The following is a 43214-nucleotide window of genomic DNA, read 5'->3' on the forward strand; positions in this document are numbered from 1 at the left end:
CGCACCCAAAACCAAAAAGGAAAAATCACCCGCTTGACCCAACCCCCGCATCGCGGGAAACACACATCCACCCGGGTCACTTCTCGATGAAAATCCCGGGTCAACTCTCAGCGGAAATCAACACCGTGCCGTTACACCATCAAGTCTTCCACCTCGCATTCGTAACTTCTGATCAGACTGCGGCCCGCTTCCGGACGGTCAGGCCATTTTGTAGTTTTCGCCGCGTCGCAACATCGCCCAGGCTATGCGAGCAGTCTTGTTCGCCATCGCGACGAGTGTCTTGTTGTGGCCTGCCCTCGATTGCAGTTCCTGCGCCCATTTTGAACGTTGGTCGTCATGCTTGGCGACCCGCAGCAACGCAGATCGCGCACCATGTATCAGCTGGCGCCTCAGGTAATGATTGGCTCTGTTCCCGATACCGCCGAGCCTCGGCTTGCCGCCGGTCGTGTATTGTCGCGGAACCAGTCCAATCCAGGCAGAGAGGGCTCGGCCGGATGCGAAGTGTCGGCCATCATCAATTGCGGCGACTAGAGAGGTTGCGACAATCGGTCCCACTCCGGGTAGCGTAGTCAGGCGTTTGCAACGCTCATCCTTCCTGCAAATCTCAGCCAGCATGTCATCGAGACCTGAGACTCTGGCATCCAGGCCGCGATACTCCTCGGCCAACTTCAGGAACAGGTTCTTCGCCAGGTCCGACAGTTCGGCAGTCTCGACCATCTTGTCGATCTGCAGCCGGAATCGGGATGCACCTACCGGCATGACGACACCATATTCGGCCAAAAGGCCACGAGTGTGATTGATCAGCGCGGTGCGCTGCACGATCAGTCTGTCGCGTGTTCGGTGTAGAGCTTGCAGATCCTGCTGCTCGACACTCTTCAACGGTACGAACCGCATCGTCGGCCTGTTGGCAGCTTCGAAAATGGCTTCGGCATCGACCGCATCATTCTTCGATCCCTTCACGAATGGCTTCACGAAGCGCGGATGGATCAGGTGCACCGTGTATCCCTGCCCCTCGAAGACCCGCCCCCAATGGTGCGAACTGGCGCAAGCCTCCATCGCGACCGATTGCGGTTGCAACTTGGTCACCGCATCGGGCAACTTTGCCCTGCTGACCTTTTGCGAAACCACTTCGCCATCGCCAGTGATCCCATAGATATGAAAGGACTGCTTGCCCAAATCGATCGCCAACATTTGCATGTGATGAACTCCTCGCCTCGGTCGCACTGGCAATATGCTCGGCCCGATTGCGGGAGGCGTCCATCCCATAAGATGAAGCCCAAACCCTCCTTGCGAAAATCGCCAGCAAAGGCCTCTGCCGAAGCCGTGGTGAAAGACATTCGCCGACAGACGCGGCGGCATTTCTCGGCCGAGGACAAGATCCGCATCGTGCTCGACGGATTGCGCGGCGAGGACAGCATCGCCGAGCTGTGTCGGCGTGAAGGCATCGCCCAGAGCCTCTACTACACCTGGTCGAAAGAGTTCATGGAGGCCGGCAAACGCCGGCTCGCGGGCGACACCGCTCGTGCTGCGACCACGGGCGAGGTGCAGGATCTGCGCCGTGAAGCCCGTGCCCTGAAGGAATGCGTTGCCGACCTGACGTTGGAAAACCGCCTGCTCAAAAAAAGCATGATCGCGGATGGGGGCGTCGACGAATGAGGTACCCCGCCGCAGAAAAGCTGGAGATTATCAGGATCGTCGAGCAGTCGCACCTGCCGGCCAAGCACACTCTGGACAAGCTGGGTATTCCTCGCCGGACGTTCTACCGCTGGTATGACCGCTTCCTTGAGGGCGGTCCTGAAGCCCTGGAGGATCGCCCCTCGGCGCCGAGCCGGGTGTGGAACCGCATCACCGAGGATATCCGCGCGCAGATCGTCGAGATGGCGCTCGAGGCGACCGAGCTTTCCCCTCGCGAACTGGCGGTGCGCTTCACCGACGAGAAGCGCTATTTCGTGTCGGAAGCCACGGTTTACCGCCTTCTGAAGGCCCATGACCTGATCACCAGTCCAGCCTATACCGTGATCAAGGCCGCTGACCAGTTCCACACGAAGACCACCCGGCCGAACGAGATGTGGCAAACCGACTTCACCTACTTCAAGATCATCGGGTGGGGCTGGATGTACCTGTCGACCGTGCTCGACGACTACTCGCGCTACATCATTGCCTGGAAACTGTGCACCAACATGCGCGCCGAGGACGTCACTGACACGCTGGACTTGGCCCTCAAGGCATCGGGCTGCGACAGCGCCACGGTCCTGCACAAGCCCCGGCTACTATCCGACAACGGCCCCAGTTACATCGCGGGCGAACTCGCCGAGTACATCGAGGCCCAGCAGATGAGTCACGTCCGTGGCGCCCCGTTGCATCCGCAAACGCAGGGCAAGATCGAGCGCTGGCACCAGACCTTGAAGAATCGCATCCTGTTGGAACATTACTTCCTGCCCGGCGACCTCGAAGCCCAGATCGAGGCGTTCGTGGAGCACTACAATCACCAGCGCTACCACGAGAGCCTGAACAACGTGACGCCCGCTGACGCCTACTTCGGCAGGGCTCCCGCTATCATCAAGCGTCGCGAAACCATCAAGCGAAAAACCATCGAATATCGCCGCTTGCTTCACCGCAAGCTCGCCGCCTAACATCAACCCCCAGGCGAGGCTCGCTCTCCGCTAATCCACGCCCCGATCTGTGCCAAATGTCTCGACGACGGACAGACAGGCACATCGCTCCCCGGCTCGCAACCGGGGAGCACCATGACCACGAGACGTTGAAGCACGCGGGGGAAGGGGGCTGAAACCGCCCCAATAGACAGCGCCCAGCACGAGAGGTTGGAATACTTCTCTCAGAATGCCCATGGTGTCATGCGCCCCGCGTCCACTTCAAGGATGAGCGGTTCCCCCAATTTTGCCGCTGCCTCCACTGCGCTGCGCTACGCTCCGGCCCCGGCAAAATCGGCTCCCCCACTCCCCGCTGCGCGGCGCCCGGGCTGTGCCCGGACGTCCTTGACCCGGCCGCACGCCGCATGAGCCGGCGCCCCTGTCATTCAAGAAGACAGGAGGCTAGCATGCATACGATTTCAAACACCGCACAGGCCGACAACGCCGCCTACTTTGCAGCTTGCACAAGCGCACAGCGCCGCGCACGAAGCAGCTACTTCACGCAGTACGTCATCATTGACCGGGAATTCGGTTACGTCGCGGTGGATGAGGGGGACTACAGCCCCATGCCGATGGAGATGATCGACAGGGTGGTTTACGCCATCACCGGTAAACTCGACGACGAGTTTTGAACGGATCGGGGAGAGGGCCGGACAGGCTCTCTCCCGCGCATCCGTGTGATCGCCCCGGCTCGCTTGATCACCTTTCACACGCCGCGTTCGAATTCCACAGCCTTTTCCAAAGCGGCAAGTCGTTCTGCGCACACGGCGCTTGCGACCTGTCCCAGCGCCTCGATCCTTTCACTGAGCCACTCGATCTCTTCGATCGAAATACGGTAGTGCTTGCTGTAGCGCGCCTTGACGTAGGCCTCCCGGAGCTTGCTGAACATCGCCCGATCCTTGCGGCTCTCTCTCGGCCATACGTCAACAAGCCGGAGATCCAGCGTTTCTGCACGCGTTCTGAGAAATGCAAGGTTGTGATTGTGGGGTGTGTAGAAAGTGCAGACGAGCAGCGTGCCATGATAGAGGAACTCTGCGGCCTGATGCAGGTTGAACACCGCTTCCTTTAACCGCCCCTGTTTTGTGACGTACAAGGCGGTGTCACGCCGACCGGCCGCCGCCGGAAACCACTCGTCATAGTATTCTCGCGCCATCTTGAGCGCGGCTTGTGGCGCCTTCGGCTTTGGCTGATGGAATTCGACATCGTCAGATTCATACAGGGCGATGCCGTCGCGCGCGATGTCCATGAAAAAGTATCGGCCATGGGCGAGGCCGTCATTCACCTGCTGCAGCGAATGGACGATGAAGTTGACCGGGGTACGAAGGCTCCCGGTAATGCTGAATTCGCGTAGGAGCCGGTCATCTAGCTTTGCCCAGTGCTCAGCGCGATCGGTCAACTTGCTGTCGTTGACAACGATGAGGATGTCGAAATCAGACTGGTAGCCCTTTGCCGTGTGCGGCTCATCAACCCAGCCGCCGCGCGCATAGCTACCGTAGAGCACGATCTTCTTGATGCGGCTGCGCTTCTTTCGGTCGCTGGTGACCAGCGAATGGGCATCCTCGAATTCCTCGAAGATGAGCTGGACAACACGTTCGAGTTCGCGTTGTTTTGCCGGAGGAAGATGATCGATATTGGTTCTCACGGGCGTTTCCTTAGCAAGCCCTTCCGAACGATGCACGCCCATGGCGCAGTGCCACGTCCGGAAGGACGTTGTTAGTTTCTATCTGTCGATGTCGGATGCAGCGCGAGAGATTTCCCGGACCGCTATGAGCAGGTGCCGACGGAACTTGCGCCGCGAAATACGCAGCCTTCGACAGATCCTTTCCGGGCTCCAGCCACGGTAGAGCCTGAGCCGGATGACGATGGTCGCAAGCCGGGTCATGCGCGGCGCGGCCCGAAGCCAGATCTTTTGGCCCACCTCCCGCTCGGTCTGGCTCAGTTCGGCATGGTCATGATCGCCATCGGTCATGGCGCGCCTCCACCGGTTCTGGTTTGCGTGGCTGGCTCTTTGCGCCGACGCGCTGGTGGCTCCACCTGATCGAGGATCAACATTCCGATCCGTTCGGCGCTGGCCCTAAGCGTATCGTCTGCCAGGTGGGCATAGCGTGCCGTCGTCTGGATACGTTTATGTCCCAGCAATCGGGAGACGGTGAACAGGCTTTCGCCCGCCATGATGGCATGGCTGACGAAACTGTGCCGGAGGTCGTGGATACGCAGAGTCCCCGGAAGCTGGGCTTCCTTCCTTACCGAGAGCCACACGGTTCTCACCCGTTCGTAGGGCACTGCCTCTCCGAACTGGAACACCTTATGGCGACCGCGCGCGGACGCGCGGCGGCGCCTGTACGAGGTGAAGAACCGGCAGGCTGAGGTTCCAAGCGGAACATCGCGGGCGCCGGTCTTGCTGTCTTGAAGCCGTAGCCGGTCGGGCCGGACATCCTCCCAGCGCAGGGACAGGATCTCACCCACCCGGCATCCGGTGAGGAGCAGGGCTTCGAGAACTCCAGCCGCAGGACAACCGATGTGCGACCTGCGCGCCAGGACGCCGCCGAGACGGGCCATCTGCGGCTTGGAGAGAAACGTGCCGATAGCGCGCCGCCGGTTCAGCCGAATTCCGACCGCCGGGTTCGACCAGTCTGGTGGCAGCATGTCCCACCGCTGAGCCGAGGTGAGCATCTGGCTCAGAATGCCGAGTGCCCGGTTCGCACCGCCCGGGCTGGTCATCCCATAGCGCTCGAACCAGCACACAACATCGCGGCGGGTAATGGTATCGATGGGGGATGATCCGAATGCCGGGAGCAGTTGCAGCCGGACGTAGGTTCGATATGTGCGAAGGCCGGATGGCTTCAGGTTTGCCGCATGACGCAGTTCATGCTGGGCGCACAGTTCCCGGAAAGGCACAGATCGCCTGACGGGTTTTCTGTCTCCGGCCATGAATGCGACCGCCGCCATTCGGGCGGCTTTCACCCCCATGGCCGGGAAGGTCCCAAGGGTCGATCTTACAGGAAGGCCATTGGATCGTTCCCGCACTTCCCATGTCTTGGCGCCGGATGGACGCACGCGCAGACTGAGGCATGCCTGACGTTCGTCGCGCAGTGCATATTCGCGTGCTCCTGGTCGAGCTCTGCTGCAGATGGCGTCGGTCAGGCGCGTCTTGAGGTTAGCCATTTCCCACCTCCGTGATGCTGACCCCAAGCGACCGAACGCACTGCTGCGAACGTGCGCGGGAGGGACGGTGTCGAGTGGGTGAGCGGGCGCCCGGATCGGAGAGGGCGTCATCGATCAGCCCGGAGACGCGGTTCGCCGACCGCTTGATCGCGGAGGTCTGCATGTGCGCATAGACGAGTGTGCTGTCGATGTCGTGGTGTCCGAGCAGGGCGCCAACCACCTTGAGGTCGAGGCCGTTCGATACCCCGACCGCGGCGAAGTGGTGGCGCAGGTCATGGAGTCGAAGGGTGGCAACCCCGGCTGCCTTCCTGATCTTCTTCCATGCGAAGTCCACCGACGATCTTGGGGCATCATCGTTCATACCGGGGAACACGAAGCGGCCGCCGCACAGGGAACGCCGCCGATCGAGAATGGCCACGGCGGGGGCACAAAGCCACACCGTCCTCGGCCCCGATTTCGAGTCTTCCAGAACCGCACGGCCATCTTCTACACGATCCCATTCGAGGGTAAGGATCTCGCTCTTGCGGGCTCCTGTGAGAAGGAGCAGTCGGATTACGTCGCACGGATCAGGGTAGAGCTCGGCGTGCCCTTCGATCGCCTTCCACAGGCGGCGCATGGTGGCAGGCGTGAGGTGACCGCCTCGCTCGCCCCGGGTCTTCTTGCGCAGACCCCGGCAGGGGTTCGAGCCGCCTTTGCGCAGCCCATGATCCTCAGCGTAGAGCATCATCCCGGACAGCGTCGAGAGCGCCATCCGCGCCGCGCTCGTCGTCCGGGTGAGCTCCTGATGCCATTTCATGACCTCGCTTCGGGTGATCGCCCGGACCTGACGAGCACCCAGCGAGGGAAGAATATGGAGGCGTGCCGCCCCCTCCATGACCCGTCCCGTGGACGGTTTCCATCTTCGGTTTTCCCCGAATGCGAGATAGCCCGCCATCACTTCAGCGACGCTTGCCGTCTCGAAATAGAGGTCGGGGTTGTCCTTTTGCGGGGTGGAGAGGGGCACCGTGCAGAACACCCTCGCGGACTGAACGGGAAGAGAGAAGACATCCCCGAGGGTCCTGCGGCGGGTCTTACCTTTGCCGCTTTCAAACACGATCCAGGTTCTCGAACCGGAGGCGCGAAGCCGAAGAGCAAGGCCCAGGGCTTCGCTGTCGTAAATCAGTTTCTCGCCCGTTGAGGGCAGGGGCAGTGAGGCAATGTCTACCCCGACGAGGTCGATCTTTTTGGTGCGGCGCATTGAAGCACTCCATGTCTCCGGCGCCTGCGCGCCGGGGAAGAAGCGCGTCACCGGGACAAGTTCCCGGGGACACGCGGGGAACTTCATGGACAGCCACCCTGCGCACGATTTTGCCGACACCGGGTCCCGCGATCCGGCCGGAAGAAGGACAAGAAAAAGTCCATGACCTTCAGCCTTTTGACCCTCCCGGGCCAGGACTTGCGGGCGCAAGAGCAAGCTCTTGCGTGTTGTCGTCACTCATGCCCCGAGGGGCAATTTTGTAATGCACCGTACGCACCAGTGCTGCGCGAGTTTTCTTTGCTTGTTCAGTGGGTTGGGAAGGGTGCCGTGTCATCCGCCGGCTTGCGTTGGCGTCATACTGGTAGTTTCGCGATGGTGCCTCTCCTTGCCAAGCCTTTGGACTTCTTAGATATTCCTGCGTGTGCCGTGGCGGACAGCGGCATTTCTTGAGTTTTCTGCCGATTTGCGGTAGAGAACTCTCGCTTCATGACATTCTGACGCCGGGCTCCGCACAGCGGAGCAGTGTTATGCAAAGAATAAGCGTGCGCGTGGATGACGCCCTTTACCGGCGACTTCAGCGCCGGGCCTACGGCGCAAACCTCACCTTGTCCGAGTTTGTTCGCCAGGTTCTGGGCGAAGCGGCCGATCCCAACGGGCGCTACATCTATTCCTCGCAGGACGAGGTTCTGGCGACCTCGATCCAGATACTGACCTTGCTTGCCACCTCGATCGGCGCGCGATCGCCCGAACTTCTCGAGCGGGGGATGCTCGATGCCCGTGCGATCCTCGGCGAACGGGGCCTCCTCGATCCGGAGCAGGACCGATGAAGGGGGGCATGTCCGGAGGCCGGCGGCCCCTAAAGGGTGCGGTTTGTTCGTCGCCTGCTGTTCCCCGGTGCGGGCACGGCGCTTTCCCCGATCGGGTCCAACCCGGCCTGTGTTTCGGCGCTGGGGCATTCCCTTTTGCGCAGGAGGGAAGGCGCTCATGAGCATCTTTCGCAACGATACCCTGGGGAGCTGGACGCGCGGCGGGCAGTCGATCGTCCATAACGTTCGCATGACCACGCAGGTCTTTTTCCAGACCGTAATGGCCGGACTGGGATTATGGGTGATCCTGACGGTCTGGTGGGTCCTGGAACATATCAGCGACTATCAGCGCTTCGTGCTCATCAAGCTTCTTGAAGCAAGTATGAAGGTTCAGGCGGCACCTGGAACGAACGATCCCGTCCTCTTCAAGACGCCCGCTGGCTACCAGTACTGGACCTCGGCCGACTGGCTCCTGGCGTCGCCGATCGCGGCGAAGACACTCTATGCCTTTGAAGCCGAATGCATCCGGGGGGCCATATTGTCGGGAGCAGGTTCGCTCGTCGTGCTCGCCTGCGCCTGGTATGCCTTTACCCGCACGGGGAGGGGGCTTGGCTCGAACGAATACTTGCGCGGGGCGCGTTTCGGGACCCTCAGGCAGGTCCGGCGGGTGCTCTCCAAATTCGAGCGAGGCAGCTTCCGGATCGGCGGTGTTCCGGTGCCCGATGCCTTCGAACCGGAACATATCCTCCTGTGCGGCGCCCCCGGCACGGGCAAGACGAACATCATCGTCAAGATGCTCGAGGGCATTCGCAAGGAGGGCAAGCGCGCGATCGTTTACGATACGGCAGGAACCTTCGTCGAGAAGTTCTACCGCCCGGGAAAGGACATCATTCTCAATCCGCTCGATGCCCGAACGGCCCACTGGTCGCCCTGGGGGGACGTTCCGCGTGAATATCACTATGACCAGATGGCGGAATCGACGATCCCCGACAAGGCGGGCGATCCGTTCTGGGCAAGGTCCGCGCGCGGGACCCTTGTCGCGGTCCTGAGGAAGCTTGCGCGCGAAGGCGAGATGCTGGTTTCGGTTCTTCTCGACCGCTTGCTGCGTTCCCGGCTCAAGGACCTGGCCGCCTTCGCAAAGGATACCGAAGCGGCGGCATTCATCAGCATGGAAGGGGACCGGACATCAGCCGGTATCCAGGCCGAGCTTGCATCGGTGATGCGCAGCTTCTCCTACCTCGACGATACCCGCACCGGGCTCTCCATCAGAGACTGGGTGAGCAACGAGGAAGGGGACAACTGGCTCTTCATCACGGTGAAGGCCGACCAGCTTCCCTCCTTGCGCCCGCTCATCACCGTCTGGCTCGATATAGCCATCTCGGCGATCATGAGCATGGCGCCGGATCACCGGCGTCGCCTCTATTGCGTCGTTGACGAGCTACCCACCCTGCAGAAGCTGCCGTCCCTGTCGGACTTCCTGGCCCGCGCGCGCAAGTACGGCGGCTGCGGTGTCCTCGGCTTCCAGTCCTACCCGCAACTGGAAGCGACTTACGGCATCCAGGATGCCGCGGCGATCACGGGCTATTGCTCGACCTGGGTCGCGCTTCGGGCGAACGATACGCCCACAGCCAAGCACGTTTCGGAAAACCTGGGGCAGGTCGAACAGATCGAGGCGAACGAAGGCATGTCCTACGGCGTCAACGACATGCGCGACGGGGTGAACCTCTCGCGCATGCAGGTGACGCGCCCGCTCGTCATGCACACCGAGGTCACCAATCTGCCCAATCTTTCGGGCTACCTGCGCTTCGGCCGGGACCTGCCGGTGGTGCGGTTCAAGGACAAGTTCAATTCCTTGCCGACGATTGCCGAAGGCTTTGCGGAACGTGTCGATCCTCCGCTGCGTGACGGAGACGGCGCTGCGATCATTGCTGCCCTACGGGCGCAAGAGGGACCGTATGTGTGCTCCGAACCCGGTGAAGCGGGCACTGCGAATGGAAATCCAGGCCGGCGCGAGCCGCGACGCAATCCAGGTAGAAAGTCCGGCGATGCAGATGGGCAGCCTGATCTATTCGAGAATGCCCCTCCGACGGATGGTCAGCCTCCCCGCGAACCTGTTCCCCCCGTATCGCCGGATACGGGCGAGGCCATCCCGGACGACAGTCCAGGCCAACCACGCGAAGTGCAGGACTTCACCCTCGGCGCGAAGCGCGGCCGCCCGCGTATCGAAATCGATGTCTATGACCGGGCTGGCGGGCCGCAGCGCAAGGCCCGGCCGGCATGATCCATCCCCGCCGTCTCAAGGGCACTTCGGGCAATATCGCGCGTTACTATACGATAGGCGATTATTACACCAAGGGCGGCGACGAACCCAGCCAATGGGGAGGAAAGCTCGCGCCTGAGCTTGGCCTTGAGGGCAAGGTCGATCCCCATGTCTTTGCCGAACTGCTTGCCGGCCGCGTAGCGGGCCAGCAGCTTGGGCGGCATCGTGGAGACGGGGAGATCCAGCACCATCCCGGATGGGATTTTGCCGTCAATGCGCCCAAATCGATTTCGATCATGGCGCTGGTTGCGGGCGATAGCCGGATCATCGAGGCGCACGAGCGCGCGGTGACCACGGCGCTCCTCTATCTGGAAGAACATGCCTCGCTCCGCCGGCGCAAGGACGGCGAGATCATACACGAAACTACCGGGCGATTGCTTTTCGCGCGCTTCACCGAGCATGCAAGCCGGGACCTGGATCCGCATCTTCATACGCACGTCGTGGTTCTCAACATGACCAATCGTGAAGGAGGCGGGCCGATGGCCAGCCTTGAGACCCGGGCCATGTTCGCCGAGCAGATGGTGGCAGGCCAAGTCTATCGCAACGAGCTTGCACGGGACCTGCGCGAACAGGGCTTCGAGATCGAATTCGACCCGCGCAGGGGGCTCTTCGAAATCGCCGGGGTGCCGAAGGACTTTATCCGCGATACGTCGCAGCGTTCCCGAAAGATCGATGCTCATGCGCAGGAGCATGGCCTGGCCGGGCAGGCCGCACGGCGTGCCTCCTTCTACGAAACGCGCGGTGCCAAAGTGAAGGTGGGGCTCGACGATCTGAAAGCGCAATGGGCCGAGCGCGCGAAACCTTATGTGAAGGAGCTGGCTGACCTTGGTTCCCAAGCGGCGGACCGCGAGGGGCAGGGGCTCGAGTTTGATCCCATGGCGAGCAGGCGCGCAGCCCTGTTCGGAATCCGTCAGGCGGAAACCCGCGAGGCCGTCTCCAACCTAGGCTCACTCTACCGTCATGCGCTGGCAAGCCATGTCGGGGAGGTCGGCCTCACCGATGTGCGCCCGCTCATCACCGAGCATGAAGCACGGCGCAAGCTGCTCGCGGCGCGCGAGCCGACCGGCGATCGCCCCCTGACCCGGGGGCGCACAACGCGGCGCAGTGCCCGCCTCGAGCAGGCATTGTCGCGCGAACTGGCCCTTGCGATGGACGATGCCCGGCCCATCGCTTCGTCCGATCGCTTGCTGGTCCGGCTCGAGCGGGCCGGACTCAACCCGGCGCAGGAACAAGCGCTGGTCATGCTCGCATCGTCGCGCGACCGTGTCACGGGACTCCACGGCGTCGCCGGTGCAGGCAAGTCGACCTTGATGCGAACGCTTGCCGAGGCGGCCGAACCTGGAACGCGCTTTCTTGCTCTGGCGCCGACGTCCTCGGCCGCCGCCAATCTAGGCGACGGGGCACGCGTTGATGCCAGAACCGTGGCCAGCCTGTTGGCAGGCGGCGGGCACGGGATCACCGATACCCACGTCCTGCTGGTCGACGAGGCGGGGCAACTGGGGAACCGGCAGGCTCAACGCCTGCTCCAGATAAGCCGGGAGACAGGCGCGAGGCTCATCCTGCTGGGGGACAACCGGCAGACTGGAGCGATCGAGCAGGGCAAGCCGTTCTGGCTCCTTCAGCGCCTGGGACTCCCGACCGCCGAGCTGACGGAATCGATGCGGCAGGAAACGCGGATGATGAAGGCCGCGGTGACCGAAGCCCGCGCCGGTAACTATGCCTCCTCTATGGAAAAGCTCGACAAGGTGGTCAGCGGGGTAAGCGCGGAGCGCCTGGCGCGAGGGCTCGTCGAGGAATGGACCCGGCTCGGGTCCGAGACTCGCCAGACGACCAATATCCTCGTGCTCGAGAACAAGACCCGGATTCTCGTTAACGCGAAAATCCGCGGGACTTTGAAGTCCGAGGGCGCGATCGCGGCGGAAGATGTTCGCCTCTCGGTACTCACTCCAGCGGGGATGACCGCCCAGGAAAAGCACTTGGCGCGCTTCTATTCTGGCGGGCAGGTCGTGATGTTCGCGCGCGACCTTGCGGCTCCCGGTATCGCCCGCGACACCGAATACCGCGTCGTCGGTCTCGCCCAGGATGCCAATGGCCGCCAACTCGTTCGGCTTGTCGATGAGAACGGGCGCATGATCCGGTGGGACCCGCGCCTCGGGCAGGCGCGTCACGTCAACGTGTTCGACCGCAAAGAGCGTGAGTTGGCTGAGGGGGATCGTATTCAATGGCGACTGGTCAATCGCGAACTGGACCTCAAGAACGCCGAGCGCGGGACGGTAGAGAAGCTGGAAGGGGGGCTTGCCACTATCCGCTGGGACCGCGGGGAGCGCGTCCAGACCATCGATCTTTCGCGGCACAAGACCTGGGACCACGGCTATGCCGAGACGGTCTATTCCGCGCAGTCGAAGACCTATGCCCGGATCTACGTGCTGGCGCCGGTCAATTCCGCCCTGGTCAATGGGCAGAACTACTATACCGCGATTACCCGCGCACGCCTGGGCGTCAAGCTATGGACCGAAAGCGAGAAGAAGCTGGTCGAGAAGCTGGAGGCCCGGTCCGGTGAGAAGACCTCGGCGCTGGAAGGGCTTGGCCGGCTCGATCGCGATACCGTCCGGGCCTACGCCGATCGTCATGCAGGCCGTCTGGCGCAGGCGCTCGAGGACCAGCAACATCGTCGCCAGGACCGGCGCGACCAGCTGCTGGAACGTCAGCTTGATCAACGCCGCTCACCGCAGGGCCTGGGTGAGCATCTCGCAGAAGGCGCGCGCGGCATTGCGGAAATCATGGATCGTATCCTGAAGTCGGCACTTGACCGCCGAGCCAGCACCGGCCGCAGTCATGCGCACGCAGGCAGGGGACATGCTTCGCCAGCCGCAGATCAAGATCACCAGAAATCCAACGATCGGTCCGGTTTTGACCGCTGATGCCATTGCCTGACTGTGAAGGAGTTCGTCCATGATCGCCAATGTCCTTCGACCAACGCTATTCGGGCAGGTGTCTCGTCTTTGGTTGCCAGCGTCGGCGTTCATGTTTTTGGCAACACCGGTCCATGCCGCGGTACGCAAGTCTGATGAGGCCCGTATTGCCAGTTGCATTCACGGCGCCGCAGCGGGCCGTCCCTGGCTTGAAAAGACCCTTTGGGGCCTGCGCGACCAGGAGGCGGGCTGGATCGGTGCCGAGGTCGGAAACACCAACGGCACGCACGATCTGGGCCCCTTGCAGATCAACACCAGGTGGGTATCAAGGATCGCCGCGCTCGTGGGTCGGCCTGCGCCCGAGGTTCGCCATTGGCTGCGCTTCGATCCCTGTTTCAACGTGGAGGCGGCCCGCTGGATATTTCTGGCCGCACTCAAGGATACCGGGGATTTCTGGAAAGCTGTAGGCATCTATCACAGCCCGACGGCCTGGCGCCAGCGTCGATATTCGCTGAGCGTGGCGAAGCGCATGCATCAGAGATTTGGGAAAGATGTCTACAGCGATCCGTAATTTCTGACCGCACACGGCTTGAAGTGTTATGCTTGTCTGCAATAGAAAGTACTCGGCCTTTCTGGAAGGTGCGTGATTTTGGACTGCTCTGCCACCTGAAAACTGGGCCATTTGCGGGTACAGCTTTCCGCCGTAGATTTCCTTGGCTGGGCGAGGAGGTTTGGCGTGAAGGCATCGAAGTTTACGGACGCGCAGAAGGCGTTCGTCATCAAGCAGGGCGAGGAGGGAGCGCCGGTTGCTGAGATCTGCCGCAAGGCGGGGATCAGCCAGGCGACCTACTTCAACTGGAAGAAGAAGTATGCGGGGCTGATGCCATCGGAGATGCGGCGGCTGCGCGAGCTGGAGGATGAGAACAGCCGGCTCAAGAAGATCGTCGCCGATCTGACGCTCGATCGCGAGATGTTGCAGGATGTCATCAAACGAAAGCTCTAAGGCCGGATCGGAAGCGCGAGCTGGTCGACGGGATGCTGGCGGACTGGAGTGTGTCGATCCGGAGGGCCTGCCGGGTTCTGCCGTTCGATACTTCCAGTTATCACTACCAATCCCGCCGCACCGATCCGGCCTTTCTGAAGAAGCGCATCAAGGAGATCTGCGAGACGCATGTCCGCTACGGCTATCGTCGGGTGTATTACATCCTGCGTCGCGATGGTTGGGCCGTGAACTTGAAGAAGGTTTATCGGCTTTATAGGGAGTTAGGCTTGCAGCTGCGCAACAAGACACCCAAGCGGCGCGTACCTGACTGTGCCTGCGGCGTCGGTTCCGAACTGGAAGGGGAATCTTGTTGAGGAGACACCGCACTATAGGCATTGATCTGGCGATCCGCGGCGATCACGTGGCTCAGATCTTCGATGACGGCCGTCCTGCCGGACGGCCAATACGCTTCCGGCATGATCCTGCATCACTGGATAGCCTTGTCGCTCGCCTCCGCGACGGCCTCGTCGAGGGCGACCGCATGCAGGCTGTGATGGAGCCCACCGGCATGAGCTGGTTCCCGGTCGCGCTGCCGCGCGACAAACAGGATGAGAATGCAGCGTCAATCAAGATGGGAATCGGTGTTTGCCGTGTCGGTGGAGGGCGGAGGGCGTAGCCCGCAGCCCGGAGACGACACGGCAAACACCGATCGCCCTTTTCCAAAGGGGGCGCTGATGGTCGGGGTTGACCCGATATTCACGAGCATTTCCAAGGTTGAGGGAGATGCCGTGGGTGCCGGGTTGCCACGTCAACGATCATCAGATGAGGTTCTTCATGAAGCTTCGACAGACCAACGGCATCGCGGCGGCATCCGCGAAGGCGGGGTTCAGCACGGCAACGGGTTATCGGATTGCCCAGACGCCGGTGCTTCCCTCGCAGCGCGCCAAGACGCGCGAGCGGCGCCGGCCCGATCCACTGGCCGAGATTTTCGAGCACGAGATCGTGCCCCTCCTGAAGGCAGCGCCGGGGCTGCGGGCGGTGGCGGTCTTCGAAGAGATGCGCCGGCGTCATCCCGATCTCGATCCCGGGGTCAGGCGCACCATGGAACGGCGCATCCGCTCCTGGCGGGCGCTTCACGGACCCGAACAGGAGGTGATCTTCCGTCAGATCCATGAGCCGGGCCGGCTCGGCCTGTCCGACTTCACCGACATGGGCGATCTTGGCGTCCTGGTTGCCGGGCAGCCGCTCGATCATCGCCTCTATCACTTCCGGCTGATGTGGTCGGGCTTCGAACATGCCCATGTGATCCTGGGCGGCGAGAGTTACGTCGCGCTTGCCGAAGGGCTGCAGAACGCGCTGTGGGCGCTGGGCGGTGCGCCGACGGAGCACCGCAGCGACAGCCTGTCGGCGGCCTTCCGCAATCTTGATGCCGAAGCCCGGGCGGATCTCACCACCCGCTACGACGCGCTGTGCGGGCATTACGGCATGACGCCGACCCGCAACAACCGCGGCATCGCGCATGAGAATGGCGGGATCGAGAGCGCGCACGGCCATCTCAAGGCGGCGGTTCGCGACGCGCTCTTGCTGCGCGCCTCGCGCGACTTCGATGATCTGGCCGCCTATCGCCGCTTCATCGACGAGATCGTGGCGGCCAAGAACCGACGCAGCGGTGCCCGCATCGATGCCGAGCGCGCCGCGCTGCAACCGCTGCCCGACCGGCGCACCAGCGATTATGAGGAAGTCATCGTCACCGTCACGTCGACCAGCAGCTTCACGCTGAGGAAAGTGTTCTACACCGTGCCTTCGCGGCTGATCGGACACCGGCTGCGGGTCCGGCTCTACGATGACCGGCTCGACCTGTTCATCGGCGGCACCCATCTCATGACGCTGGCGCGCGGACGCTCGAAGAGCAATGGCGCGCACGGTCATGTCGTCGATTACCGGCATGTGATCCACAGCCTGCGCCGCAAGCCGATGGCGCTGATGAAGCTGGTCTATCGCGATCAGCTCTTCCCCCGCGAGGCCTACGCCCGGACCTTCGAGAGGCTGGTCGAGGCCTTGTCCGAACGCGTCGCCTGCCGGATGATGGTCGAACTGCTGGCCATGGCGCATGAACGCGCCTGCGAGGCCGAGCTCGCCGATCTGCTGGGCACCGATCTTGCCGCCGGCCGCCTGCCCGACATCGCTGCGCTCAGGGAGCGCTTCGCTCCCAATCCGGCAGCGCTGCCCGAGGTGGTCATCCAACTCGCGCCCCTCAGCACTTATGATGTCCTGCTGACGGGAGAAGCGGCATGACCAAGGCAACCCAGGCAATCGACGCCCAGCGCCTCACCCTCATCCTCAACGACCTGCGCCTGCCGGCCATCAAGCTGGTATGGCCGGACTTCGCCGAGCGCGCCGACAAGGAAGGCTGGCCCGCCGCCAGGCTACTCGCGGCCCTTGCCGAGCATGAGATCGCCGAACGCGATCGGCGCCGCATCGAACGGCACCTGGGCGAAGCGCGGCTGCCTCCGGGCAAGACGCTCGAAAGCTTCGCCTTCGATGCCGTGCCGATGATCTCGCGCGCGCAGGTGACCGCTATGTGCTCGGGCGACGGATGGCTGGAAAAAGGCGCCAATCTCATCCTGTTCGGCCCGCCCGGCTGCGGCAAGTCGAATCTCGCCGCAGCCATCGGCCTGGCGCTGATCGAAAATGGCTGGCGCGTGCTGTTCGCGCGTACTTCCGACCTCGTACAGAAACTCCAGGTCGCGCGCCGCGAACTCGCGCTCGAAGCCGCCATCGCCAAGCTCGACAAATATCACCTGCTGGTCCTCGACGATCTCGCCTATGTCACCAAGGACCAGGCCGAGACCTCGGTCCTGTTCGAGCTGATCAGCGCCCGATACGAGCGTCGCTCCATGCTCATCACCGCCAACCAGCCCTTCGGTGAATGGAACCGTGTCTTCCCCGATCCCGCCATGACGCTCGCCGCCGTTGACCGTCTGGTCCACCACGCCACCATCTTCGAGATGAATGTCGAGAGCTACCGCCGGCGCTCCGCCCTCCAGCGTCAATCACGCGCCGGACGGCCCCCGACCTACGCGACAATCAAAACCGCCGACGAATTGTCGCCGCGCGACAATCAAGCCGGCGAATAGAGCTTGCCAGCGTCAATCTGAACCGGCACAAACAAACCGCCGCGACAATCTGTTCTCATCCTGATTGACGCCCGCCTCTCATCCAGATCGCCGCGCTATAGGCGAGTAGCGCCTGATCGATGCCGGCGTCGAAGTCGCCAGGGTTAAGGGCAAACGGGTCAAGGCGCTGCGGCGGTACCTCTCAGAACATGCCAAGACCGATCTTGCCGATGCGCAGGTGCTGGCTTCCATTCCGGCCTTCGGAGGACCACGTCTCGATCCAGTCCACATCCCTGCCGCCCGGAGCCATGCCCTGCAACGGCTGACCAAGCAGCGCGAACGCTTCAAGGACAATATCTCGGCGGCCAAGCGCCGGTTGCTCGATCTGGTACGATGGGCATTACCTGAACTTGAGCGAGTGCTGCCGGACTTGAGCACCTGCCTCTCGCTGTCGCTGTTCCGCCGCTGGCTCGACCCCGAAGTTGTGCTGGCAGCACGCCGGCCAACCCTGCGCAGGTACATCGCCGAACACGCCAGCGGCAATCATCCGCACAGCGGACCCTTCGTCGAGGGGCTGATCGAAGGCCTGCGTCTAGCGGCCCGACAGGCCCAGTCCCTCCATGGCAGCCATGTCGACTTTGCCGAGCTGCAGCTCGAAGTGGCAACGGAAATTGAAATCGTGCTGAGCAAGATGGCTGCCGTTGCCTCGCTCGAACGTCGCATCGCTGAACTCTACCAGGAGCTTGAGCGGCCAGCCCTGCAGCCGATGCTGGCGCCGTTCGATGGCTTCCACGAGACGGCCCATGCCGTGACCGGCACCTGCCTGATCAGCTTCGACCGCAACCGCTATTCCGTCATGGCCAAGGCCGCGCGGCGGGCGGTCCAGGTCCGCGCCTATGCCGACCGGATCGTCGTCCGCCTCGGCAACGAGGTCGTTGCCGAACATGCCCGGCACTTCGGCCGTGACCGGACGATCTATAATCCCTGGCACTATCTGCCGGTCCTGGCCAACAAGCCCGGCGCCTTGCGCAACGGGGCGCCGTTCCAGGGCTGGGACCTGCCGCCGGCAATGGCGCGGCTGCGCCGCAAGCTGGGGAGCGGCGATGAGGCCGATCGGCGCTTCGTCCGGGTGCTGGCGGCCGTTCTGACCGATGGCCTGGACGCGGTCGAGACGGCAATCCGCGAGGCGCTCGATGCCGGCGCTGCCAGCGACGAGGTGATCCTCAACATCCTAGCCCGATACCGCGAGCCGGCAACCGACCGGCCTCTCGACGTGGTCGTCGATCTGAAGCTCAGCCATCCGCCGATCGCTGACTGCGCCCGCTACGATACCGTGCGAGGCCTTGATGCAGCGGCATGAGATGATCGAGGCGATGCGCGGGCTCGGCCTCAGGGGCATGGCCGGCGCGTTCGACGAGGCCGTCACCACGGGTCTGCAGCGCAAGCGCACGACTCACGAGATCCTGACCGACCTGCTGCGGGCAGAAGCGGCGCATCGCCATGCCGCCTCGATCCGCTACCGCATGACCGCAGCCAAGTTGCCCGTGGTCAAAGACCTCGATGCCTTCGTGTTCGAGGGCACGCCGATCAACGAGGGCCTGGTGCGCTCTCTGCATGCAGGTTCATTCCTGCCCGGTCGCCGCAACATCGTGCTCATCGGCGGTACGGGCACTGGCAAAACCCACCTGGCCACCGCGATCACCGCCAGCGTCGTCTGCGCCGGCGCCCGCGGCCGCTACTTCAACACGGTCGACCTGGTCACCCGGCTCGAGGAGGAGGTCCGGATCGGCAAGGCCGGAGCCATGGCCGCCCAGCTCAGCCGGCTCGACGTCGTGGTCCTCGACGAACTGGGCTACCTGCCGTTCGCCCGCTCAGGCGGGCAGCTGCTGTTCCACCTGATCAGCAAGCTCTACGAGAAGACCTCGGTCATTATCACCACCAACCTGGCCTTCGGCGAGTGGCCCACTGTCTTCGGCGATCCCAAGATGACCACCGCGCTGCTCGACCGCATCACCCACCATTGCGACATCGTCGAGACCGGCAACGACAGCTTCCGGTTCAGGGCCAGCTCGGCAGCACCCAAAACCAGAAAGGAAAAATCACCCGCTTGACCTCAACCCCGCACCGCGGGACATAACTTCCACCCGGGTCACTTCTCAGCGGCAATCTACATTGAGGCAACAGGGGGGGGCAAATCCTCGGTTCGGTTGACAATCGATGGCTGATCACTGTCTCGCGAGTTGTGATAGACGCGTTCGGTGCCAATACTACAGATTGGCGGCCATACTGGCCAGGAGTTGCTTGAAGGTGGCAATGTCATTAGCCGATATGCCAGCGAGCAACCGTTCGTAGACCACATCGGCTTCCGCCCTAAGCGCGGGCAGGATGCCGATGGCTTTTGGGCGCAGATGCAAGGTCCACACCCGGCGATTGCCTTCGACAGCGCGGCGCTCGACATAGTCCGCCTTTTCGAGCTGGTCTATGACATGGCCAACGCTTGCACGCTCCAGCTCCAGGCATTTGGCGAGTTCAGTCTGGGTCAGGCCGGGTGTCCTGAAGATGTAGGCGAGAGCGCGCCATTGGGTGCGGGTTAGCCCGAACTTCGCGGTGGATGCATCGAACACGCGGCGAAGCTTGCGCGGCACCTCCTCGATCAGGAACACGAGCCCATCGGCTTCGGTAAGGTAGCTTTGCTCGTCGGACGTCTTCGCCATGGTCGTCGCTCATAGCCTTCGATTGCTCAAGAGGACAGTCTTTACTGTAAAATATTTTATAGTAAGATATGATCATGCCGAATCCGCACTTTACACTCTCCGGCCATTCCGGTCATGCCATCGCCGCACTTACCGAAGGACCTGAGCAAGGATTTCCGGTACTTCTCGCCCACGGTGGAGGGCAGACCAAGCGGGCGTGGAAGCAGGTGACGGCGATGCTGGCCAGACATGGGTTCCGCGCCATCGCGCTGGACCTGCGTGGTCATGGCGAAAGCGCCTGGGCCGATGACGGTGCCTATGACATCGTCGATTTCGCTGGCGATCTGGTCGCCATCGCCGGGTCGCTCGACCGCAAGCCCGCGCTGATCGGGGCATCGCTTGGCGGGCTGGCCGGGATCATGGCCGAAGGTGAGGTCGCCCCCGGCAGCTTCGCCTCGCTGACCCTTGTGGACATCACCCCGCAAATGGAGGCGGGCGGAGTAACGCGCGTGGTTGGTTTCATGGCGGCGCACGCGCGCGAAGGCTTTGCCTCGCCCGACGAGGCAGCGCGGGTGATTTCCGAATATCTCCCCCACCGTCCAAGCCGCAAGGCCTCGTCGGGCCTCGCCCATTATCTGCGACAGAAGGAAGACGGACGCTATTACTGGCATTGGGACCCGGCGTTCATCGACGGCATCATGCGTCGCCATGCCGAGCGCGGCGATGGCAGCGACTATGGACTGGGTGAGCTGGGCGAAGCCGCTGCGCGGCTTGCGTTGCCGGTCCACCTGATCCGGGGCGGATCGAGCGATCTGGTCTCGCCCGAAGCCGTCGCGCATTTCCGCGCGCTGGTTCCCCACGCCGCTTACAGCGACATCGCGGATGCGACGCATATGGTGTCGGCGACCAGAACGACGCCTTTGGCGACGCGATCCTCGATTTCCTGATGCGGACACACGGCACGGAGATCGCGGCATGAGCGAACCTGCAGCGAAGGTCGACCTCGAACAGCTCCGTGCGATGCTGCTCATCGCGCCGTTCCACCAATGGCTTGGGCTGGATATCGCCGAACTTACCGGCGAGGCGCTGGTCCTCGAGATGCCGTGGCGCGAGGAAATCGTCTCCAACCCGATGATCGGATCGGCCCATGGCGGTGTCCTCTCGGCGCTGATCGACCTGACCGGGCTTTACACCATCAACGCGCTCGGCGGATCGGCGCACGCGACGGCTGACATGCGGGTCGATTTCCACCGACCCGCCACTTCGGGGCCGCTGCGCGCGATCGGGCGGGTGGTCAAGCTGGGCAAGCAATTGAGCGTTGCCGAGACCCGGATCGAAGATGCCGAGGGCAGGCTGCTGGCCAGCGGACGGGGTGCCTATGTCGGCTAAGCCCTTAGCTGCTCCGGGAGCCTTGGCAGTACTTGCGCTGGCGGGTTGCGTTGCGGTCCCCGACGCCGGAGTTCGTCCGGTCATGGAAACCGCCGACACAATCGAGGCTGCGCAGACGTTGGCCGTGCGCGGCAATACGGCCTGGCCGCCAGACCAATGGTGGCGCCTTGCGGGCGATCCGCAACTGACCGCGCTGATCGAGGAGGGCCTTTCCAATTCGCCGCAGGTTGCGGTGGCGGTGGCGCGGGTCAGGCGCGCGGAAGCCGAGGCGCAGCGCGTCGGGGCCGCGCGGCTTCCCGCGATCGGTGCCGAGGCCGAAGGCGGCCTGCGCCGTCAGAGCGGCAACAACGGCATCCCCGCGCAGTTCCTCCCCGATGGCTGGAAAGACTACGGGCAGACCTCGCTGAGTTTCGGCTTCGACCTCGACCTGTGGGGTCGCAACCGCGCTGCCTATGCTGCCGCGACATCGGAGGCCCGCGCGGCGATGGTCGATGCGGCGCAGGCTCGCCTCGTGCTCTCGGTCGCGATAGCCGCCGCCTACGCAGAGCTCGGGCGCCATTACCGCGAGCGCGACAACGCAGCGGCCACGCTCGCCAACCGCCGCTCGATGCGCGAGCTTGTCGCCCAGCGCCAACGCAACGGGCTCGACAACCTCGCCAGCCTGCGCCGCGCCGATGCCGAAGTTGCCTTGGCGGAGCAGGATCTGGCAGCCGTCGATGAGAACATCGGCATCCGCCGCAACCAGCTTGCCGCGCTCCTGGGTGCTGGCCCGGATCGGGGAACGTCGATTACCCGTCCGCCGCTTGCACCCTCGACACCCGGCGGGGTTCCCGCCGGTGTCACCACCGATCTGCTTGGTCGGCGGCCCGATATCGTCGCGGCGCGCGAACGGGTCGAGGCCGCAGCCAGCCGCGTCAAGGTGGCGCGGGCCGGCTTCTTTCCGTCCGTGAACGTGAGGGCATTGGTAGGGCTTCAGGCGCTGGGACTTGGCAATCTGGTCGATTCGGGCTCGCTATTCGGAGCCGTCGGTCCGGCAATCAGCCTGCCGATCTTCCAGGGCGGCGCGCTCAAGGCGCAATATGGCAGCGCTGAGGCGGCCTATGACGAGGCCGTTGCGAACTACAACCAGACCGTTGTCACCGCGTACCAGCAGGCTGCCGACGCGGTGACCCAGCGCGACGCAGCGGACAAGCGGCTTGGCGCAACCCGCACGGCGCTGGCCGCAAGCGAGGAAGCGCTAGGTCTGGTGCGCACACGCTACGAGGCCGGGCTTGCCAGTTACCTCGATGTCCTCGCCAGTGAACGCAGCGCGCAAGACCTTCGCGTCGCAGTCATCGGCCTTGAGACATACGAACGCGGGGCGACGCTGGCGATGATCCGTGCACTGGGCGGCGGGTTCGACGCGGCCACTACCCAACCATCAGGACAGACCGAGCAATGAGCGATACTGCGACACAAGCTGCCGAAGTCGATCCGGAACTGTCCGCCTTTCGCAAGGCACGCCGGACGATGTGGCTCAAGCGCCTGGCCATTGTGCTCGCAGTGGCGGCTCTCGCATGGGGTGCCTGGTATGTGCTGGTCGCCCGCAACTATGTCAGCACCGACAACGCCTACGTGAATGCGCGAATGGCGCAGGTCACGCCGCTGGTTGTCGGATCGGCCATCGAGGTGCTGGTCGAAGACACGCAGCAGGTGAAGGCGGGTGATGTCCTCGTCCGGCTCGATCAGGCCAATGCCAAAATCGCCGTCGCGCAGGCTGAAGCCGATCTTGCCGCCGCCCGCCGCAAATTCGGGCAGGCGGTTGCGACCAACAGCGCGCTGTCGGCGCAGATCGACACATCAAGCGCCGGTCTTGTCCAGGCGCAGGCAAGGCTCCGCTCCGCGCAGGCCGAGTTCGACAAGGCGCGGATCGACTTGCGGCGCCGTGAGGCCGTCATTGCCAGCGGCGCGATCTCGGGTGAGGAACTGACCCAGGCGCGCAAGGCCTACGCCTCCGCCAACGCGGCGCTCGAGGCGGCCCGCGGGGGCATCTCCGAAGTCACTTCGGCCCGACGGGTCGCGCAAGGGCAACTTGCCGCCAACGACGCCCTGGTGCGCGGCTCCAGCGTAGATACCGACCCAGCGGTTCAGGCGGCCAAGGCCCGGCTCGATGCCGCCTTGCTCGACCTCCAGCGTACCGAAATTCGCGCGCCGGTTTCCGGGGTGGTGAGCCGCCTGCAGATTCAGGTGGGACAGCGCCTGAGCCCCGGTCAGACTATCATGACCATCGTCCCGATCGACAAGCTCTACGTCGATGCCAACTTCAAGGAAGGCCAACTCGGCCGTGTCCGTCCTGGCATGGCTGTAACCCTCAAGTCGGATCTTTATGGCGGCGATGTCGTCTACCAAGGCAAGGTCACCGGGCTGGCCGGCGGTACGGGATCGTCGATGGCAATCATCCCCGCCCAGAACGCCACCGGCAACTGGATCAAGACTGTCCAGCGCCTGCCGGTGCGGATCGAGCTTGATCCTGCCGAACTGCGCAAGCACCCGTTGCGCGTCGGGCTGTCGATGGAAGTCGAGATCGATGTTTCCGGTGAGTGAAACCAGATGAGCGAGACCGCTTCATCAGGCGCAGGAATAGCCCCGTCCCGGCAGCTTGTTGCCGGGCTCGTGCTTGCCCTTGCCAATTTCATGGTCATTCTCGACCTGAGCATCGCCAATGTCTCGATCCCGCATATCGCGGGCAATCTGGGCATCACGCTTGAACAAGGCGCATGGGTCATCACCTCCTACGCGGTCGCCGAGGCGATCTGCGTTCCCTTGACCGGATGGGTCGCCGGACGCTTCGGATCGGTACGCACCTTCCTGTTCAGCATGGTCGGGTTCGGGATCTGCTCATTCCTGTGCGGGATCTCAGTCACGATGGGCATGCTGGTCGCCAGTCGTATCGGACAGGGAATTTTCGGCGCCTTCCTGATGCCCATGTCGCAAACCTTGCTGCTCAGCGTGTTCCCGCCCGAGAAGCGCAATATGGCGATGGGACTATGGGCTGTTACACTGCTGATGGGACCTGCTCTTGGTCCAATGATCGGTGGCTATCTCACAGAAAATTATTCCTGGCATTGGATATTCCTGATCAACTTGCCCGTCGCCATCCTGTGCATCGTGGTGGGTTTCGCGCTGCTCAGGCCGATCGAGACCGAGCGGCAGATCCTGCCGATCGACTATGTCGGCCTTGCCTTGCTGGTGCTCTGGGTCGGCTGCCTCCAGATCGTGCTCGACCTTGGCCGTAACCACGACTGGTTCGCCGACCCGATGATCGTGGCGCTGGCGATCACCTCTGCCGTGGGTTTTATCGTTTTCATTATCTGGGAGTTGGGCGAGGATCACCCGATCGTCGATTTGCGAGTCCTGCGGCACCGTGGCTTCAGCGTCAGCCTGACTGTTCTGTCGCTCGCATTTGCCGGATACTTCGCGGGGTTTGTCGTTGTCCCCCAGTGGCAGCAAGCCTGGCTCGGATTTCCTGCGACAGCAGCCGGCTTGTCCTCTTCGTTTTCGGCTATGGGCGGACTGATTACCGCGCCGGTGGTGGCTTTTCTGATGAGCCGCCTCGACCTGCGTGTCCTTGTTTCGTGCGGCGTCACCTGGATTGCGGCGATGACGCTCGTGCGCACAACCTGGACAACAGACTCCGATTTCTGGACCCTCAGCATTCCGCAGTTCGTTCAGGGGCTGGGCACTCCCTTCATGATGCTTCCTCTCATGACCCTGACGCTCAATACGGTTGAGGAAAACGAGGTGGCATCGGCCGCCGGCCTGCAAAGCTTCATGCGAACCATCGCCACCGCCGTAGCGACTTCCATCACTCTGTCTTATTGGGGTGATACCCAGCGCATCGCGCGCAGCGATGCGGTGGCGGTCCTGCAGCCGGAAGCGGCGCAGGCAAGCCTTTCCAGCCTCGGCTTCCCTTCTGAACAGATAAGGCAAGTGCTCAGCAACATGGTTGAGCTGGAGGCGACAACGCTGGCGCTTATTCATACCTTCTGGGCGACCACAGCCGTTTTGCTTTTTGCCGCCGCCCTGATCTGGCTTGCCCCACGACCGTCGAAATCAGGCGGCATTACGATGGGCCACTAAAGAAGACTGACCGGCAACCAGGAGGCAGATCTGGCTCTGTCGGCTCCAGAACTTCATTGGCCTTATGTCTTGACCCGACGCGACAGCAGGATTGATGCAACCACCAACAGCGAACCGATCAGGTGGTATTTTGCGAACCGTTCTCCAAGCAGTGGTACGGCCATCAGAACCCCGAACACTGATGGCAGGTTCATGTAGACCCCCGCGCGGCCCGAGCCGACCAAGGCGACCGCGCGATTGAACAGCGCGTAGGACAGCAGCGAAGGAAATATCCCGACATAGAGCAGGGATGCGAGCGCTGCGGGTGAAGCCACGGTCAGGCCAGCCCACCAGAGGTGCCAGGCATAGGGCACACTCAAAGCCGCGATCCCGACCCCGAACAGGACAACCAGCAAACTGAGGTGGTGCATCGCCGGTGCGCGGCGCAGGAAGGTAGCATAGGCGGAATAGAGAAAAACCGCAATGATGGCGAGCAGATCGCCTCGGTTCAGCGCATCCCAGCGCAGATAGTCGGGATGCCCCTTGGTCATGATCCACGCGATTCCGGTGATCGAAAGGAGTGCGCAAACGAGAAGGATCGGGTGCACCCTCTCCCGAAACAGCACAACTGGCATGAGCAGGGTCATCACCGGCATGGTCGATTGCAACAGAAGATTGTTGGTCGCGGTGGTGAACTGCAAGCTTTGATAGACGAGAAAGGAAAACAGCCCCACTCCTAAGGCCCCGAGGAGCCCAAGGAACCGCCAGCCGCCGACAATGGCGGACAGGTCGTCGCGGAGGTGTCGCCAAGCGAACGGGAGCACGAAGACCAGCGCCACCACCCACCGCCAGAACGCCAGCGTCACGGGTGAGAGCAAGTCCTTGGCCGCCCGCCCGACGATCGGATTCAGGGCCCAAAAGAACGAGGCCAGACACAGCAACAGGGCTGGTGATTGCCAGAGCCTGGACACAAGACCCAGGATGCTGGACGTGTTGCGGTCGGCATCTTGCAACCTAAAATTCTCCCCAGAAACGCGGCTTGAGAATCGTCCTTGCGCCAACGGTAGGTTTTGCATATGGTGCATCGCGTTGCATGTATAGCGCGAATCGACTATGCAGCACTCGGAACAAAAAGCATGGGAGCGATGCGATGAATGGATCGTCGGCACTCGTCGACAACGCCGGTGCGAGCCAGTCTCGCCGGGTGTTCTGGGATCAAGATGTCTATCAGCTGGAGCTGGAGCGGATATTCTCGCGATGCTGGCTCATGCTCGGACATGATTCGCTAGTTCCCAAACCGGGCGACTTCATTACGACGTACATGGCAGAAGACCGTGTCATCTTGTCGCGGCAGCCGGACGGTTCGCTGAAGGCGTTCATCAATTCCTGCACTCACCGCGGCAACCAGATCTGTCATGCCGACAGCGGCAGCGCCAAGGCGTTCGTGTGCAATTATCATGGTTGGGTTTTCGGTCAGGATGGTTCGCTCGTCGATGTTCCGATGGAAGAGCGGTGCTATCACAGCGATCTCGACAAATCCAAGCTGGGGCTCGCGCCGATCCGGGTCGAAACTTACAAGGGCTTCATCTTCGGCTGCCATGATCCCGAAGCGCCATCGCTTGAGGACTATCTGGGGGACTTCTGCTGGTACCTCGATACGATCTGGGACGGTCCGGACGGTGGTCTGGAACTGCTCGGGCCGCCGTTGAAGAGCACCCTCGCCTGCAATTGGAAAGTCCCGACCGAGAACTTCGTCGGCGATGGGTATCACGTGGGCTGGACGCATGCCGCCGCTCTCCAGATGATCGGGGGCGAGCTGGCTGGCCTGTCGGGCAATCGCGCCGACATGCCGTTTGACGACCTTGGTCTGCAATTCACCATGCGGCATGGCCACGGGTTTGGCCTGATCGATAACGCGGCGACTGCGATCCACGTCAAGCGCGACGGGTACGTCAAATATCTCGAGGAGACGCGGGGCGGAATTCGCGAAAAATTCGGGCCGGAGCGCGAACGGCTCTATGTCGGTCACTGGAATACGTCGATCTTCCCAAACTGTTCGTTCCTCTACGGAACCAACACCTTCAAGATCTGGCATCCGCGCGGGCCGCATGAAATCGAGGTCTGGACCTATACCATGGTGCCGAAGAATGCCGACACCGAAACAAAGCGGTCGATCCAGCGCGAAGCGATCCGTTCATTCGGAACGGCGGGAACGCTCGAAAGCGACGATGGCGAAAATATGTCGTCGGCTACCTACATCAACAACGGTATCATCACCCGCAAGGGGCGGATGAATTCGAGCATGGGCAAGGACCGCGAAGGGCCGCACCCCGTCTATCCAGGAATTGTCGGGGTCAGCTTCATCGGCGAAACCTCGTATCGGGGCTTTTATCGTTTCTGGCAAGAAATGCTCGATGCGCCGGATTGGGCAGCTATCCGGGCCAATGACGATACCTGGGATGTAATGTGGACCAACCGTAATTTTTGGCCTGATCGTCTGTCGGCGAAGCAAGCCGAGCCGCAAGACTGATCCCGACAGCAATCTGGACCGCAAGATGACCGAAACACGCAAGCCCGTAGGCATGGAACTGCATCATGCCATCGTCAGTCACTATTCCGCCGAGGTGCGGATGTTGCAAAACCAGCAATATCGCGAATGGTTCGATACTGTAATCGCCGAAGATATCCATTACTGGATGCCAGTTTACGAACAGCGGTTCGCACGTGACCGCCGCCCGGATCCAACCCCGGGGGATGCCGCAATCTACAACGATGACTATTCCGAGCTGCAGCAGCGGGTCGACCGGTTGCTGACGGGTCAGGTATGGATGGAAGATCCGCCATCACGAATCCGCTATTTCGTCACCAATGTCGAAGCATTCGAAATTGCACCGTTTGAATTCGAGGTCTTCTCTAACGTTCTGGTGCACCGCAATCGCCGACAGAGCGAAGTTTACGTGCACACGCTGGGACGCGAAGACAAGCTGCGGAAAACAGACAGCGGCTTCAAGGTATTCAGCAGAAAGCTGAATATCGACGCGCGCGTCGTGCAGGACAAGAATCTCTATTTCTTTGTATAAGCAAATTCAATCAAATAGAAATCAGGAAACGGGAGAGCAAAAATGGACGCATACGCGGCAATTATCGAGCGTCAGGGTGGCGAATTCGTTCTGGATAACGTCTCCATCGAGGATCCGCGCGACGGCGAAGTGCTGGTCAAGGTTGCCGCAGCTGGCATATGCCACACCGACCTGACGGTTCGCGATCAATATTATCCGACGCCGCTGCCGGCGGTGCTGGGCCATGAAGGTTCGGGTGTTGTCGAAAAGGTCGGCCGCGGCGTGACCACTGTCAAGCCAGGCGACAAGGTCGTGCTCTCCTTCAGCTATTGCGGCACCTGTCCATCGTGCCTCAAGGGCCATCAGGCCTATTGTCCGAGCCTGTTCCCGCTCAATTTCATGGGCCGCCGCCTGGATGGTTCGACGCCGATCACCCGCAACGGCCAAGAAGTCAACGCCTGCTTCTTCGGTCAATCCTCGTTCGCGACCTATTCGATCGCGTCGGAAAACAACTGCGTCAAGGTTGCCGACGACGCACAGATCGAACTTTTGGGCCCACTGGGCTGCGGCATCCAGACCGGGGCGGGCAGCATCCTCAATGCGCTTTGTCCCGAACCTGGCTCCTCGATCGCGATCTTCGGGGTCGGGTCGGTCGGCCTCAGCGCAGTGATGGCCGCCAAGGCCTCGGGCTGCCTCAAGATCATCGCGGTTGACCGCAACGCAGGCCGCTTGGAACTGGCGCGTGAACTGGGCGCCACCGATGTGATCGACGCCAACACGGTCAACGCTCAGGAAGCGATCGTCGCGATGACCGGTGGCGGCGCCGACTATGCCATGGATACCACCGCCATTCCAGCGGTGCTGCGCTCGGCGGTGGACAGCACGCACAACATGGGTGAAACCGCAGTGGTCGGCGGGGCGAAGCTGGGCACCGAATTTTCGCTAGACATGAACAACATGCTGTTTGGCCGCAAGTTGCGCGGCGTAGTCGAAGGATCGAGCACCCCGCAGGTCTTCATCCCGCAACTGATTGCGATGCAGAAGGCCGGGCTGTTCCCGTTCGAGAAGCTCTGCACCTTCTATGATCTCGACCAGATCAACCAGGCCGTCGAGGATACCGAAAAGACCGGCAAGGCGATCAAGGCCATTCTCAAAATGTAGATCGCTTTTGGGGCGGCGCACCAATCGAATTGCGCCGCCTTGGACCTGCACTTGGACCTCAGGAATTTAACAATGTCGAGTGTGTTTTCCTTCGGTTCCGGCGTTCTGGTCGCAGGTCAGATTGGCCTCGACAAGCGCGTCTTGGGCGGGAAAGGGGCCAACCTCGCCGAGATGGCGCGGATCGGGCTGCCCGTCCCGCCTGGATTCACGATCTCCGCCGGCGAATGCCTCGCTTATCTTGACCACGGCAGAGCTTCACTTGATCGCATCCGCGATGAGGTTTCGGCTGCTTTGGGGCTGGTCGAACGGGCGACGGGCAAGACGTTCGGCAATCCTCGCGATCCCCTGCTGGTCTCGGTGCGTTCGGGCGCGCGGGTATCCATGCCGGGGATGATGGACACGATCCTCAACCTTGGCATTAATGATGCGACCGTCACCGGCCTGGGCCAGTCCTCCGGGGATGAGCGGTTCGCGCTCGACAGTTATCGCCGCTTCATCCAGATGTATTCCAGTGTCGTGCTCGAAATCGAGCATGGCGTATTCGAGGCAGCCCTTGACCGCATCAAGGAAGATCGCGGCGTCGATGAGGATATCGATCTTCGAGTGGAGGATCTGCGCGGCCTGATCGCGACCTTCAAGGATCTCGTGCTTGCCCATCACGGCGCGGCCTTTCCTCAGGATGTACAGGAACAACTCTGGACGGCAATCGAGGCGGTGTTCCGCTCATGGGACTCACCGCGAGCCAAGGTCTACCGGCGCCTGAACGATATCCCCGGAGATTGGGGCACGGCGGTTAACGTCCAGGCCATGGTGTTCGGAAATCTTGGCGAGACCAGCGCTACCGGCGTCGCCTTTACCCGCAACCCTGCAACCGGCGAGAAGGCCTACTACGGCGAATGGCTGGCCAACGCCCAGGGTGAGGATGTTGTCGCCGGCATCCGCACGCCCCAGTATCTGACCAGGGCTGCCCGCGAAGCCGCAGGTGCGCGGCTTCCCTCAATGCAGGAAGCGATGCCGAAGGCCTATGCCCAACTTGCTGAGGTGTTCGAACTGCTGGAGCGCCACTATCGCGACATGCAGGACATCGAATTCACAGTCGAACGCGGCAGGCTCTACCTCCTTCAGACCCGTTCGGGCAAGCGCACCGCCAAGGCCGCGCTCAAGATTGCCGTCGACATGGTCGAAGAGAGCCTGGTCGACGAAGTGACCGCGCTGCTCCGCCTCGACCCGGCCTCGCTCGACCAGTTGCTTCACCCCTCGCTCGATCCGAATGCCCCGCGGGTGCTGCTCGGAAAGGGTTTGCCTGCCTCGCCCGGGGCAGCCTCGGGAGGTGTGGTATTCGATGCGGAAACAGCGGCACGGTGGGCCGAATTGGGAGAGAAGGTCATCCTCGTCAGGCATGAGACGTCGCCTGACGACATCCATGGCATGCACGTCGCAACCGGCATCCTGACGGCGCGCGGCGGCATGACCAGCCACGCGGCCGTGGTCGCGCGGGGTATGGGCCGGCCATGCGTGGCGGGCACCGCCAGTCTCAAGATCGACCCGGTCGCGCGGGTCGCCGAGATCGGCGGCCAGCGGCTCGAAGAGGGCGCATTCATCACGATCGACGGTTCGACCGGCGAAGTGTTCCTGGGCGAACTGCCGACGATCCTGCCCAAACTTTCGGGCGATTTCGCAACGGTGATGGCATGGGCTGACAAGCATCGCCGCCTGAAGATTCGGACCAACGCGGAAACCCCGCTCGATTGCGAAATGGCCCGCCGGTTCGGGGCCGAAGGGGTCGGGCTTTGCCGAACCGAGCACATGTTCTTCGATGAAAGCCGGATCCTCGCCATGCGGCAGATGATCCTGGCCGACAGCGAAAAGGAACGACGCTCCGCGCTCGACCAGCTATTGCCCGAACAGCGCGCCGACTTCCGCCGGATCTTTGAGATCATGGAAGGCTTGCCAGTCACCATCCGCCTCCTCGATCCGCCGCTGCACGAGTTTCTGCCGCATACGGATAGCGAATTCACCGAGCTTTCGCGGGCGATGGGTATTGACGTGGAGCAGGTTCGGCATCGCGCAATCGAATTGGCGGAAACCAACCCCATGCTGGGGCATCGAGGCTGCCGACTGGGCGTGGTCTATCCCGAAATATACGAAATGCAGGCTCGCGCGATTTTCGAGGCTGCGCTCGAAGTCGCGGGCGAGGCGGGCATGGCGGTCTGTCCCGAAATCATGATCCCGCTGGTCGGATTGCCGCGTGAACTGGAATCACTGAAGGATACCCTGTACAGGGTCGCTGAAGTCGTGTTCGCCGAAAAAGGCGAGCGGATCGCCTTTAGCGTTGGCACCATGATCGAGCTGCCGCGGGCAGCCCTGGTTGCCGACGAAATCGCTGCAAGCGGGGAATTCTTCTCGTTCGGAACCAATGATCTGACCCAGACTACGCTGGGGATCAGCCGCGACGATGCGGCGCGTTTCCTGGGTGCTTATGTGGAAAAAGGCATTATCGCCAAGGACCCGTTCGTCACCCTCGATATCGAAGGGGTCGGCAAGCTGATCGAAATGGCATCGCGCAAAGGGCGCGAAACCCGGCCCGACCTAAAACTGGGGATCTGCGGCGAGCACGGCGGCGATCCGGCCACGATCGCTTTCTGTGAGGAGATCGGGTTGGACTATGTCAGCGCATCGCCTTTCCGGGTGCCGATTGCCCGACTGGCTGCGGCCCAGGCGGCGCTGGCGCCTTCATGAACGGCCGATGCAAGCTGAAATTCTGAACCAAATCGAGATGAGGTGCACCTCAAATGGAATATGATCGTAAGGACGCCAAGGCCTGGGCAACGAAGACCGTCAGGGGCTTCTATCAGTGTCCGATCACCCCGATGACCGCCGATTACAAGTTCGATGTGGACGGTATCCGCTACAACATCGATAAATATGTCGAAATGGGCGTAGATGGCTTGGCCGTCGGCGGGTTCATCGCCGAATGCTGGAACGTCTCAGCGTCAGACTGGTTTCGCTATCACGAGATCGTCGCCGAGGCGAATGCCGGGCGGCTCGATCTGTGGACCATCGTGCTCGATCCCAGCGTCTATACCGCGATCGAGAAGATGCAGTTCGTCGAGAAGCTCGGGTATAACGGGGCTGAGGTGATCAACCCGGTTGTGCAGCTCAAGCGCGACGACGAAATCTATTCCTGGTTCAAGTTCCTGACCGACCACACCGATCTGGCCGTCTGCCTCTACCGGACCCCGGTTTCGGGCACCGTGCTGAGCTGGGACCTGATGCGCCGCCTGGCCGATATCGATACCGTGATCGGCGTCAAACAAGGTGCCATGAGCCGTGCCGAGACAATCAAGATCCGCCAGCTAATGCCCGAAGGCTTCAACACGATGGAGCCATTCGAATACTTCTTCCTCGACGATCTGCGTCTTGGCGGCACCGTTTGCTGGGGTGAATTGTCCTACATGCTGTACGGCAAGAAGCGCCATTTCGCCAAGGAATACATCCGCCTGGCGCATGAAGGAAAATGGGAGGAAGCGCGGGCCGCTTCCGATCAGCTCAGCGAAGTCCGCGAATTCTATCACGACAACTTCCTGTGGGATATCGCCCGCACCGCGACCTATGCCAGCGCACTTGCCAATGTGAAGGCCTGGTACGAAGCGATTGGCCTCAAGGCTGGCCCGATCCTGCCGCCGGTGGCTGATGTGACGCCGGAAAAGAAAGAGCAGATCAGGGCCAAGCTGGTCGAACTGGGCATTGCCTGAACCGAACCAACGGGAATCCCAAAGCATGTCCAAGCAATTGCATTTCTGTTTCCACGGCGCCGGCGGGCTAGGCTCGGTCATCGGCGGATTCCTGGCGCGCGGCGGCCACAAGGTCACGCTGATTGCGCGCAAGCCCCATGTCGAGGCGATCCGCCGGGATGGCCTGAGTATTTCGGGTGTGCGGGCGCAATTCGTCCAGCGCGAAAACCTCTTCGCGGTCGAAACGCCCGAGGAGGTTGAAGGCGACATCGACTATTACATCCTGCTGACCAAGGCCAAGGGTACCGATCAGGCGCTGGCCGATGCGCAGGTGTTGGTCGATCGCACCGCTTGCGCGCTGACTTTGCAGAACGGCGTGGGCAAGGAAGGCAAACTCCAGGCCGCGTTTGGCAAGGACAAGGTGATCGGCGGCTCGATCATGGACGGGGCGACCCTGCTCGAACCGGGCAAGGCGCTCAATCACATGGCGGTTCCCGTCACCGCCTATTTCGGCGAGCTGGAAGGCGGGGAGAGCGAGCGCACGCGGATCATGGCCGAAGCGCTCGACGCTGCGGGCATGGGTTCGCGCTCAACTCCCGATATCGTCCATGTCCATTGGGAAAAAGTGGTTCAGGTCGGTGGAGCATCGTCGTGGAGCGCCAGTACGCTGGGCGCGCTTCCAAAGCTCGATTTTGTGGATGGTGTGGCGGTTCGCGAAGGCGCCGAACACTATGTCCACGTCGTCAAGGATCTGCTGGCGATCTACAAGGCACTTGGCTACGAACCGCAGAACTATTTCGCGCCTGTATCCAGATTGGTCGAGATTGACCGTGAAGGCTTTGAAGAGGCAGTGTACGGTGTCATGGCGATGGGCACCAGATTCAAGCCGGAAAACCGTCCCGTCCGCACCTCGATGCATGACGATCTCGTGGCGGGCCGGCGGATGGAAGTTGACGAGGTCCTGGGGCCGCTCGCGGCGGCAGCGGAGCAACTGCAGGTTCCTGCGCCAGCCTTTCTCAGCGCCTATCGGGTGCTCAAGACTTTGAACAGCTATCTGTAGGGAAAGATTGACCATGAGGCGTTATTCCATCGCCAGCATTCCGGGAGATGGAATTGGCCGCGAGGTGGTGCCTGCCGCAATCGAGGTGCTGACGGCGGCAGCGGCCAAGTGCGGTTTCGTGCTCGAATTCCGGCACTTCGACTGGAGCTGCCAGACCTACCTCAAAACCGGCAAGATGATGCCCGATGATGGGCTAGACCGGTTGCGCGATCATGATGCGGTGTTCCTCGGCGCGGTCGGCTTTCCCGGGGTACCCGATCATATCTCGCTGTGGGGGCTGCTGCTGCCGATCCGGCGCGAGTTCGAGCAGTACGTCAATCTGCGTCCGGTGCGGCTGCTGCCGGGCATCGCTTCGCCCCTGCGCGACAAGGCTCCCGGCGACATCGATTTCTGGGTGGTGCGCGAAAACTCGGAAGGCGAATATTCCCAGATCGGCGGTCGGACCGGGACCGGCGAGAACGAAATCGTCGTCCAGCAGGCGATCTTCACCCGCCGGGGCACCGACCGCATCTTGCGCTATGCCTTCGACTTCGCTCGGCGGAGCGGGCGCAGGCATGTGACCAGCGCGACGAAGTCCAATGGACTCTATCATTCGATGCCGTTCTGGGACGAGCGCTTTGCCGCGATCGGCGCCGAATACCCCGATGTTGCCGCCGATCAGTATCATGTCGATATTCTCGCCGCACGCTTTGTGATGTCGCCCGAACGGTTCAATGTGGTGGTTGGGTCGAACCTTTTTGGTGATATCCTTTCCGATCTGGGGCCGGGAATCACTGGCACCATCGCTGTGGCTCCTTCTGCTAACCTCAACCCCGAACGGCGGTTCCCTTCGATGTTCGAGCCGGTCCACGGGTCTGCCCCGGACATCGCCGGGCAGGGCATCGCCAATCCGATCGGCCAGATTTGGTCGGGTGCAATGATGCTGGAACATCTCGGCGAAACCGAGCCCGCCGCGCTGGTGATGCGCGCACTCGAAACGGCGCTCATTGCGCCCGATATTGCGAGGACCCCCGATCTTGGCGGAAACGGGACAACCGCGGGATTTGCGCAAGCTGTTCGCAACACCTTGCTGGGGCTCTAGCGGGAAAGCTAGCGGTCCCGGCGCTGACCAAAGGAAACGGAGTGATGGCTGCCTATTTCATCGGATCGATCAAATCGCACGACGAAACCTGGGTGGCAGGCTATATGGCCGCAGTTCCGGCGCTGGTCGGACGCCACGGCGGGGAAATGGTCTGCCGTTCGCACGAGTTCGTCCGTTATGAGGGCGAGGGAGCCGCACCTGACTATGTCGTGGTGATCCGGTTTCCTTCGATGGAGGCGATCGACGCCTTCATGAACGATCCAGACTATGCGCCGCACAAGGATGCGCGCATCGCCTGCGCCACATCGGATATCTTCGCGATCGCCTGAGGAGGCCGCCATGAAGGTTCTGCGCACTTACCTGATTGCCGTGGGGATCTGGTATCTCTGCAATCTCGTGCTGCTCTGGCCGCCGGTCTATGCGGGGGCCCTGCGGCTGATCTACCCCGGTATTGCGCTGGGGCAGGGGACGCCGTCTTTCGGCCTGCTGCTTGATGCCTGGTTGATCGTTGGCATCCAACTGGCGGCAATCGGCCTTGTGGCGTTGTGGGGCGCGCGCGATCCGTTGCGCTACTGGGCGCTGGTTCCGGTGATCGTGCTGACCGAACTCGTCGGCTCCGCCTGGGACATCTATAGCGTCGTTTGGAGCGGAGAAGCCTTGTGGGTCGGCTTGACGACCTTGGCCGCGCATGCTGTGATCATGGCGGGTGCATGGTTTGCCAGGCGCGCGATGGAGCGGGATATCGTCTGATCAATCAGGTTGAAGCCCGCGGGCGCGCAGCCGCGCGAGGATTTCGTCTGTGGCCGGGCAGGGCAGGTCGGCCTGTCGCGCGAAGCGGGGTATGGCCCCACTGAGGTGGACGAATTCCGACGGTCTGCCCGCTTCGAGATCGCGCTGCAGCGAACTGGTGACGTCGGGTGGAAAGCGGCCGATGAAGTCCAGCTTCTCGTATATGCAATCGGGCGGCAATTCGATGCCCAACGCCGCTGCGATCCGTTCGACCTCGGCCATGGCCTCGCGCAAAAGCGAGCTGGCCTGGGGATGGCCTAGCACCTGACCGACCTTCAGGCCGAACGCCGGGGCCACCGCGCCGATCGTCGCGGCCATCAGGAACTTGTCCCACAACGCTGGGCGCATGTCGCCTGTCAGAGTGGTGGGGACCCCAGCGGCAATAAGGTCGCCCGCAAGGATTGCCGAGGCCTGTCCGGGAGCCGGGTCGGTTGCGCGATCGGCGACCGGGCCGGCCAGCAGCGTGGCGGGGACGCCGGTGTGGCGCACGATCCCGTCTTCCAGCTCGAAGAAGCCGTGCATGCGTGCGCCAAGCACGACAGCGCGGGGCAGGGCGGCCTGGGCGATGCCGGGTGCTTCGACCCCATTCTGCACCGTCAGCAGCGTGAAGCGGCTTCCGCGCAGTGGTTCGAGCAGGGCAAGCGCGGATTCGATCTGAAACGTTTTGGTTGCCAGGATGGCATGATCCGGCGGCGTTGCGGGATCGCATGCTGCGGACACCGGCACACGCACTTGCCGCTCGGCCCCGCCTTCGGACAGCAGCACGCCCGTGTTTCGCAAGGCCTCGAGCCGCGCTCCTCGGGCGATCAGCAGAACTTCATGCCCGGCGTTGTGCAACCGCGTGCTCAGGAAACTGCCGATTGCCCCGGCGCCGATGATGACAAACCGGCTCACCGCATCAGGCGAAGAAGCGGTTGTCCGGGCGCGGCAGGCCAAGATGGTCGCGCAGCGTTTCGCCTTCGTATTCGGTGCGGAACAGGCCGCGTGCCTGCAGTTCGGGTACAACCTTGCCGGTAAAGTCTTCCAGGCCTTCGGGCAGGTAAGGGAACATGGTGGTAAAACCGTCGCAAGCGGCTTGCTCAAGCCAATGCTGCATCTCGTCGGCGATGGTCTTGGCGGTGCCGACAAAGGCCAAACCGCCATAGCTGCCGGCCTTCGCAGCGAGCTGGCGGATCGTCAGGTTCTCAGCTCTGGCCAATTCGATCATGAACCGCCGCGAACTTTTACTGGCGTTGGATTCGGGGATGTCGGGCAGGGGGCCGTCGGGATCGAAGCCCGATACGTCGTGACCCAGCATGCCGGACAGTGAATGGATGCCGCTGTCGTAGTGGACCAGGCTGTCCAGTTTCGCGCGCTTTGCGCGGGCTTCCTCGACGGTGTCTCCAACAACCAGGAATACGGCCGGCATGATCTTGATGTGATCGGGATTGCGTCCTACCGTCGCCGCCCGCCCTTTGACGTCGTCGTAATAGGCTTTGCTGCCTTCCAGCGTCGATTCCGCAGCAAATACGGCTTCGGCGGTTTCGGCAGCCAGCTGGCGGCCCGGGTCCGAGGCACCGGCCTGGAAGATGACCGGCCAGCCCTGAACCGGACGGGCGATGTTAAGCGGCCCGCTGACCGAGAAATGCTCGCCCTTGTGGTTCAGCGCATGCATCCGGGCGGGGTCGAAATAGATGCCCTTTGCTGCGTCCATAACGAAGGCATCGTCGGCGAAACTGTCCCACAGCCCGGTCACAACGTCATGAAACTCGCGGGCGCGGTGATAGCGCGCGGCGTGATCTGGCTGGGTCTCCAGGCCGAAGTTGCGGCTGCTGTCCGGATTCGAAGTGGTCACCACGTTCCAGCCGGTCCGCCCGCCGCTGATGTGATCGAGAGAGGCAAAGCGGCGCGCGACATGGAACGGCTCGTCGTAAGTGGTCGAGGCCGTTGCGACGAGGCCGATTCGCTCAGTCACCCCGGCCAGTGCGGAAAGCAACGTGAATGGCTCGAACGAGGTCACAGTGTGGCTGCGCATCAGCGCCTGGCGTGGCAGGTTGAGCACGCCGAGGTGATCAGCCATGAAGAAATAATCGAACTTGGCAGCTTCAAGGCTGCGGATGAAGCGCTGGATCGCTGCCAGGCTGAAGTTCGCGTCGGGTAAGGCACCTGGATACCGCCAGGCTCCGGTGTGGATGCTGACCGGGCGCATGAACGCGCCAAGGTGAAGTTGCTTGGCCATCAGTGCGTTCCCCGATCTGGAGGTACGGCCGGACCATACCGAACGGTCCGGCCGTTATTTCGTTAGGCATGCATGGCCTTGCCTTGCGCCTGGTCGAGTTCCCGGCGAACCGCAAAGTGGTCGTCATAGTTCTCGGGCTTCAGGGCGAAGGCTTTCTGGCGCGGGATGCGGTTGGCGTTGATTTCATCGTACTTGAGGTAATAGGCCTTGTGCATCCGGTAGAACGGGATTTCCGGCCAGAGGTGGTGGATCAGGTGGTAGTTCTGATAAACCAGTAGCGGGTTGAGCAACCATTCCCAGCCGAACCGCATGGTTGTCGCCATGTAAGGGTCTTCGTCTTGCGCGATGATCGCGGGATGATGTGGCAGGATGACGAAGACGATGGCGATGATGAACAGCGTGATCCGCGACGGCACGAACCACAGCATGAACAGTTCCCAGCCGAAGCCGAAGTAAATTGCCGCAACGAACAGCAGCGCGAGGAGCGAATAGAAGACAAGCAGTTCGGTGCCATGTTTCTTGCGCACGTTCTGACCATATTTGACGAAATACCAGATGTAGGCACCATCGAAGAAGGTCCAGCGGAATGGAACCTGCCACCAGGGCGATTCATGCTCGAACCGGTCGGGGTCTTTGGGTCCATTGGTATGCGTGTGGTGCTTGTTGTGGACCCAGCGGAGCAGGACCATCGGGGCATAGGGAAAGAGGAAGAACAAGCCGATCGCGCCGATCGAATCGTTGATCCAGCCAACGCTAGACAACGACTTGTGCGAGGCGTCGTGGATCACGCTGAAGAGCAGATATGTCACGAGGCCGTTTGAGATCGCACCGACCCAAAGCGGAAGCATCGAGTTCAGCGCCAGGTACCAGGTCGTTGCGATCCCTGCCATGGAAATGACAAACAGGAGAGCCGTCGGCAGGGCGAGAACGGGCGCCTTTCGCAGCTGTTCGAAATGCTCTTCGGACGATCTGGGAAACGCGATTGCAGCCATTACCCGGGTTCCTTTCCTCTCACTGGTTTAGAAGCGCCTAGTTGGGTTGACGCTTGGCCTCTTTGTCGTAATTGACTCAGGTCATGCTCTTGCACAATTTTGCCGCCTACACTATTCGTTGGACAATATGCAACTCTTTTCCCGTCATGCAAGGGGACTTCGGGCCGGGGAATGCTGGTAATGGGAATACCGATGAATGCACGCAAGGCTAACCAGCTTGCAGGTAAAGGTGATGAAATCGAACATCAGGCTACCGAGCGCTTGCCCGCCGAAGATTGGAGCGCGACTGATTCGCCACGCAAGGCTATCCAGTCCGTGGAAATTGGTGTTCGCGTCCTCAGGGCCTTGATGGATTGCCCAAGGGATGGCGCACATCTGCGTGAAGTTGCCGAGAAATCGGGTCTGTCACGCAGCCAGGCACACCGTTACCTGCTGGCTTTTGTCAACACAGGCGTTGTCGAGCAGAATGTCCAGAATGGCCGCTATGCACTAGGTGCATTTTCAGTTCGTATTGGCATGGCCGCCCTGGCGCGGGTGGAGCCGGTACGGATAGCGGGCGATAATCTGGCGAGTGTGCTGGAAGACCTGCAAACAACAGGGTTGCTGGCGGTCTGGGGTAATTACGGGCCATCGGTGATTCGCTGGATCGATGGCGGTCTGCCCCTGTTTACCAGTTTGCACGTCGGCTCTGTTTTGCCATTGCAGGCTTCGTCCACTGGCATCCTGTATTTGACCCATTGTTCACGAACTTTGACCCAGCCCGTCATCGAGCAAGAGCGCGCCAGCGGGCTGGTGGTTTCCGACGACGAACTGGAAAGGCAGATAGTCCAAGCGCGCGAGCTGGGATACGCGACCACACAGGGTACCGTTGTGCCTGGTCTCTCTGCCTTGAGTGTACCTGTGCTTGATTCCGGGAACAGGCTTGTTGCAACGATGAGCGTCCTCTCGCGAGTTCAGGACAAGCATTTTTATTCGAAGCCGAAGATCGAAAAAATCCGTTCAGCGGCCCTTGCAGCGAGCCGTGCGATTGGCTGGCAAGGGTAGCTTCTGGGTTTCCCAACAGAAATGGACTCGCGTCCATATTGGTAGACCGGCTTCATGGCGGGTGCGATGCCAGGCTTGACCATCCGCAAGGTATAAACGTTGTCGCTGAACGATAAAGAACCAATTGGCAAACGGGAGTTCATCGGCATGATGGCGATGATCCAGGCATTGCAGTCACTTGGGTTTACAACGTTGCTTCCGGCTTTGGGTGCCATGGCAACCGATCTGGGAGCAAGCGGTTCAAACCAGCGGCAATGGGTCATCGGCACCTTCCTGATCTGCTCCGGCCTGTTTTCGCTCGTCCCGGGGACGATCTCCGACCGGCTTGGGAGGAGGCCGGTCCTGCTGGTTTGCATGGGTCTGTTCGCCCTGATCAATCTGCTTTGTGCTTTCGTGGCTGACTTTTCGGTCCTGCTGGCGGCCCGCGCGCTGCTTGGCTGTGCCTCTTCCGCCCTGACCGTCCTTCCTCTGGCGATCATTCGCGACCGCTATCAGGGCGAAGACATGGCCAAGCTGCAGGCCTTTGTCGCGATGCTGTTTATGGCAGTCCCGACCCTCGCCCCAAGTTTGGGTTATGTGATCTTTACAGCGCTCGGCTGGCGTGCCGTCTTCATCGTCATCGGGGTGCTGTCGATGGGAGTGTCAGCTTGGTATTTCTTCCGCATGGAAGAAACGCTGCCGCTTTCCCGGCGGCAGTCCCATGGTGCCAGTGAATTGTTCGGCAACATCCGCCTCGTTCTGACAAACCGCCGGTCGATCGGTTACGTCATTGGCATGGCCCTGATTTTCGGCGCTCACTTCGGCTTCATCAACAGCTCGCAGCAATTGATCGGCGAACATTTCGGGGCCGGCGGGGCCTATTCGGTAATCTTTGGCTTGATGGCGGGCTCGATGATGCTGGCCAGCATTGCCAATTCTGCGATCGTACACCGTTTCGGCATCCGGGGGATCGGCCATGCCGCCATCCTGTGCCATTTCCTTGTGTCGATCGGCCAGATCTATGTGGCATCCCGACCGGGCGAAACCCTGCTTCAGTTCGTGCTTCTGACATCCGCGAACATGTGCTTGCTGATCACGGTCTTCATCAATTTCACCGCGATTTCCCTGCAGCCATTCGGCAAGGTGGCCGGGGCCGCGGCCTCTGTTCAGACGTTCTTCCGTTTGGTGCTTGGCGCGGGGCTGGGCGCACTAATCGGGCAGGCCTACAATGGTTCCCCGCTGCCTCTGGCCTATTCGTTCTTCGGGGTGGCGAGCGTGACCATCGTGCTTGTACTGTTCAGCGAAGGCTGGCGATTGTTCGGGGGACCTATACCGGTTCAGGCTGCGAACTGACTGCGCCGCCTATTCGTCTCCGACCGGCTCGGGACTTCCCGGCGCGGCCAGATTCGAAACCATTCGCACCCCGTCGATCACGATCGGGCTGGCGACGCCTTTGCGCCCTCCGGCCATTGCGGCGAGGCCCCTGGCGACGACCTGCGGATCGGCGAACACTTCGTCGAGTTCGTTGATCGGTCCGGCTGGCACGCCAACCTCTTCAAGCGCGTCGAACAGCGCTTGTCGGTTCCACTGGGCCGTGCGCCCCTCGACCGTTGTGACCAGTTCCGCCCGGTTCGAGAGACGGGCAGGATTTGTGGCGAAGCGTGGGTCTTCATGCAGTGAACACCGCAAAACGCGGCACAAGCTGGCGAACTGGCCGTCGTTGCCGGCCGCAATCACCAAGGGCCCGTCAAGCGTGGGGAAGGCTTGATAGGGTGCCAGATTGGCGTGACCGTTGCCGAACCGGCGCGGCACATTACCCGATGTCATCCAGTTCATCGCCTGATTGGCCATGACAGTCACCTGGGTGTCGAGCAGTGCCATGTCGATGTGGGCGCCGCTGCCGGTGCGGTCCCGGCGGTTGAGCGAAGCGAGGATCGCCACCGTGCTGTACATGCCCGTGAACAGATCGGCCACGGCGATGCCCGCCTTCTGCGGTTCGCGATCGGGTTCGCCGGTCATCGACATCATGCCGCCCATGGCCTGGGCGATGAAATCGTAGCCTGCGCGGTGGGCGTAAGGCCCGGTTTGTCCGAACCCTGTGATCGAGCAGGTGATCAGGCGCGGGTTCAGTGCGGAAAGCGCGGCATGGTCAAGCCCGTACTTCGACAGCCCGCCGACCTTGTAGTTCTCGATCACGATGTCTGCGCCGCTTGCCAGTTCGCGAATGATGGCCTGGCCCTCCGCGCTGGCGATGTCGATTGCGAAAGACCGCTTGCCGCGATTGGTCGAATGGAAATAGGCCGCTCCCAAATTGGTGCCATCTTCCGCTGTCACGAACGGCGGCCCCCAATGCCGCGTATCGTCTCCTACACGGGGCCGTTCGATCTTGATCACTTCGGCGCCAAGGTCCGCCAGCAGCTGTCCGCACCATGGGCCAGCCAGGATGCGGGCTAATTCAAGCACCCGGACGCCATCAAGCGGTTTGACCGGGTCACTGGAACGAGGCGTCTGCCAAGCCGGTTTTGCCATAGCCTCAGTTGCCGCCCTGTGCCGCGATACGCTCACGCCAGACCCGGAGTCCGTCGCCCGCGCCCTTGGCCAAGGTGAAGCTGTCGATCCCGTTGGCGATGAAGCGGGCACCGCCATCGAGGAACTGCTGGACGAGGCGTTCGTCGCGCGAAAGGATCCCGGCCGGTTTGCCGGTTGAGACGATCCGCGCCAGTGCTTC

At 62.1% G+C, this 43214-nt stretch carries 37 protein-coding genes and 4 pseudogenes; 29 read left to right on the plus strand and 12 right to left on the minus strand.

The window, feature by feature from the left end:
• Positions 1 to 198: 198 nt before the first annotated feature.
• On the minus strand, positions 199 to 1197 hold the full coding sequence (locus NZK81_RS19435; RefSeq protein WP_260047756.1) for an IS110 family RNA-guided transposase: 999 nt from the start codon (positions 1195 to 1197) through the stop codon (positions 199 to 201).
• 72 nt (positions 1198 to 1269) lie between these two features.
• Between NZK81_RS19435 and NZK81_RS19440 the strand changes: the two genes are divergently transcribed.
• Both NZK81_RS19440 and NZK81_RS19445 read left to right on the plus strand, forming a co-directional pair.
• Positions 1270 to 2633 (plus strand): IS3 family transposase gene (locus tag NZK81_RS19440; RefSeq protein ID WP_260047757.1). Its coding sequence is split into 2 segments (ribosomal slippage): positions 1270 to 1617 and positions 1620 to 2633, totalling 1362 coding nucleotides; the frame shifts between segments, so codons are not numbered across the junction.
• Positions 2634 to 3058: 425 nt separating this feature from the next.
• The gene (locus NZK81_RS19445; protein WP_260047758.1) at positions 3059 to 3283 is read left to right on the plus strand and encodes a hypothetical protein; all 225 of its coding nucleotides are present in this window, start codon (positions 3059 to 3061) and stop codon (positions 3281 to 3283) included.
• A gap of 74 nt (positions 3284 to 3357) precedes the next feature.
• Here NZK81_RS19445 and NZK81_RS19450 read toward each other — a convergent pair whose 3' ends face one another.
• The 4 genes from NZK81_RS19450 to NZK81_RS19465 all read right to left on the minus strand — a co-directional run bounded on the left by NZK81_RS19450 (position 3358) and on the right by NZK81_RS19465 (position 7104).
• A complete protein-coding gene (locus NZK81_RS19450) occupies positions 3358 to 4293 on the minus strand; it encodes a nucleotidyltransferase and HEPN domain-containing protein (RefSeq protein ID WP_260047759.1) in 936 nt (311 codons plus the stop codon).
• Between the two features lie 78 nt (positions 4294 to 4371).
• Positions 4372 to 4620 carry a hypothetical protein gene (locus NZK81_RS19455; protein WP_260047760.1) on the minus strand — a complete coding sequence of 83 codons (249 nt, stop codon included), beginning with the start codon at positions 4618 to 4620 and terminating at the stop codon, positions 4372 to 4374.
• Positions 4617 to 5816, minus strand: coding sequence for a site-specific integrase (locus tag NZK81_RS19460; protein WP_260047761.1), 1200 nt, complete (start codon positions 5814 to 5816; stop codon positions 4617 to 4619). Before NZK81_RS19460 ends, NZK81_RS19455 begins: the two co-directional genes overlap by 4 nt.
• A complete protein-coding gene (locus NZK81_RS19465) occupies positions 5809 to 7104 on the minus strand; it encodes a tyrosine-type recombinase/integrase (protein ID WP_260047762.1) in 1296 nt (431 codons plus the stop codon). Before NZK81_RS19465 ends, NZK81_RS19460 begins: the two co-directional genes overlap by 8 nt.
• 476 nt (positions 7105 to 7580) lie before the next feature.
• On the opposite strand from NZK81_RS19465, the gene NZK81_RS19470 reads away from it, so the two are divergent.
• The 11 genes and pseudogenes from NZK81_RS19470 to istB (NZK81_RS19520) all read left to right on the plus strand — a co-directional run bounded on the left by NZK81_RS19470 (position 7581) and on the right by istB (NZK81_RS19520) (position 19300).
• The gene (locus NZK81_RS19470; protein WP_419181722.1) at positions 7581 to 7880 is read left to right on the plus strand and encodes a ribbon-helix-helix protein, CopG family; all 300 of its coding nucleotides are present in this window, start codon (positions 7581 to 7583) and stop codon (positions 7878 to 7880) included.
• A 157-nt stretch (positions 7881 to 8037) separates the two neighbouring features.
• Positions 8038 to 10140: a type IV secretion system DNA-binding domain-containing protein gene (locus NZK81_RS19475; RefSeq protein ID WP_260047764.1), complete on the plus strand. Its 2103-nt coding sequence runs from the start codon at positions 8038 to 8040 to the stop codon at positions 10138 to 10140.
• On the plus strand, positions 10137 to 13100 hold the full coding sequence (mobF, locus tag NZK81_RS19480; protein WP_260047765.1) for a MobF family relaxase: 2964 nt from the start codon (positions 10137 to 10139) through the stop codon (positions 13098 to 13100). Before NZK81_RS19475 ends, mobF begins: the two co-directional genes overlap by 4 nt.
• A 31-nt stretch (positions 13101 to 13131) precedes the next feature.
• Positions 13132 to 13662 carry a lytic transglycosylase domain-containing protein gene (locus NZK81_RS19485; RefSeq protein ID WP_308422620.1) on the plus strand — a complete coding sequence of 177 codons (531 nt, stop codon included), beginning with the start codon at positions 13132 to 13134 and terminating at the stop codon, positions 13660 to 13662.
• Between the two features lie 165 nt (positions 13663 to 13827).
• Positions 13828 to 14396, plus strand: a pseudogene (locus NZK81_RS19490) (transposase); the annotation flags it as partial.
• A gap of 98 nt (positions 14397 to 14494) precedes the next feature.
• Entirely contained in the window at positions 14495 to 14749 is a 255-nt protein-coding gene (locus NZK81_RS19495) for a hypothetical protein (protein ID WP_260047767.1), read from the plus strand.
• A 116-nt stretch (positions 14750 to 14865) separates the two neighbouring features.
• Positions 14866 to 16368 carry an IS21 family transposase gene (istA, locus tag NZK81_RS19500; RefSeq protein WP_419181723.1) on the plus strand — a complete coding sequence of 501 codons (1503 nt, stop codon included), beginning with the start codon at positions 14866 to 14868 and terminating at the stop codon, positions 16366 to 16368.
• The gene (gene istB / locus NZK81_RS19505) at positions 16365 to 17210 is read left to right on the plus strand and encodes an IS21-like element helper ATPase IstB (protein ID WP_188822627.1); all 846 of its coding nucleotides are present in this window, start codon (positions 16365 to 16367) and stop codon (positions 17208 to 17210) included. The genes istA and istB (NZK81_RS19505) overlap by 4 nt, the downstream gene beginning before the upstream one ends.
• Positions 17211 to 17325: 115 nt before the next feature.
• Positions 17326 to 17568: pseudogene (locus NZK81_RS19510) on the plus strand (IS110 family transposase); the annotation flags it as partial.
• A 360-nt stretch (positions 17569 to 17928) separates the two neighbouring features.
• A pseudogene (locus NZK81_RS19515) lies at positions 17929 to 18549 on the plus strand (Mu transposase domain-containing protein); the annotation flags it as partial.
• Positions 18536 to 19300 carry an IS21-like element helper ATPase IstB gene (istB, locus tag NZK81_RS19520; protein ID WP_188822624.1) on the plus strand — a complete coding sequence of 255 codons (765 nt, stop codon included), beginning with the start codon at positions 18536 to 18538 and terminating at the stop codon, positions 19298 to 19300. The pseudogene NZK81_RS19515 and the gene istB (NZK81_RS19520), both read left to right, overlap by 14 nt.
• Before the next feature lie 156 nt (positions 19301 to 19456).
• Here istB (NZK81_RS19520) and NZK81_RS19525 read toward each other — a convergent pair whose 3' ends face one another.
• Positions 19457 to 19903: a MarR family winged helix-turn-helix transcriptional regulator gene (locus NZK81_RS19525; protein WP_188822622.1), complete on the minus strand. Its 447-nt coding sequence runs from the start codon at positions 19901 to 19903 to the stop codon at positions 19457 to 19459.
• A gap of 74 nt (positions 19904 to 19977) precedes the next feature.
• Here NZK81_RS19525 and NZK81_RS19530 point away from each other — a divergent pair, with 74 nt between their 5' ends.
• Genes NZK81_RS19530 through NZK81_RS19550 form a run of 5 tightly spaced genes read left to right on the plus strand, consistent with a single transcriptional unit; the run spans position 19978 to position 25390 of the window.
• On the plus strand, positions 19978 to 20829 hold the full coding sequence (locus NZK81_RS19530) for an alpha/beta fold hydrolase (protein WP_229710600.1): 852 nt from the start codon (positions 19978 to 19980) through the stop codon (positions 20827 to 20829).
• A 28-nt stretch (positions 20830 to 20857) separates the two neighbouring features.
• Positions 20858 to 21271, plus strand: coding sequence for a hotdog fold thioesterase (locus NZK81_RS19535; RefSeq protein WP_188822620.1), 414 nt, complete (start codon positions 20858 to 20860; stop codon positions 21269 to 21271).
• Positions 21261 to 22712: an efflux transporter outer membrane subunit gene (locus NZK81_RS19540; RefSeq protein WP_039336907.1), complete on the plus strand. Its 1452-nt coding sequence runs from the start codon at positions 21261 to 21263 to the stop codon at positions 22710 to 22712. The genes NZK81_RS19535 and NZK81_RS19540 overlap by 11 nt, the downstream gene beginning before the upstream one ends.
• Positions 22709 to 23854 carry an EmrA/EmrK family multidrug efflux transporter periplasmic adaptor subunit gene (locus NZK81_RS19545; protein WP_039336910.1) on the plus strand — a complete coding sequence of 382 codons (1146 nt, stop codon included), beginning with the start codon at positions 22709 to 22711 and terminating at the stop codon, positions 23852 to 23854. The genes NZK81_RS19540 and NZK81_RS19545 overlap by 4 nt, the downstream gene beginning before the upstream one ends.
• A gap of 6 nt (positions 23855 to 23860) precedes the next feature.
• On the plus strand, positions 23861 to 25390 hold the full coding sequence (locus tag NZK81_RS19550; RefSeq protein ID WP_039336911.1) for a DHA2 family efflux MFS transporter permease subunit: 1530 nt from the start codon (positions 23861 to 23863) through the stop codon (positions 25388 to 25390).
• Between the two features lie 62 nt (positions 25391 to 25452).
• Here NZK81_RS19550 and NZK81_RS19555 read toward each other — a convergent pair whose 3' ends face one another.
• Positions 25453 to 26382 (minus strand): DMT family transporter, encoded by a 930-nt coding sequence (locus NZK81_RS19555; RefSeq protein ID WP_010890881.1) that lies wholly within the window; start codon positions 26380 to 26382, stop codon positions 25453 to 25455.
• Positions 26383 to 26462: 80 nt separating this feature from the next.
• Here NZK81_RS19555 and NZK81_RS19560 point away from each other — a divergent pair, with 80 nt between their 5' ends.
• The 9 genes from NZK81_RS19560 to NZK81_RS19600 all read left to right on the plus strand — a co-directional run bounded on the left by NZK81_RS19560 (position 26463) and on the right by NZK81_RS19600 (position 36214).
• Positions 26463 to 27899 carry an aromatic ring-hydroxylating oxygenase subunit alpha gene (locus NZK81_RS19560; protein ID WP_260047768.1) on the plus strand — a complete coding sequence of 479 codons (1437 nt, stop codon included), beginning with the start codon at positions 26463 to 26465 and terminating at the stop codon, positions 27897 to 27899.
• A gap of 25 nt (positions 27900 to 27924) precedes the next feature.
• The gene (locus NZK81_RS19565; protein ID WP_039336915.1) at positions 27925 to 28449 is read left to right on the plus strand and encodes an aromatic-ring-hydroxylating dioxygenase subunit beta; all 525 of its coding nucleotides are present in this window, start codon (positions 27925 to 27927) and stop codon (positions 28447 to 28449) included.
• A 42-nt stretch (positions 28450 to 28491) separates the two neighbouring features.
• Positions 28492 to 29589 carry an NAD(P)-dependent alcohol dehydrogenase gene (locus NZK81_RS19570; protein ID WP_039336917.1) on the plus strand — a complete coding sequence of 366 codons (1098 nt, stop codon included), beginning with the start codon at positions 28492 to 28494 and terminating at the stop codon, positions 29587 to 29589.
• A gap of 72 nt (positions 29590 to 29661) precedes the next feature.
• A complete protein-coding gene (ppdK, locus tag NZK81_RS19575; protein ID WP_188822618.1) occupies positions 29662 to 32328 on the plus strand; it encodes a pyruvate, phosphate dikinase in 2667 nt (888 codons plus the stop codon).
• 53 nt (positions 32329 to 32381) lie between these two features.
• A complete protein-coding gene (locus tag NZK81_RS19580) occupies positions 32382 to 33344 on the plus strand; it encodes a dihydrodipicolinate synthase family protein (protein WP_010890876.1) in 963 nt (320 codons plus the stop codon).
• A gap of 25 nt (positions 33345 to 33369) precedes the next feature.
• Complete coding sequence (locus NZK81_RS19585; RefSeq protein ID WP_188822615.1) at positions 33370 to 34383, plus strand: ketopantoate reductase family protein; 1014 nt, start codon at positions 33370 to 33372, stop codon at positions 34381 to 34383.
• Positions 34384 to 34396: 13 nt separating this feature from the next.
• Positions 34397 to 35464 carry a tartrate dehydrogenase gene (locus NZK81_RS19590; RefSeq protein ID WP_188822613.1) on the plus strand — a complete coding sequence of 356 codons (1068 nt, stop codon included), beginning with the start codon at positions 34397 to 34399 and terminating at the stop codon, positions 35462 to 35464.
• A gap of 44 nt (positions 35465 to 35508) precedes the next feature.
• Positions 35509 to 35793, plus strand: a complete 285-nt coding sequence (locus NZK81_RS19595) for a DUF1330 domain-containing protein (protein ID WP_008828092.1) — start codon at positions 35509 to 35511, stop codon at positions 35791 to 35793.
• 10 nt (positions 35794 to 35803) lie between these two features.
• Positions 35804 to 36214: a BphX family protein gene (locus tag NZK81_RS19600; RefSeq protein ID WP_008828093.1), complete on the plus strand. Its 411-nt coding sequence runs from the start codon at positions 35804 to 35806 to the stop codon at positions 36212 to 36214.
• Here the strand turns inward: NZK81_RS19600 and NZK81_RS19605 are convergent, their stop codons facing one another.
• The 3 genes from NZK81_RS19605 to NZK81_RS19615 form a co-directional block, all read right to left on the minus strand.
• The gene (locus NZK81_RS19605) at positions 36215 to 37147 is read right to left on the minus strand and encodes a 2-dehydropantoate 2-reductase (RefSeq protein ID WP_188822611.1); all 933 of its coding nucleotides are present in this window, start codon (positions 37145 to 37147) and stop codon (positions 36215 to 36217) included.
• Positions 37148 to 37151: 4 nt separating this feature from the next.
• A complete protein-coding gene (locus tag NZK81_RS19610; RefSeq protein WP_061939696.1) occupies positions 37152 to 38471 on the minus strand; it encodes an LLM class flavin-dependent oxidoreductase in 1320 nt (439 codons plus the stop codon).
• Between the two features lie 62 nt (positions 38472 to 38533).
• Positions 38534 to 39463, minus strand: a complete 930-nt coding sequence (locus NZK81_RS19615) for a fatty acid desaturase (protein ID WP_260047769.1) — start codon at positions 39461 to 39463, stop codon at positions 38534 to 38536.
• 192 nt (positions 39464 to 39655) lie between these two features.
• Here NZK81_RS19615 and NZK81_RS19620 point away from each other — a divergent pair, with 192 nt between their 5' ends.
• Both NZK81_RS19620 and NZK81_RS19625 read left to right on the plus strand, forming a co-directional pair.
• The gene (locus NZK81_RS19620; protein ID WP_260047770.1) at positions 39656 to 40507 is read left to right on the plus strand and encodes an IclR family transcriptional regulator; all 852 of its coding nucleotides are present in this window, start codon (positions 39656 to 39658) and stop codon (positions 40505 to 40507) included.
• Positions 40508 to 40606: 99 nt separating this feature from the next.
• Positions 40607 to 41839 carry a multidrug effflux MFS transporter gene (locus tag NZK81_RS19625; RefSeq protein WP_260047771.1) on the plus strand — a complete coding sequence of 411 codons (1233 nt, stop codon included), beginning with the start codon at positions 40607 to 40609 and terminating at the stop codon, positions 41837 to 41839.
• 9 nt (positions 41840 to 41848) lie between these two features.
• On the opposite strand, the gene NZK81_RS19630 is transcribed toward NZK81_RS19625, so the two are convergent.
• Both NZK81_RS19630 and NZK81_RS19635 read right to left on the minus strand, forming a co-directional pair.
• The gene (locus tag NZK81_RS19630; RefSeq protein WP_260047772.1) at positions 41849 to 43015 is read right to left on the minus strand and encodes a CaiB/BaiF CoA transferase family protein; all 1167 of its coding nucleotides are present in this window, start codon (positions 43013 to 43015) and stop codon (positions 41849 to 41851) included.
• Between the two features lie 4 nt (positions 43016 to 43019).
• Positions 43020 to 43214: pseudogene (locus NZK81_RS19635) on the minus strand (2-dehydro-3-deoxyglucarate aldolase); the annotation flags it as partial.

Source organism: Novosphingobium mangrovisedimenti (genome assembly GCF_025153475.1).
GTDB classification, from domain to species: Bacteria; Pseudomonadota; Alphaproteobacteria; order Sphingomonadales; family Sphingomonadaceae; genus Novosphingobium; species Novosphingobium mangrovi_A.

Bases quoted from the DNA above. Each gene is read 5' to 3' on its own strand.
- NZK81_RS19435 (WP_260047756.1), bottom strand. From the start codon at position 1,197: ATGCAAATGTTGGCGATCGATTTGGGCAAGCAGTCCTTTCATATCTAT.
- NZK81_RS19445 (WP_260047758.1), top strand. From the start codon at position 3,059: ATGCATACGATTTCAAACACCGCACAGGCCGACAACGCCGCCTACTTT.
- NZK81_RS19455 (WP_260047760.1), bottom strand. From the start codon at position 4,620: ATGACCGATGGCGATCATGACCATGCCGAACTGAGCCAGACCGAGCGG.
- NZK81_RS19460 (WP_260047761.1), bottom strand. From the start codon at position 5,816: ATGGCTAACCTCAAGACGCGCCTGACCGACGCCATCTGCAGCAGAGCT.
- NZK81_RS19470 (WP_419181722.1), top strand. From the start codon at position 7,581: ATGCAAAGAATAAGCGTGCGCGTGGATGACGCCCTTTACCGGCGACTT.
- NZK81_RS19475 (WP_260047764.1), top strand. From the start codon at position 8,038: ATGAGCATCTTTCGCAACGATACCCTGGGGAGCTGGACGCGCGGCGGG.
- mobF (WP_260047765.1), top strand. From the start codon at position 10,137: ATGATCCATCCCCGCCGTCTCAAGGGCACTTCGGGCAATATCGCGCGT.
- NZK81_RS19485 (WP_308422620.1), top strand. From the start codon at position 13,132: ATGATCGCCAATGTCCTTCGACCAACGCTATTCGGGCAGGTGTCTCGT.
- istB (WP_188822627.1), top strand. From the start codon at position 16,365: ATGACCAAGGCAACCCAGGCAATCGACGCCCAGCGCCTCACCCTCATC.
- istB (WP_188822624.1), top strand. From the start codon at position 18,536: ATGCAGCGGCATGAGATGATCGAGGCGATGCGCGGGCTCGGCCTCAGG.
- NZK81_RS19525 (WP_188822622.1), bottom strand. From the start codon at position 19,903: ATGGCGAAGACGTCCGACGAGCAAAGCTACCTTACCGAAGCCGATGGG.
- NZK81_RS19530 (WP_229710600.1), top strand. From the start codon at position 19,978: ATGCCGAATCCGCACTTTACACTCTCCGGCCATTCCGGTCATGCCATC.
- NZK81_RS19535 (WP_188822620.1), top strand. From the start codon at position 20,858: ATGAGCGAACCTGCAGCGAAGGTCGACCTCGAACAGCTCCGTGCGATG.
- NZK81_RS19540 (WP_039336907.1), top strand. From the start codon at position 21,261: ATGTCGGCTAAGCCCTTAGCTGCTCCGGGAGCCTTGGCAGTACTTGCG.
- NZK81_RS19545 (WP_039336910.1), top strand. From the start codon at position 22,709: ATGAGCGATACTGCGACACAAGCTGCCGAAGTCGATCCGGAACTGTCC.
- NZK81_RS19550 (WP_039336911.1), top strand. From the start codon at position 23,861: ATGAGCGAGACCGCTTCATCAGGCGCAGGAATAGCCCCGTCCCGGCAG.
- NZK81_RS19560 (WP_260047768.1), top strand. From the start codon at position 26,463: ATGTATAGCGCGAATCGACTATGCAGCACTCGGAACAAAAAGCATGGG.
- NZK81_RS19565 (WP_039336915.1), top strand. From the start codon at position 27,925: ATGACCGAAACACGCAAGCCCGTAGGCATGGAACTGCATCATGCCATC.
- NZK81_RS19570 (WP_039336917.1), top strand. From the start codon at position 28,492: ATGGACGCATACGCGGCAATTATCGAGCGTCAGGGTGGCGAATTCGTT.
- ppdK (WP_188822618.1), top strand. From the start codon at position 29,662: ATGTCGAGTGTGTTTTCCTTCGGTTCCGGCGTTCTGGTCGCAGGTCAG.
- NZK81_RS19580 (WP_010890876.1), top strand. From the start codon at position 32,382: ATGGAATATGATCGTAAGGACGCCAAGGCCTGGGCAACGAAGACCGTC.
- NZK81_RS19585 (WP_188822615.1), top strand. From the start codon at position 33,370: ATGTCCAAGCAATTGCATTTCTGTTTCCACGGCGCCGGCGGGCTAGGC.
- NZK81_RS19590 (WP_188822613.1), top strand. From the start codon at position 34,397: ATGAGGCGTTATTCCATCGCCAGCATTCCGGGAGATGGAATTGGCCGC.
- NZK81_RS19595 (WP_008828092.1), top strand. From the start codon at position 35,509: ATGGCTGCCTATTTCATCGGATCGATCAAATCGCACGACGAAACCTGG.
- NZK81_RS19600 (WP_008828093.1), top strand. From the start codon at position 35,804: ATGAAGGTTCTGCGCACTTACCTGATTGCCGTGGGGATCTGGTATCTC.
- NZK81_RS19610 (WP_061939696.1), bottom strand. From the start codon at position 38,471: ATGGCCAAGCAACTTCACCTTGGCGCGTTCATGCGCCCGGTCAGCATC.
- NZK81_RS19615 (WP_260047769.1), bottom strand. From the start codon at position 39,463: ATGGCTGCAATCGCGTTTCCCAGATCGTCCGAAGAGCATTTCGAACAG.
- NZK81_RS19620 (WP_260047770.1), top strand. From the start codon at position 39,656: ATGAATGCACGCAAGGCTAACCAGCTTGCAGGTAAAGGTGATGAAATC.
- NZK81_RS19630 (WP_260047772.1), bottom strand. From the start codon at position 43,015: ATGGCAAAACCGGCTTGGCAGACGCCTCGTTCCAGTGACCCGGTCAAA.